General features: G+C 73.0%; 39 protein-coding genes and 1 pseudogene. 18 read left to right on the top strand and 22 right to left on the bottom strand.

The annotated features are described in order from the left end of the window. The 3 genes and pseudogenes from ACIRFL_RS22305 to ACIRFL_RS22295 all read left to right on the top strand — a co-directional run. A pseudogene (locus ACIRFL_RS22305) lies at positions 1-482 on the top strand (hypothetical protein); the annotation flags it as partial. Continuing rightward, positions 479-1096 (top strand): DUF2064 domain-containing protein, encoded by a 618-nt coding sequence (locus ACIRFL_RS22300; protein WP_404030952.1) that lies wholly within the window; start codon positions 479-481, stop codon positions 1094-1096. The pseudogene ACIRFL_RS22305 and the gene ACIRFL_RS22300, both read left to right, overlap by 4 nt. Next, positions 1093-1830 (top strand): class I SAM-dependent methyltransferase, encoded by a 738-nt coding sequence (locus ACIRFL_RS22295; RefSeq protein ID WP_404030949.1) that lies wholly within the window; start codon positions 1093-1095, stop codon positions 1828-1830. Before ACIRFL_RS22300 ends, ACIRFL_RS22295 begins: the two co-directional genes overlap by 4 nt. Here ACIRFL_RS22295 and ACIRFL_RS22290 read toward each other — a convergent pair. Beyond that, positions 1719-2231 carry a hypothetical protein gene (locus tag ACIRFL_RS22290; protein WP_404030946.1) on the bottom strand — a complete coding sequence of 171 codons (513 nt, stop codon included), beginning with the start codon at positions 2229-2231 and terminating at the stop codon, positions 1719-1721. The genes ACIRFL_RS22295 and ACIRFL_RS22290 overlap by 112 nt on opposite strands. Beyond that, positions 2228-3457 carry a molybdopterin-dependent oxidoreductase gene (locus ACIRFL_RS22285; RefSeq protein ID WP_404030943.1) on the bottom strand — a complete coding sequence of 410 codons (1230 nt, stop codon included), beginning with the start codon at positions 3455-3457 and terminating at the stop codon, positions 2228-2230. Before ACIRFL_RS22285 ends, ACIRFL_RS22290 begins: the two co-directional genes overlap by 4 nt. A gap of 113 nt (positions 3458-3570) precedes the next feature. Between ACIRFL_RS22285 and ACIRFL_RS22280 the strand changes: the two genes are divergently transcribed. The 3 genes from ACIRFL_RS22280 to ACIRFL_RS22270 all read left to right on the top strand — a co-directional run bounded on the left by ACIRFL_RS22280 (position 3571) and on the right by ACIRFL_RS22270 (position 7046). Continuing rightward, positions 3571-4971: a hypothetical protein gene (locus ACIRFL_RS22280; RefSeq protein ID WP_404030940.1), complete on the top strand. Its 1401-nt coding sequence runs from the start codon at positions 3571-3573 to the stop codon at positions 4969-4971. 141 nt (positions 4972-5112) lie between these two features. Next, positions 5113-5724 (top strand): ArsR/SmtB family transcription factor, encoded by a 612-nt coding sequence (locus ACIRFL_RS22275; protein WP_404030937.1) that lies wholly within the window; start codon positions 5113-5115, stop codon positions 5722-5724. Beyond that, positions 5721-7046 carry an MFS transporter gene (locus ACIRFL_RS22270; RefSeq protein ID WP_404030935.1) on the top strand — a complete coding sequence of 442 codons (1326 nt, stop codon included), beginning with the start codon at positions 5721-5723 and terminating at the stop codon, positions 7044-7046. The genes ACIRFL_RS22275 and ACIRFL_RS22270 overlap by 4 nt, the downstream gene beginning before the upstream one ends. A gap of 141 nt (positions 7047-7187) precedes the next feature. Here the strand turns inward: ACIRFL_RS22270 and ACIRFL_RS22265 are convergent, their stop codons facing one another. Beyond that, positions 7188-8819 (bottom strand): ATP-binding protein, encoded by a 1632-nt coding sequence (locus ACIRFL_RS22265; RefSeq protein WP_404030932.1) that lies wholly within the window; start codon positions 8817-8819, stop codon positions 7188-7190. Then, positions 8812-9498, bottom strand: a complete 687-nt coding sequence (locus ACIRFL_RS22260) for a response regulator transcription factor (protein WP_404030929.1) — start codon at positions 9496-9498, stop codon at positions 8812-8814. The genes ACIRFL_RS22265 and ACIRFL_RS22260 overlap by 8 nt, the downstream gene beginning before the upstream one ends. 149 nt (positions 9499-9647) lie before the next feature. Here ACIRFL_RS22260 and ACIRFL_RS22255 point away from each other — a divergent pair, with 149 nt between their 5' ends. Continuing rightward, positions 9648-10346, top strand: a complete 699-nt coding sequence (locus tag ACIRFL_RS22255; protein ID WP_404030926.1) for a PepSY domain-containing protein — start codon at positions 9648-9650, stop codon at positions 10344-10346. 65 nt (positions 10347-10411) lie between these two features. On the opposite strand, the gene ACIRFL_RS22250 is transcribed toward ACIRFL_RS22255, so the two are convergent. From ACIRFL_RS22250 to ACIRFL_RS22230, 5 genes are all read right to left on the bottom strand, one after another. Then, positions 10412-11437, bottom strand: coding sequence for an alcohol dehydrogenase (locus ACIRFL_RS22250; protein WP_404030923.1), 1026 nt, complete (start codon positions 11435-11437; stop codon positions 10412-10414). A 107-nt stretch (positions 11438-11544) separates the two neighbouring features. Next, entirely contained in the window at positions 11545-11958 is a 414-nt protein-coding gene (locus tag ACIRFL_RS22245; protein WP_404030921.1) for a VOC family protein, read from the bottom strand. A gap of 119 nt (positions 11959-12077) precedes the next feature. After that, entirely contained in the window at positions 12078-12887 is an 810-nt protein-coding gene (locus ACIRFL_RS22240) for an SAM-dependent methyltransferase (protein WP_404030919.1), read from the bottom strand. 43 nt (positions 12888-12930) lie between these two features. Continuing rightward, positions 12931-13182: a DUF397 domain-containing protein gene (locus ACIRFL_RS22235; protein WP_404030916.1), complete on the bottom strand. Its 252-nt coding sequence runs from the start codon at positions 13180-13182 to the stop codon at positions 12931-12933. Beyond that, positions 13179-14051, bottom strand: a complete 873-nt coding sequence (locus ACIRFL_RS22230; protein ID WP_404030914.1) for a helix-turn-helix domain-containing protein — start codon at positions 14049-14051, stop codon at positions 13179-13181. The genes ACIRFL_RS22235 and ACIRFL_RS22230 overlap by 4 nt, the downstream gene beginning before the upstream one ends. Before the next feature lie 311 nt (positions 14052-14362). On the opposite strand from ACIRFL_RS22230, the gene ACIRFL_RS22225 reads away from it, so the two are divergent. Then, positions 14363-14809: an ATP-binding protein gene (locus ACIRFL_RS22225; protein ID WP_404030911.1), complete on the top strand. Its 447-nt coding sequence runs from the start codon at positions 14363-14365 to the stop codon at positions 14807-14809. Positions 14810-15030: 221 nt separating this feature from the next. Here ACIRFL_RS22225 and ACIRFL_RS22220 read toward each other — a convergent pair whose 3' ends face one another. Next, the gene (locus ACIRFL_RS22220) at positions 15031-15237 is read right to left on the bottom strand and encodes a ferredoxin (protein ID WP_404030909.1); all 207 of its coding nucleotides are present in this window, start codon (positions 15235-15237) and stop codon (positions 15031-15033) included. Between the two features lie 31 nt (positions 15238-15268). Next, positions 15269-16486, bottom strand: coding sequence for a cytochrome P450 (locus tag ACIRFL_RS22215; RefSeq protein ID WP_404030907.1), 1218 nt, complete (start codon positions 16484-16486; stop codon positions 15269-15271). Between the two features lie 196 nt (positions 16487-16682). On the opposite strand from ACIRFL_RS22215, the gene ACIRFL_RS22210 reads away from it, so the two are divergent. From ACIRFL_RS22210 to egtD, 6 genes are all read left to right on the top strand, one after another. Then, a complete protein-coding gene (locus ACIRFL_RS22210; RefSeq protein ID WP_404030905.1) occupies positions 16683-17177 on the top strand; it encodes a MarR family winged helix-turn-helix transcriptional regulator in 495 nt (164 codons plus the stop codon). Positions 17178-17331: 154 nt separating this feature from the next. Further along, positions 17332-17778: a type II toxin-antitoxin system PemK/MazF family toxin gene (locus ACIRFL_RS22205; protein WP_404030902.1), complete on the top strand. Its 447-nt coding sequence runs from the start codon at positions 17332-17334 to the stop codon at positions 17776-17778. A gap of 648 nt (positions 17779-18426) precedes the next feature. Next, positions 18427-19770 carry an ergothioneine biosynthesis glutamate--cysteine ligase EgtA gene (egtA, locus tag ACIRFL_RS22200; RefSeq protein WP_404030900.1) on the top strand — a complete coding sequence of 448 codons (1344 nt, stop codon included), beginning with the start codon at positions 18427-18429 and terminating at the stop codon, positions 19768-19770. Further along, positions 19767-21083 (top strand): ergothioneine biosynthesis protein EgtB, encoded by a 1317-nt coding sequence (gene egtB, locus ACIRFL_RS22195; protein WP_404030897.1) that lies wholly within the window; start codon positions 19767-19769, stop codon positions 21081-21083. Before egtA ends, egtB begins: the two co-directional genes overlap by 4 nt. Next, complete coding sequence (egtC, locus tag ACIRFL_RS22190) at positions 21083-21859, top strand: ergothioneine biosynthesis protein EgtC (RefSeq protein ID WP_404030895.1); 777 nt, start codon at positions 21083-21085, stop codon at positions 21857-21859. The genes egtB and egtC overlap by 1 nt, the downstream gene beginning before the upstream one ends. Then, complete coding sequence (gene egtD / locus ACIRFL_RS22185; protein WP_404030892.1) at positions 21856-22818, top strand: L-histidine N(alpha)-methyltransferase; 963 nt, start codon at positions 21856-21858, stop codon at positions 22816-22818. The genes egtC and egtD overlap by 4 nt, the downstream gene beginning before the upstream one ends. A 30-nt stretch (positions 22819-22848) precedes the next feature. On the opposite strand, the gene ACIRFL_RS22180 is transcribed toward egtD, so the two are convergent. Next, positions 22849-24105, bottom strand: a complete 1257-nt coding sequence (locus ACIRFL_RS22180) for an extracellular solute-binding protein (RefSeq protein ID WP_404031032.1) — start codon at positions 24103-24105, stop codon at positions 22849-22851. Between the two features lie 257 nt (positions 24106-24362). Between ACIRFL_RS22180 and ACIRFL_RS22175 the strand changes: the two genes are divergently transcribed. Continuing rightward, positions 24363-24578 (top strand): dodecin, encoded by a 216-nt coding sequence (locus ACIRFL_RS22175; protein ID WP_404030889.1) that lies wholly within the window; start codon positions 24363-24365, stop codon positions 24576-24578. A 37-nt stretch (positions 24579-24615) separates the two neighbouring features. On the opposite strand, the gene ACIRFL_RS22170 is transcribed toward ACIRFL_RS22175, so the two are convergent. Next, positions 24616-25104 carry a hypothetical protein gene (locus tag ACIRFL_RS22170; protein ID WP_404030887.1) on the bottom strand — a complete coding sequence of 163 codons (489 nt, stop codon included), beginning with the start codon at positions 25102-25104 and terminating at the stop codon, positions 24616-24618. A 235-nt stretch (positions 25105-25339) separates the two neighbouring features. Between ACIRFL_RS22170 and ACIRFL_RS22165 the strand changes: the two genes are divergently transcribed. Next, positions 25340-26353 (top strand): LLM class flavin-dependent oxidoreductase, encoded by a 1014-nt coding sequence (locus ACIRFL_RS22165; RefSeq protein ID WP_404030884.1) that lies wholly within the window; start codon positions 25340-25342, stop codon positions 26351-26353. A 15-nt stretch (positions 26354-26368) separates the two neighbouring features. Here the strand turns inward: ACIRFL_RS22165 and ACIRFL_RS22160 are convergent, their stop codons facing one another. Beyond that, complete coding sequence (locus ACIRFL_RS22160; protein ID WP_404030881.1) at positions 26369-28843, bottom strand: ATP-dependent Clp protease ATP-binding subunit; 2475 nt, start codon at positions 28841-28843, stop codon at positions 26369-26371. A gap of 157 nt (positions 28844-29000) precedes the next feature. Here ACIRFL_RS22160 and ACIRFL_RS22155 point away from each other — a divergent pair, with 157 nt between their 5' ends. Beyond that, the gene (locus tag ACIRFL_RS22155; RefSeq protein ID WP_404030879.1) at positions 29001-29192 is read left to right on the top strand and encodes an antitoxin; all 192 of its coding nucleotides are present in this window, start codon (positions 29001-29003) and stop codon (positions 29190-29192) included. Positions 29193-29418: 226 nt separating this feature from the next. Here the strand turns inward: ACIRFL_RS22155 and ACIRFL_RS22150 are convergent, their stop codons facing one another. The 5 genes from ACIRFL_RS22150 to ACIRFL_RS22130 all read right to left on the bottom strand — a co-directional run bounded on the left by ACIRFL_RS22150 (position 29419) and on the right by ACIRFL_RS22130 (position 34828). Next, on the bottom strand, positions 29419-30267 hold the full coding sequence (locus ACIRFL_RS22150) for a lysophospholipid acyltransferase family protein (RefSeq protein WP_404030877.1): 849 nt from the start codon (positions 30265-30267) through the stop codon (positions 29419-29421). Beyond that, positions 30267-31037 (bottom strand): GNAT family N-acetyltransferase, encoded by a 771-nt coding sequence (locus ACIRFL_RS22145; RefSeq protein WP_404030875.1) that lies wholly within the window; start codon positions 31035-31037, stop codon positions 30267-30269. Before ACIRFL_RS22145 ends, ACIRFL_RS22150 begins: the two co-directional genes overlap by 1 nt. A 422-nt stretch (positions 31038-31459) precedes the next feature. Further along, a complete protein-coding gene (locus ACIRFL_RS22140) occupies positions 31460-32200 on the bottom strand; it encodes a succinate dehydrogenase/fumarate reductase iron-sulfur subunit (protein WP_351739529.1) in 741 nt (246 codons plus the stop codon). Beyond that, entirely contained in the window at positions 32197-34155 is a 1959-nt protein-coding gene (locus tag ACIRFL_RS22135; protein ID WP_404030873.1) for a fumarate reductase/succinate dehydrogenase flavoprotein subunit, read from the bottom strand. The genes ACIRFL_RS22140 and ACIRFL_RS22135 overlap by 4 nt, the downstream gene beginning before the upstream one ends. Position 34156: 1 nt before the next feature. Continuing rightward, positions 34157-34828 (bottom strand): succinate dehydrogenase, encoded by a 672-nt coding sequence (locus ACIRFL_RS22130; protein ID WP_404031029.1) that lies wholly within the window; start codon positions 34826-34828, stop codon positions 34157-34159. Between the two features lie 130 nt (positions 34829-34958). On the opposite strand from ACIRFL_RS22130, the gene ACIRFL_RS22125 reads away from it, so the two are divergent. Continuing rightward, the gene (locus tag ACIRFL_RS22125) at positions 34959-35846 is read left to right on the top strand and encodes a LysR family transcriptional regulator (RefSeq protein WP_404030871.1); all 888 of its coding nucleotides are present in this window, start codon (positions 34959-34961) and stop codon (positions 35844-35846) included. A 781-nt stretch (positions 35847-36627) separates the two neighbouring features. On the opposite strand, the gene ACIRFL_RS22120 is transcribed toward ACIRFL_RS22125, so the two are convergent. From ACIRFL_RS22120 to ACIRFL_RS22110, 3 genes are all read right to left on the bottom strand, one after another. Continuing rightward, positions 36628-38772, bottom strand: a complete 2145-nt coding sequence (locus ACIRFL_RS22120; RefSeq protein ID WP_404030868.1) for a putative bifunctional diguanylate cyclase/phosphodiesterase — start codon at positions 38770-38772, stop codon at positions 36628-36630. Beyond that, complete coding sequence (locus ACIRFL_RS22115) at positions 38769-39584, bottom strand: SAM-dependent methyltransferase (RefSeq protein WP_404030865.1); 816 nt, start codon at positions 39582-39584, stop codon at positions 38769-38771. The genes ACIRFL_RS22120 and ACIRFL_RS22115 overlap by 4 nt, the downstream gene beginning before the upstream one ends. Before the next feature lie 303 nt (positions 39585-39887). Next, positions 39888-40844: an SCO0930 family lipoprotein gene (locus ACIRFL_RS22110; protein ID WP_404030862.1), complete on the bottom strand. Its 957-nt coding sequence runs from the start codon at positions 40842-40844 to the stop codon at positions 39888-39890. Positions 40845-41583: the final 739 nt, after the last annotated feature.

Below are 41583 nucleotides of genomic sequence, written 5' to 3'. Positions count from 1 at the left end.
GAATTGCCGCGCCGTCCGACAGAGGTGACGCACCCGCCGGGGAAAGCGGCACGCCCACCGCGGAAGACGACGCACCCGCCAAGGAAAATGCCGCACCCGCCGCAGACGGCAGCGCACCCACCAAGGAAAGTGCCGCACCCGCCACGGAAGCCGGCACGCCGACCGCGGAAGAGGGCGCACCCACCGCGGAAGAGGGCCCACCCACCAACGGAATTGCCGCGCCGTCCGACAGAGGTGACGCACCCGCCGGGGAAAGCGGCACGCCCACCGCGGAAGACGACGCACCCGCCAAGGAAAATGCCGCACCCACCGCGGAAGTCGACGCGCACGCCAAGGAAAGTGCCGCACCCGCCGCGGAAGTCGACGCGCCTGCCAAGGGAAGGGGCGCGCCCGGTGCGGGAGATGGCTTGCCCGTCGAGGGAACGGGCCCGGCCGGGGCGGGAGATGGGGCGGCGGGGGGCCGAAGGGGTGGGGGGCGGTGATCACGTTGGTCGTCATTGCCAAGGAGCCCCGGGCGGGCCGGGTGAAGACCCGGCTCACTCCCCCGTTCACGCCCCGGCAGGCGGCGGAGCTGGCCGAGGCGGCGCTCGCCGACACCCTGGCGGCCGTGGCGGACGCGCCGGCCGCCCGGCGCGTCCTCGTCCTGGACGGCTCGCCCGGCCCCTGGCTGCCGCCCGGCTTCGACGTCGTACCGCAGGCCGCGGGCGGCCTGGACGAGCGGCTGGCGGACGCGTTCGCCGGCTGTACGGGACCGGCCCTGCTGATCGGCATGGACACGCCACAGGTGACCCCCGCGCTGCTCACCGTGGACTTCGCGGGATGCGACGCGTACTTCGGACCGGCCGAGGACGGCGGCTTCTGGGCGCTGGGCCTCGCGGTGCCCGCCCCCGAACTGCTCAGGGGCGTACCCATGTCGACGGCGAGGACGGGCGCGGTCCAGCGGGCCCGGCTCGTCACGGCCGGTCTGCGGGTGCGCGATCTGCCCCGGCTGCGTGACGTGGACACCGCCGCCGACGCCCGCGCGGTCGCCGCGGCGGCCCCGGGCGGGCGGTTCGCCGCGCGGCTCGCCCGGCTCGGCACGGGCACCGGCCGGTGAGCGGCGCGCCCGGCGCCGCCGCACGGGCCGTCTCCCCGCCGTGGGGTGCCGGCGACCCCTACGCGGACGCGCTGCGCACCGGCCGCGGCCCGCTCTTCCTGCGCCGCGGCGACGGCTGGCTGCTGCCGCTGGACGTGGAACGCTGGTGTGCCGCGGCCGACGCGGTCGACCTTCAGGTGCTGGAGCGCTGCGAGGGCGCCGTGCTCGACGTGGGGTGCGGGCCCGGCCGGCTGGTGGCCGCGCTCGCCGCGCGGGGCCGTCCCGCGCTGGGCATAGACGTCAGCGAGGCCGCCGTACGCCACACCGTGCGCAGGGGCGGCCAGGCGCTGTGCCGTTCGGTCTTCGAACGGGTCCCCGGCGAGGGCCGCTGGGGCACGCTGCTGCTCATGGACGGCAACATCGGCATCGGCGGCGACCCGGGCGCGCTGCTGCTGCGGCTGGCCCGCCTTGCGGCCCCGGCCGGGCTGCTGGTCGTCGAGACCGCGCCGCTGGACGTCGACGAACGCGTCCGGGTCCAGGTCGTCCGCACCGGCGGCCCGGCGGGCAGCCCCTTCCCCTGGGCGCGGCTCGGCACGCCGGCCCTGCTGCGGTGCGCGCGGCGTACGGGCTGGCGTGCCGTCGGTCAGTGGGCGGCGGGCGGGCGGTGCTTCGCCGCCCTGCGCAGCCGCACCGCGAGCACCACCGCGGAACCGGCGAACAGCAGGGCCGTGATCAGCAGCCAGCGGGCCGGGTAGCCGTCCGTGGACTGCCCGGCGGCCAGCCGGTAGGACTGGTCCACCGCCCCGGTGATCAGCGGGGACCAGATCAGGAACAGCAGCAGCGACAGGGCGGCGGGCACCCGAAGATAGCGGGCCCGCTCGCGGCGGCCGACCGCCGCACAGCCCCGTACCAGGGCGCGGTCGGCCGTCGAGTACAGCGGCAGCAGCACCAGGTCGTGCAGCAGCGCCGCCCCCACGAACCACAGGGCCACGCCGAACCAGTCACCGGCAAGCAGCCGTACGGCCGCATAGCCGGCCAGCGCGAACGAGCAGGCCAGCAGGAGGATGTGCAGCGGATTGCCGACGGGGACCCGGCGCCTGACGAGCCGCCACCGCATGGTCCGCGACCGGTCGCCGGCCGAGCTCCGTCGCTTCATCGCAGCTCTCCGAAGGTCATCCGGGCCACCCACTTGGTGTTGAGCACACCGGGTGCCGCGGGCACGATGACCCGCGCCGGGTAGCCGTGGTCGGGGTCCAGGTCCTCGCCGTTGACGTACAGGGCGAGCAGGGAGCGCTCGTCGCCGACCTGGTTGGCGCGCAGAGCGCCGCTGCGGAAGGCGCCGTGCCGCTGCAGCGACTCGACGTACACGTCCGTCGGACGGTCGTGGCCGACCAGCGCGGCCAGGTCGCGCAGCCGCACCCCGCGCCACCACTGGTCGGAGGTCGACCAGCCCTCCACGCAGGCGATCGGCAGCGCCGAGCTGTGCAGCGGCAGCCGTGCCAGGTCGGCCCGGCTCAGCCGGAGGGTTCCGCTCGGTCCCGCCACCACCAGCCGCCAGGTGTCCGCGGCGGTCTGCGCCGGGTCGATCCGGGCGTACGCGGCCGTCTTGTTGATCTGGAAGCCGTTGGGGCCGCTGCCCGGTTCGGATCCGCCGTGCGGGGCGAGCAGGGCGGTCTGCCGGGCCACCCCGTCGAAGCTGTGCCCCACGGTCGTGCCGAACAGCAGCAGCGAGCCGCCGCCGACCAGGCCCATGGCGCCGCGCCGTGACACGGTGGGCGGGTCGGGCCGCGGTGCGGTCAGTTCGCTCCGCTCCTGCCGCAGGCCCCGCACGCCGCGCAGCGCGGCCGGCAGCTTCAGGACGACGTGCGCGACGAACGCGGCGAAGAACACCCAGGCGCCGTAGAAGTGCAGCGGGTAGAAGGAGCCGGGGAAGACGTAGTCGAGCTGGATGTTGAGCACGCCGGTGACGAACTCGAACAGCGCGCCGCCGACCAGGAGCAGCAGTGAGATCCGCTCCAGGGCGTGGGCGAGCGAGCGGGCCGGCGGCAGGGTGAAGAGCTTCGGCGCGACCGACCACAGCTTGGCCAGCAGCACCGGGATCAGGGTGATGCCCAGCGTGACGTGGACGCCCTGGGTGAACCGGTACAGCCAGGCCGGACTGGTCGGCCAGGCGAAGAGGTAGAAACCGAGGAGTCCCTTGTCGGGTGTCTGGTCGTTGACCGGCGACAGGTCCGGGTTGTAGGAGGCGTACGAGAGCAGGCCGGTCACGAACAGCACGGTGATGCCGGCGAGCAGGACGAGGCCGAGCACCGCGGTGAACCAGGTACCGCGCACGGGGCTGCGCCAAAAGCCCGGCGAGGTGGGGAGCCGTTGATCGCGCATGCCCCGACCGTAGGCCGCGACCGCCCCGGGAACCGGTGCGCGACCCATGACGAAACGCTGACGTCCGTCGTGTGCGCCACCGGCCGGGCCGCCCGCGCGCCTAGCGTTCCGCTGTGACCCGCTCGCCCCGCCTCCCGCTCCGTGCCCTGTGCGCCCCCGTGGCCGCCGCCCTGCTCGTCCTGGTGGCCGTGCTGGTCGGCCGGCACATCCAGGACACCCGGCACACCCTGTTCGTCAACTGGCCGCCGCTGTTCGCGGTGTGGGAGCCGCACCTGGGTCCCGGCACCCCCGCGGCCGTCGGCCTGGCGGTGGCCACCGTGGGGTACGGGCCCGCGCTGGCGGCCCGGCTGCCGTGGCGGGCGCTGCTCGCCTCGGCCTGGGCCGCGGCCATGGCCTGGATCTGGTCGCTCGCGCTGGTCGACGGCTGGCGGCGGGGCGTCGCCGGCCGGCTCACCACCCGCGAGGAGTATCTGCGGGTCATCGGCCGCTTCACCGACATCCCGGCCGCCCTGCGGGACTTCACCCAGCACATCGTGGCCGGTTCCCCGGACCCGTGGCCCGCCCATGTCGCCGGGCATCCCCCGGGTGCCACGCTCACCTTCGTGCTGCTCGACCGGATCGGGCTGCGCGGCGGCGGCTGGGCGGGCGCGTGGTGCATCACGGTGGGTGCGACGGCGTGCGTGGCGGTGCTGGTCGCGGTGCGGGCGCTGGCCGACGAGCGGCTGGCGCGCCGGGCGGCGCCGTTCCTGGTGCTGGCGCCGGCCGCGGTGTGGCTCGGCGCCTCGGCGGACGCGTACTTCGCCGCCGTCGCCGCCTGGGCCGTGGCGCTGCTCGCCCTGGCCGTCACCGGCGGCTCGCCCTGGCCGGCGGCCGGCTCCGGTCTGCTGTTCGGGCTGACCTGCTACCTCTCGTACGGGCTCACCCTGTTCGCGGTGATCGCGGCGGCGGTGCTGGTGCTCGGCCGGCACCGGGTCCGCGAGCGGCCCGCCCTGCTCGCGGCGCTGGTAGCCGGACTTGCGGTGGTTCCGGCGGCGTTCACGCTCGCCGGGTTCGACTGGTGGCAGGGATACCGGCTGCTGGTCACCCGCTACTACCAGGGCGTGGGCGGGGTCCGTCCGTACGGCTACTGGGTGTGGGCCAATCTCGCCTGCACGGTGGTCTGTACGGGGCCGGCGACGGCGGCGGGCCTCGCGCGGTCCTGCGGGGCGCTCGCCCGGCGGCCCGGCGCGGCCCTGTCCCGGCCGGACGGCGGCGGTGGCCCGGGCGGCGGCCCCGGCCCGGGCGGCGGTGGCCCGGCCGCCGCCCGGCTCGCGCTGCTCGTCGCCGCGGCCCTGCTCGCGCTGCTGGTCGCCGACGTCTCCGGCATGAGCAAGGCCGAGACGGAACGCATCTGGCTGCCCTTCGCGATGTGGCTCCTGGCGTCCTGCGCGTTCCTCGGCCGTCCGCGCTGCTGGCTGGCCGCCCAGGCGGTGCTCGCCCTGCTCGTCAACCACCTTCTGCTGACGGGGTGGTGACGCCTGCGGCGGGGCCGGGAGGCACGGCCGCGGGTGGCACGGCCGCGAGTGGGCACCCGGACAACCGCAAACAGTTCTTCGCGAAGAAATGTTTGCGAAGAAGTCTTTGCGAAGAACTGTTTGCGGTCTAGGGTGCCGCGTATGACGAACACGGAGGAGAAACCGGACGCACCGTCCGGCGTGGCGGACTCGGTCGTCCTGGACGCCAAGGGGCTGCGCGCCCTGGCCCACCCGGTGCGCGTACGGCTGCTCGGACTGCTGCGGATGTACGGCCCGTCGACGGCCACCCGCCTCGCGGAACGCCTGGGCGTGAACTCCGGGACGGCCAGCTACCATCTGCGCCAGCTGGGCGCCGCCGGATTCGTCGAGGAGGACACGGAACGGGGCAACGCCCGCGAACGCTGGTGGCGTTCGGTGCACCGGGTGACCGAGCTGAACGACCCCGAACTCGCCGAGCGTGAGCCGGCGGCCACCCTGGCCTATCTGCAGTCGGTCGCCGCGACGTACGCGCTGCGCACCCAGCAGGCGCTGAACGAGCTGGAGACGATGCCCCGCCCCTGGCGTGACGCGTTCAGCCTGAGCGACGAGGCGCTGCGGCTGACGCCCGACGAGGCCGTCGCCCTGCGCGAGGAGCTGTGGGCGGTGATCGCCCGCTACCGCCGGGACACGCGGCAGGCGAGGGCGCAGGCGCCCGCGGGGGCGGAGCGGTTCTCCGTCATCGCCCATTTCCTGCCCGAGGTGGACACGCCGTGACGGACCGCGTCCCGGAGTCCGGCGGCACGTCGGCGAAGCGGTCGGCACGGGCACTGGGCGGGGTGCTGGCCGCCATGGCCGTGTCATTGACCGGGACGCGGGTGTCCGCCGTCGCCCTGCCCTGGTTCGTGCTCGTCACGACCGGCAGCGCCACCCGGACCGGGCTGGTCGCCTTCGTCGAGATGACCCCGTACGTGCTGGTCAAGGCGTTCACCGGGCCGCTGGTCGACCGGATCGGCCCGCGGGCCGTCTCCTGGACCACGGATCTGGCCAGCGCCCTCGCCTGCGCGGCGGTCCCCCTGCTCTACGGCCTCGACCTGCTGTCCTTTCCGGTGCTGCTGGCCCTGGTCGCGGTGATCGGCGCGGCCCGCGGGCCCGGTGACCTGGCGAAGGAGGTCATGGTCCCGGAGGCGGCCGAGCACGGCCGGATGCCGCTGGAGCGGGCCACGGGGCTCGCCGGGGTGACCGAGCGGCTGGCCGGCACCGTCGGCCCTGCGGCCGGTGGCGCCCTGGTGGCCCTGGTCGGCCCGTTGACCGGGCTCGCGGTCAACGCGGCCTGTTTCGCGCTGGGTTCGCTGCTCATCAGGCTGGTCCTGCCGCGCGGCATGGGGCGGGCGGCCGAGGAGGCGCTGCCGGGGGACGGGGAGACGGGAACGGGCTACTGGCGGCGGTTCGGCGAGGGGCTCGCCTTTCTGCGCGGCGAGCCGCTGCTGTTCACCATCATCCTGATGCTGGGTGTCACGAACCTGCTGGACGCCGCGCTCGGCACGGTGCTGCTGCCCGTCTGGGCCAAGGAGTCGGGCGGCGGGGCCGCCGCGATCGGTCTGCTGGGCAGCGCGATGGGGGCCACGGCGGTGGCGGGCAGCCTGATCGCGGCGATCGCCGCGCACCGGCTGCCGCGCCGGGCGGTGTTCGTCGTCGGGTTCCTGCTGGCCGGGGCGCCGAGGTTCCTGGTGCTCGCCTCGGGGGCGCCGCTCGGCGTGGTCGTGGCGGTGTTCGCCGTGGGCGGGTTCGGGGCGGGGTTCATCAACCCCATGCTCAGTGCGGTGCTCTTCGAGCGGGTACCGCGCCGCATGCTGGGCCGGGTCAACGCGCTCGGCGACTCGCTGGCCTGGGCGGGCATACCGCTCGGCGGGCTGCTGGCCGGGGCGGCGGTGGCCGCCGTGGGGCTCGTGCCGGTGCTGCTCGCCGGTGGGGCCGCGTACTTCCTCGCCTCGAACCTGACCGGGCTGCGGCCGGAGTGGCGGCAGATGGGCCGCACGGGCACGCGAACCACCCCCGAGGACACCGCCAAGACGCCCGACCCCCGACTCACGGCCTGACATCACCCCACCGACGGCCCGCCGGATCCGGCGTCGGGGCGAGGCAAGGCAGCCGGATTCCGAAGGCGCCGCGCCACCGGAGGCGGGCTCGACGACGGTGGCCGTACCGCCCGGCCGCTCCCGAGCCCACCACCCCCCCATTCATGGCTTGACCTCACCCCGCCGGCCGACCGCCGGATCCGGTGTCGGTTGCGGCTGTGTGGGGACTGCGGCGAGGCGAGGCAGCCGGATCTGGAACGCCGCGCCGCCGGTGGTGGACTCGCCTGCTGTGAGCGTTCCGCCGTGGCGGTGCACGACGTCACGGGCGATGGCGAGGCCGAGTCCCGCGCCGCCGTCGTCCCGGCTGCGGGACTCGTCGAGGCGGACGAAGCGCTCGAAGATCCGTTCCCGGTCGCCCGGCGCGATGCCCGCGCCGTCGTCCGCGACGGTGACCACGACGTCGTCGCCGTCGCGGCCCACGTCGACGGTGACGGCCGTCGCGGCATGCCGCTGGGCGTTGTCCAGGAGGTTGCCGAGGACCCGCGAGAGCTGTCCCCGGCTGCCCCGGATCCCCTGGGCGGTGCCGGTCGTGGTCACGGCGGTGGCGACGCGGTCGCCCGCGGCGCGCTCGGCCACGTCCGCGCGGACCAGCGCGGCCAGGTCGACGGGGGCGTCGGCGGGCCGCTCCCCGGCGTCCAGCCGAGCGAGCAGCAGCAGATCGGCGGCCAGGTGCTGGAGGCGCACCACGTCGTGCAGCAGATCGGTCGGGTCGAGCAACCCCGGGTGCTGGGCGGCGACTTCGAGGTGGGTGCGCAGCGCCGCGATGGGACTGCGCAACTCGTGGGAGGCGTCGGCGACGAAGCGGTGCTGGCGCTCCACGGACCGCTCCAGGGCGGTCAGCGTCTCGTTGGTGGTGCGGGCGAGCCGGGCGATCTCGTCGCGTGCGTCGGGCTCGGGCACCCGGCGGGCGAGGTCCCCGCTGCGGGTGATCTCGGCCATCTCCGCGCGGATGCCCTCGACGGGCTTGAGGGCGCGCCGGGTGACCAGCCAGGTCACGGCCGCGACGACGACGAGGAGGAAGGGAAGTCCGACCAGCATGGCCCTGGTGACCTGGTCGAGGGTGGCCTGTTCGTCCTCCAGGGAGGTGCCGGCGTAGACGGTGTAGGTACGGCCGTCGTACGTCGTTCCCTGGACCGCGGCGAAGGCGTAGGCGCGGGTCTCGTCCCCCACGGTGACGGTGAGGGTGCGCGGGTCGGCGTCCGTGCCGACCCTGCCGCGCGGCGGGACGACGTCGTCGTCATCGTCGTCGTCGCGTCCCCCGTGGTGGTCGGACGGGGTGCTGGACGGGGCGGCGGCAGCGGGCGCGTAGTCGGCGAGCGCGGGCCGTCCGCGCAGTTCCTCACCGGCGGCGAGCACCTTGTGGGCGAAGTCGACGACCTGAACCGGGTGTTCCGCGTCGTCGGGCAGGTCAAGGCCGCCGAAGTCGCCGCTCAGCGCGGCCTGGGCGCCCGCCACGGTCCGTGCGGTGATCTCCGACTCCAGGGCGGCCCGGCCGGTGAGGTTGTGCCGCAGTACGGCGACGACGGCGATCCCCGCGGCGACCAGGGCGACGCAGACGACGACGGTGGCGGCGAGCGCGGCGCGGGCCCGCACCGAGGCGAACGGTCTCAGCAGGCCCCGCGACGTCCGTTGCGGTGCGGCGGCGCCCTGAGGGGGCGTGGGCGCGCCGAGCCACGAGGGTGCCGCGGACGACCGACGGCGCATCCCGGCATGTCCGGCGGAGCGCTCAGGCATGCCGGCCGCCACCGGCTTCCAGCCGGTATCCGGCGCCGCGCACGGTCGTGATGGACCGCCGCCCGAACGGCACGTCGATCTTGCGGCGCAGGGCGCTGATGTAGACCTCGACGATGTTCGGGTCCCCGTCGTAGGCGAAGTCCCACACGCCGGCCAGGATGTCCGCCTTCGACACGACCTGTCCCGCGTGCCGGGCCAGGTGCTCCAGCACCGCGAACTCCTTGGCGGTCAGGGGCACTTCGGTGCCCGCCCGGTCGACGCGGCGGGCATCCGGGTCGACCGTCAGGTCCCCGACGCACAGGGTCGCGGCGCCCTGGCGGGTGCGGCGGCGCAGCAGCGCGCGGATGCGCGCCTGGAGCACGACGTACGAGAACGGCTTGGTGAGGTAGTCGTCCGCGCCGGTGTCCAGCCCCTCGGCCTCGTCGTACTCCCCGTCCTTCGCGGTGAGCATCAGGATCGGGGTGTGGTCGTCGGCGGCCCGCAACTGCGCGCAGACCCGGTAGCCGTTGAGGCCGGGCAGCATGATGTCGAGCACGATGAGGTCGTAGCGGCCCTCCCGCGCCAGGTGCAGACCGGTGATGCCGTCGTGGGCGACGTCCACGGCGAAGCCCTCGGCGGCCAGGCCCCGGGACAGGGCGGCGGCGAGGCGTCTTTCGTCCTCCACGATGAGCAGGCGCATGGGCACAGCGTCTCAGACGGCACCTGAAGCGATCTTCAGGGTGTTTCAGCCTGCGTTCAGGATCGTTCCCGCAGGGTGGGTCCCGTCAGGCCGAGACTTCGGCGCACCGCCGCGGCGGGCCGCGGCACTCAGGAAAGGACCGTCTCACGATGAAGGCCCTCAAGCGCCATCTGCCGACCGGTCGTCGGCGCACCGTCACCGCCGTGCTCGCCGCGGCCGTGCTGCTCGGCGGCGCCGGCGCCGCGACCGGCGTGGCCGTCGCCGACGGCGACGCCCGCGACGGCGGCACCCGCACCGGCGGGTCCGCCGTCGGTGCGAAGCAGGCGGCGGACGCCGCCGTGACATCCGTCGCGGGCACGGTCACCGCGGTCGAACGGGAGGAGGAGCACGGCAGGACGGTGTGGAAGGTCGACGTGGTCGACTCCCGGGGCACCGGGCACGAGGTCACCGTCGACGGAGGTGACCGCGGGGTGAGCGCGACCGGCACGCGTGCCGACCGGGGTGACCGGGACGACGCCGCCGAGGCCGCCGCGGTCAGGAGCGCCGCAACCGATCTGGGCCGGGCGCTGACGGCGGCCCTGGCCGCCGTGCACGGCACCGTGACATCCGCCGAGATCGACGACGCCGCGGACGGGACGGCCGTCTGGGAGATCGACGTGGTCGACGCCGGGGGCACGGAGCACGAGGTCGTGGTCGACGCCGCGACCGGCCGGGTCAGGGCCGCCCCCACCGACGGCCACGACCGGCGCGCCTCGCACAGGGACGACGACCGCGCCGGCGACGACCGTGCCCACGACCACGGGGACGACCACGGAGACGACCACGACAACAGCCGCGACGACGGCTGACCGACCGGCCCCGCGGGCCACGGCCGGGCCCCACCCGCGCGTCGGGGACGCGTCGCGGTGGGGCGTCAGGCCGGGGTGAGCACCATCCGGAACCGCGCGCGTCCGGAGAGCATCTTCCGGTACGCCTCGTCGGCCCGGTCCAGCGGCACGATCTCGGTCATCGGCCGGATCCCGTGCAGGACACTGAAGGCCATGGTGTCCGCCACGTCCTGCGCGGTGCCGGAGGGGTGGCCGCGGACCACCCTGCCGGTCATCAGCAGCTGGACCGGGCTGATCCCGAGTGGTTCGTCCGACGCCCCGATGACGACCAGTTCGCCGCGGGGCGTGAGCCCGTCCACGGTCTGGGTGATCGCGGCGGAGTCGCCGGCGGTGGCGAGCAGCACCTTGACCCCGCCGAGCGAGCGCAGCGCGTCCGCGACGGGCGTGCCCGACGTGCTGTCGACGTAGTGGTGGGCGCCGAGCTGCTTGGCGAGGTCGGCCCTCTCGGGCCCGCGGGCGATGGCCACGGTCTCGAAGCCCATGGCGACGGCGTACTTGACCGCGAGGTGGCCGAGGCCGCCGATGCCGAGCACGGCGACCCGGTCACCGGGCCGGGCCGAGCTGCGCCGCAGCCCGTTGAACGTGGTCACGCCCGCGCAGGCCATGGGTCCCGCGTCGGTCGCGGCCAGGCCCTCCGGGATCCGGGCCAGGGCGTCGACGGGGGCGACCATCGTCTGGGCGAAGCCGCCGTCGTAGGCCCAGCCGGGGACCTTCAGGTTCACGCACACGACGAAGTCGCCCCGCCGGCAGGGTGTGCAGTGGCCGCAGCTGCCGCCGAACCAGCCCACCGCGACCCGGTCGCCGACCCGCCAGCCCTTGTCCCGCGTGCCCTCGCCCAGTTCCTCGACGCGCCCGGCGATCTCGTGCCCGGGCACCACCGGGAACCGTACGCCGGGCAGGGCGGCGTTCACGAAGAAGGCATCGCTGTGGCAGACGCCGCAGGCTTCCACGGCGATCCGGACGTGACCGGGACCCGGGTGCGGCCGGTCCCGCTCGACGATCTCGAACGGTCCGCCCGCGGCGGGCACCTGCGCGACGGTGTAGCTGCTCATGTGACGCTCCGGGAACGAGTGCGACGGCCCCGTGAACCAGCACACCAGCTTCTCGCCGATCGCGCGCGCCGAGCGGACCCGCGCCGGGCGGACCCGCAGTGAGCGGGTCAGCTCCGCGGCTGTGCGATGTCGACCATCCAGGGCACGCCGAAGCGGTCCGTGCACATGCCGAAGACATCGCCCCACATCTGCTCCTCCAGCGGCAGGGACACCGTGCCGCCGGCGGACAGCTTCTCCCAGTACCCTCGCAGCTCGCTGTCGTCGTCGCCGCTCACGCTCACCGCGAAGGCGCTGCCGACGGTGTGGTCGAGGCCGGCCGGGGCGTCCGCTCCCATCAGGGTGAACCCGCTCGGGGTCTCCAGCATGGCGTGCATGATGCGGTCGGCGCCCGGGGCGTCCGGCTCCCCGAATTCGCCGTACGTGCTGACGGTCAGGGTGCCGCCGAAGACGTCCCGGTAGAACTCCATCGCCTGCCGGGCGTCGCCGCTGAAGCTGAGGTAGGGGTTGAGGCGCATGGCCATGGGAACCTCCGGCACATGAGTGGGCGGTCACTGGCTCGCACCGTAACGCGGACCACCGGCGACGGCCCGCCGAGGGCGTCCCCGGACCCGCCGGCGACGCCCCACAGCCGTCCCCGCGGCTACGCCTTGATGCCCACGCCCGCCCAGAGGCTGACCTCGGCGTCCGTGAGCGCCTGGGCCGCGTCGGCGGGCCGCCAGCGGTGGCCGACCGTGATGCCCGGGTCGATCAGGTCGAGCCCGTCGAAGAAGCGGGCGACCTCCTTCTGGGCGCGGAACTGCACCGGGGTCCCGGCGTTGGTGTAGATCGCGGTGACCTTCTCCCAGGTGGCGGGGTCGAAGTCGGGCGTGCAGTGACTCAGGGCCAGCGCGCTGCCGGCGGGGAGTGCGTCGAGGAAGCGGTTCACTATGCCGTACGGGTCCTGCGCGTCGGTGATGAAGTGCATCAGCGCGTTCAGGGACAGCGCGACCGGCTGCTCGAAGTCCAGCACCTCGGCCAGTTCCACGGCCGCGAGCAGGGACTCCGGGTCGTTGACGTCCGCCTCTATGTAAGTGGTGCGGCCCTGCGGGGTGCTGCGCATCAGGCGCTCGGCGTACTTGAGGACGAGCGGGTCGTTGTCGGCGTAGACCACCCGGGCCTCGGGGACCACGGACTGAGCGACCTGGTGCAGATTCGGCTCGGTGGGGATGCCGGTGCCGATGTCGAGCCACTGCCGGATGCCGTGCTCCCGGGCCAGCACGCGGGTCGCCCGGTGCATGAAGGCCCGGTTCTCCCGGGCGCACACGAAGATCCCGGGGTAGGCGTCGGCGACGGCCTCGGCGGCCCGCTTGTCGACCTCGAAGTGGTCCTTGCCGCCGAGGTAGTAGTCGTACATCCGGGCCGAGTGCGGCCTGCTGGTGTCCAGGTCCCGGCCGGCGTGGCTGTTGTTCATCCTGTCCCTTTCGGAGTGTGCGTCGGTGTACCGGCGGGCCGGTTCAGCCGACCGTGAGGTGGTCGGCCATGCCTTGTTTGACCCCGCGGACGAAGGCGCTGATCTCCTCGGGTGTGTAGATCAGCGCGGGTCCGGCCGGGTCGGTCGACTGGCGGACGGCGACCCGGCCGTCCGCGAGTTGCTTCGTCTCCACGCACTGACCGCCGTTGGGCCCGCTCCAGGGGCGCTCCCAACCCTGCTCGCCCAGCTCCAAGGCCGGCATCCCGTTGTAGACAGTGTTGTCGGTGGTGGTCATGAGTACTCCTTGCGCATGCGGTTCAAGAGCACCTTGCTGTCCTCGGACGAGGTCAGCAGTGACATGCGGGTGTGCGCCTCCAGGTGGGCGACCACGTCCTCGCGTTCGTCCAGGTACATCGAGGCGGACAGGATCTCGCTGTAGACGATGTCGGGCAGTTCCGGTTCCTCGAACCGGAAGTAGGTGAAGGGAGCGCACGCCCCGACGTGGGCGCCGGCGGAGAAGGGCACGATGTCGATGCTGACGTGGTCGAGTTCGGACGCCTCCAGGAGCCGGTCGATCTGCTCGCGCATCACCTGGGGACCGCCGACCGCCCGGTGCAGCACGGCCTCCTCCATGACCACCCACAGGGTGGGCGCGTCCGGCTTCTCCAGCAGGCCCTGGCGGCGCAGCCGCAGGTCGACGCGGCGCTCCAGTTCCTCGTCGCTGCCGTTGGGGATGCCGCCGCGCAGGACGCCGCGCGCGTAGGCGGGCGTCTGGAGCAGGCCGGTGACGTAGTGGGGTTCGTAGGTGCGCAGGGTCTTCGCGCCGGTCTCCAGACTCACGTACGCCGTGAACCAGTTGGGCAGCACATCACGGTAGGCGTGCCACCAGCCGGGCTCGTTGGCCCGCTCGGCCATGGCGACGAACTCGTCTATCTCCTGCCGCCCCGCACCGTACGTCTCCAGCAGCTTCTCGACGTAGAGCGGTTTGAGGGCGACCTCGGCCTTCTCCAGGCGCCGGATCGTCAGCGGCTTGACCCGCAGCGCCCTGGCCGCGTCCTCCAGCGAGGCGCCCGCCTGCTGCCGCATGTCCTGCAAGCGACGGCCGAGGATCATGCGCAGGACCGTGGGTGCGCTGGTTCCGGTGCCGGACCTGCCTTCGCTCACGTCCTACCTCCTGAAGAACCGTCACTCATACGAGTCTGACAGTGACTTGGAGAGAACGCCAGACCGATACCGTCTCGCTGAAATTATCAGAGAGTCGGTTGCAGCATGAAGTGAGTGCCGAGCATAGTTGACCGTGTGAGCGAACTCGCCGCAGCTGTGGTGTGCCGTCAATTTCTGTTGACCAGACGGAAGTTGACGCCTCGGGCATTCGGAAGACCACGGGTCACCCCCTGAACGCGCCCCTCGCCCATGGGGTTTCCCGTAGCTGACCAGGCCCCGCCCGCGCCCGTCCCCCTTGGAAGGCGATCTCCGTGACCCCCCACACGACATCCACCGTCCACCGCGGCACCGCCCATGCGCCGCACCGTGAGTACTGGTTCGGCCTCCCGGCGCTGCGCACCAGCGTGAAGGCCGCGCGCGACACCGTGCGCGAGCGGCTGTGCGCCTGGCGGGTGCCGGGCGACCTGTGCTGCGACGCCGTACTGCTGGTGTCCGAGCTGACCACCAACGCGGTCATCCACACGGACAGCACCCGTTTCCTGTGCGGCATAGCGCTGGCCGGCGACGAGTGTCTGCGCATCGAGGTGCACGACGACGACCTCACCGCCCGCCGTCCGGCCGGGCGCAGGCCCGGCCCCCGCGACGAGGGCGGCCGGGGCCTGCTGCTGGTCCACCAGCTCGCCGCGGCCTGGGGAGCCGACCGCTCACCCCGAACCGACGGCACGGTGGTCTGGGCAGACCTACGCACCAACGCCTGACCGCCCCCGAGGCGCCCGAAGGGGCGCGGGGAACTGCGCGACCAGCCACAATGGCGCCGCAGACAACCGACTGCACAGCACCGCAGCACATCCAGCGGAGCGCTCGGGCAGCGACGCCAAGGCCGAAGGCCGGGAAACTTGGGGGGTCTTCCCGGCCGGCCCGGCGTCGGCCGGTGACCAGTCGAACCACCGGCGGGCAAGTGCGTCGTACTCCGGTCGGCTCAGGTGTCCGGGGCGTCGGTCACCGTGATGGCGCCCGCCGGGCAGACGGCCGCCGCCTCGCGCACGGACGCGTGCCGGTCCGGCGCGGGCAGCGCGTCGAGCAGGACGACGACGCCGTCGTCGTCGCCCTGGTCGAACACCTCGGGCGCGGTCAGCACGCACTGCCCCGCACCGCAGCAACGGTCTCGATCCACGCTGACCTTCACGGGCGGTCCCCTTCCTTCGGGTGCGGTCCGCTCACCAGTCCACCGGCACCGCGCTCAGTCCGCCCACCAGAAGCCCCTGGACGCGCGGCAGTTCCTCGGCGGGCACCGCCAGCCGCAGGGTGGGCAGCCTGCGCAGCAGGACCTCCAGGGCGACCTGGAGTTCCGTACGGGCCAGGGCCTGCCCCAGGCAGGAGTGCGGCCCGGCGCCGAAGGTCAGATGCGGGTTCGGGGACCGGGTGAGGTCCATCCGGTCGGCGTCGGCGAAGGCCCGCTCGTCCCGGTTGGCCGCGGGCATGCTGCACACGACGGTGGTGCCGCTCGGCAGCAGCTCCCCGTCGATCTCGATGTCCTCGGTGAGGTGCCGCCGCATGCCGAAGCCGAGGTTGGCGTCGAACCGCAGCGACTCCTCCACCGCGGTGCGCACCAGGGAGGGGTCGGCCAGCAGCCGCTCCCACCGGCTGCGGTCGGCCAGCAGCATGGAGACCATCTTGCCGATCATGTTCGCGGTGGTCTCGTGGCCCGCGACCAGCAGGCCCATGCCGGTGGCGATGAGTTCCTGGTCGGTCAGCCCCTGACCGTCCGCCCCGCTCTCCTTGATCAGCATGCCGAGCAGGTCGTCGCCGGGCCGCGCCCGGGTCGCCTCGATGTGGGCGGACATGTACGCGATGAAGTCGTCGTGCGCCGCCCTGGTGTGCTCGCCGGAGAAGCGGGTGACGTTCAGGAAGGCGTCGGACCAGTGGGAGAAGCGGTCGCGGTCCTCGGCGGGCACGCCCAGGATGTCGCAGATGACGTAGACGGGCAGCGGGAAGCCGAGACCGGCCTTCAGGTCACCGGGCCGGCCGCGCCGGATCATGTCGTCGACGAGGTGTTCGGCGGTGCGCACCATCCCGGGGCGCAGTGCCGTCATGCGCTTGGCGGTGAAGTACTTGCCGACCTGGCGCCGCCACCGCTGATGGGGCTCGCCGCGGTCCGGCAGGGTCAGCGCGCCGTCGCCGTCGGCCGCGGGGCCGCCCACACCCTCGGGGGCGATACGGGCGGCGCCGTCCCCGGCCTTGGGCCGGGTGAAGCGGGCGTCGGTGAGGAGTGACTTGACGTGGTCGTAGCGGGTCAGATAGGCCGCCCGGTCCCCGCTGGGGAGTTCGACGGTGGCCACCGGGCACTGCCGGCGCAGCCGTTCCCATACGGCGGGGGGCTCCAGGGGGCTGTCGGTGGGCAGGGGCAGACGAAGGACCTGGTCGTCGGGGCGCATCCGGTTCTCCTCGTGGGGGTGGGAGATTCAGGGCGGGGGTGGAGTGGGGGTGTGGCGCGCAGACGCGCATGCGGTCACGCACGGGACGCTACTGTCATCGTGCATCATGCATCAAGTGTGCATGATGCACTTCTTCTCGCATGGCGTGTTTCCACCGTAGGGTGAGCCGACGGTCGCGGGGGACGGAGGAACCGGCGTGGACGCCCGAGAGGCAGGGGAACGCATCGAGCGGGAGCTGCTGATACTGACGCGCCACCGGGACATGCCCTCGCCCCGCGGTGTGCGCGGCGGCGACGAGCTGGACCGCAGCGCGTACGTGCTGCTCAGCAGGCTGGAGGCACAGGGCCCGATGTCCGTGCCTGACTTCGTCGAGGCCTTCGGGCTCGCCGCGTCGACGTTCACCCGGCAGACCTCCGCCCTGCTGCGGCAGGGGCTGGTGGAGCGGACGCCCGACCCGGCCGGCGGGATGGCCCGCAAGTACCGGATCACCGAGGAGGGTCTGCGGCGTCTGGCCGTACAGCGCGCGGTCATGACCGACGGTCTCGCCCGGGTCGTCGCCGAGTGGACACCCGAGCACCGGCGGCGCTTCATCGCGGACCTGCGCCGGTTCAACGCGGACATCGAACGCCTCACCCACCGCCCCTGGCCCAGAACCGACTCCCCCCGACCCGCCGCCGTCGAACTGCCCTGACAGGGGGTTCCGGGCCGCCGGCCCCGGCAGCTCGACGGGAACCGGGCCCGGCGGCTCACCGGGGAGCTGATCGGGACGGCCCCGGCGGCTCACCGGGAAGCGGGCCGGGTCCGGCCCCGCGCGGGTCCTCCGGGGGACCCTCTAGGGTTCCCCCGTGACTGCCTTTACCGATGAAGACGTCCCGGGCCGCTACGGCCCCTCCGCCACCACCGAGGCCGACCCCCGCAAGGTGGGCCGGGTGCGCACCGAGTACGCGCCCGCGCACGACGGCGACCCGGACCCCGGGGAGATCGTATGGACCTGGGTGCCGTTCGAGGAGAACGACGGTCGCGGCAAGGACCGGCCGGTGCTGGTCGTGGCCCGCGAGGCGGCCGGCACCCTGCTGGCGGTGCAGCTGTCGAGCAAGCGGCACGACGGCGACCGGGAGTGGGTGGCGATAGGCAGCGGGCCGTGGGACCGCTCGGGACGGGACTCCTGGGTGGACGTGGACCGGGTACTGCGGCTGCACGACGAGGGCATGCGCCGCGAGGCATGCGCCCTGGACCGGATGCGCTTCAACCTGGTGGTGCACCGGCTGCGGGAGCGCTACGGCTGGCACTGAGCCTGACCTCCCCGGCGTCCTGCGCCGCAGGCCTGTGTGCCGGTGTTCGCCACCCGGATGGAGGTATCCCCCGCTCGAACGAAGCCGGGAGCCTGGGGGACGGCCGGGGCGGCGTTCAGGACGGCGACCGGCGCGGCGGCCGGCCGGGCCGCGGTCCGGAGGCTGCTCTCGCCCGTGACCTCGACGAACGTGTCCGCGGGCGGGGCCTGGGGCACCTGACCCGGCCCCGGCCCGCGCATCCGCGTGCCGCGCCGCGCCGCGCGGCACGATCGCCGCGGCCGGCGCGGCCTCGTGTCCCGCGGGTGCGCGAGAGGCCCCGGCCGCCACGATCCGCTCCGGCCGCCGCGCCGTGGCACGCAGGCGCGCGCTCACGCCGCCCCCTGCGGGCGTCCTGAACGCGCGCCGTGCGCTCTCCCCCGCCGTGCTCATGCACGGATCGTGGGTGATGCTGGTGCTGCGGTGCAACGGGGTTTCCCCGGGCCCGGGAACGCGCTGGAATCGCCCACGGTAACGGAGGTGACCGATCCGGAACGTCCGGTTGCGCACCCTTGTGCGATTCACTCCCAGGGTCTTGGGTGGGACGAGTGCCCGCCCGGCCCCACCGGAATCCGGGCCGGTGGCATGGTGGAATCTCAGGAGGATCCCGACATGTCGGATGCATCTACCGCTTCGGCGAGCGACTGTACGGCCCCCCGTACCGCCCTCACCGAGGCCGAGGTCGAAGCGCTCGTCCGCGGCATCTGCTTCAAGACGGGCCCGCCGCGCGCCCTCGGCGTGGAAGTGGAATGGCTCGTCCACGAGCTGCGCACACCGCAGCTCCCCGTGACACCCGAACGACTCGAAGCGGCCTACGCCGCACTGCGGTCCGTGCCCCTGAGGTCGGCGCTCACCGTCGAGCCCGGCGGCCAGCTGGAGCTGAGTTCGCCGCCCGCCGCCTCGCTGATGGAGTGCATCGGCACCGTCTCCGCCGATCTCGACGCCGTCCGCGCGACCCTGCGCCGCGACGGCCTCCAGTTGGTCGGCCTCGGCCACGACCCCTGGCACCCGCCGCGCCGTTTCCTGCGCGAACCCCGCTACGACGCGATGGAGGCGTGCCTGGACCGGACGGGTCCGGCCGGCCGGCACATGATGTGCGCCTCGGCCTCCGTCCAGGTGTGCCTGGACGCCGGCCACGAGGAGCCCGGACCGCTCGGCCACGGGCGGCGCTGGTGGCTCGCGCACCAGTTGGGTCCGGTCCTGGTGGCCGCGTTCGCCAACTCGCCGCTGACCGGGCGGCGGCCCACCGGCTGGCTCTCCACGCGGCAGCTGCTGTGGATGGAGATCGGGCCGGGCCGGGCCGGCGCGCCCCCGCCGGGCGGCGAGCCGCGCGCCGCCTGGGCCCGGCACGTCCTGGACGCGCCGGTGATGTGCGTACGCCGCGACGGCGGCCCCTGGACGGTCCCCGACGGACTCAGCTTCCGCGACTGGACCCGCTCCCGCACGCCCCGGGCGCCCACCCGGGAGGACCTGGACTACCATCTGACGACCCTGTTCCCGCCGGTCAGACCGCGCGGCCATCTGGAGCTGCGCATGATCGACGCGCAGCCGGGCGAGGACGGCTGGATCGTGCCGCTCGCCGTGACGGCCGCGCTCTTCGACGACCCGCAGGCCGCCGAGACCGCTTATCGGGCCGTGAAGCCCCTGGCCGAACGCTCGCTCGCGCTGCCCGCGCCGCACAACCCGGTGTGGCTGGACGCGGCACGCTACGGCCTCGGCGACCCCGAACTGCACGAGGCGGCGGTCGGCTGTTTCACGGCGGCCCTCGAGGCCCTGCCCCGGCTCGGCGCCACCACCGAGGTCATGGACGCCGTCGCGGCGTACCACGACCGCTATGTCCGCCGGGGCCGCTGCCCCGCCGACGACCTGCTCGACGCACTGCGCGCCCCGGACGGGCGGACCCGGCTCCGCCCGATGCACACGCACCCCGCTCACGGGAAGGACTTCCCCGCATGACCGCCCCCGAGATGGACGGCGAGGCCGTCCGCGACCGCGCGCTGGCCTCGCTCACCCGGGCCCGCACCCGCACCACCCTGCTGACCGGCTGTGTCGAGGAGCCCGACCTCGTCGCACAGCACTCGCCGCTGATGTCCCCGCTGGTGTGGGACCTCGCCCACATCGGCAACCAGGAGGAGCTGTGGCTGCTGCGGGCGGTCGGCGGGCGGGAGGCGATGCGCCCGGAGATAGACAGCCTGTACGACGCTTTCGAGCATCCGCGCGCCGAGCGTCCCACGCTGCCGCTGCTGCCGCCCGACGAGGCCCGCCGGTACGCGGCCGAGGTGCGCGGCCACGCCCTCGACCTGCTGGAGAGCACCGCGTTCCACGGGAGCCGGCTGACCGAGGCGGGCTTCGCCTTCGGGATGATCGCCCAGCATGAACAGCAGCACGACGAGACCATGCTGATCACCCATCAGCTGCGCACGGGCCCGCCCGCCCTGACCGCGCCCGACCCCGCCCCGGCGCCGCCGTTCGACGGGCCGGCCGAAGTCCTGGTCCCCGGGGGCCCGTTCACCATGGGCACCTCCACCGAACCATGGGCGCTGGACAACGAACGGCCCGCGCACCGGCGCGAGGTGGCGCCCTTCCACATCGACACCGCCGCGGTGACGAACGCCGCGTACCAGGCGTTCATCGAGGACGGCGGCTACACCGACGAACGCTGGTGGGCGCCGGCGGGCTGGGCGCACATCCGCCGGCACGGCATCGTCGCCCCGCTGTTCTGGCACCGCGACGGCGGGCAGTGGCTGCGCCGGCACTTCGGTGTCACCGAGGTCGTACCGCCCGACGAACCGGTGCTGCACGTGTGCTGGTACGAGGCGGACGCGTACGCGCGCTGGGCCGGGCGGCGGCTGCCCACCGAGGCGGAGTGGGAGAAGGCCGCCCGGCACGACCCCGTCCAGGGCCGCTCGACACGCTACCCGTGGGGCGACGCCGACCCGACGCCCGAGCACGCCAACCTGGGCCAGCGCCATCTGCGGCCGGCCCCGGCCGGCAGCTGTCCGGCCGGTGCGTCGCCGCTGGGCGTGCACCAGTTGATCGGCGACGTCTGGGAGTGGACGGCGAGCGACTTCCTGCCCTACCCGGGGTTCACCGCGTTCCCGTACAAGGAGTACTCGGAGGTGTTCTTCGGGTCCGACCACAAGGTGCTGCGCGGCGGTTCCTTCGCGGTGGACCCGGTGGCCTGCCGGGGCACGTTCCGCAACTGGGACTACCCGATCCGGCGGCAGATCTTCGCCGGGTTCCGCACGGCCCGCTCGGGAGACGTCTGATGTGCCGGCACCTGGCCTATGTGGGTCCCGAGGAATCGCTCGGCCGGCTCCTGGTGGACCCGCCGCACGGCCTGTACCGGCAGTCGTGGGCACCGCGACGGCAGCGCTCCGGGACGGTCAACGCCGACGGTTTCGGGGTGGGCTGGTACGCGCCGGGCGACCCGGTGCCCGCCCGCTACCGGCAGCCCGGGCCGATCTGGGCCGATCCGTCCTTCGCCGACCTGGCCCGGGTCGTGCGCACCGGCGCGCTGCTCGCCGCGGTGCGCGACGCCACTCTGCCGGGCGCGGACGGCGCGGCCGCGGCGGCGCCGTTCGCCGGGGACCGCTGGCTGTTCAGCCACAACGGCGCCGTGGCCGGGTGGCCCGCGGCGGCGGCGCCGCTGGTCCCCGGCCTGCCACCGGTGGAGATGCTGTCGCTCGAGGCGCGCACCGACTCGGCGTTCGTCTGGGCGCTGCTGCTGCACCGGCTGCGCGCGGGCGAGGACCCCGGCCTGGCGCTGACCGGCACGGTCCGTGAGCTGGCCGAGGCGGCCCCGGCCTCGCGGCTCAATCTGCTGCTGACCGACGGCGCCGCCGTGCTGGCCACCGCCTGGGGCGACACCCTCTGGTACCGCACCGGGCCGGGCGGCGGCACCGTCGTCGCCTCCGAGCCGTACGACGACGATCCGCGCTGGTGTGAGGTGCCCGACCGCACCCTGCTCCGGGCGGACCGCGCCGAGGTCCGGCTCAGCTCGCTCAAGGACCCGGCACCCGCACCTAAGGAGCCTTGCACGTGACTCCCCTGCACGTCACCCGCACCCTCCCGGAGGACGCCACGGACGCGGCGCTGCGCGCCGACGTCCGCCGCGGCCTGACCGCCGACCCCAAATCGCTGCCGCCGAAGTGGATCTACGACGCGCGGGGCAGTGAGCTGTTCGAGCGGATCACCGAACTGCCCGAGTACTACCCGACGCGCGCCGAGCGGGAGATCCTGCTCACCCGGGCGGACGAGATCGCCGCCGCGACCCGGGCCCGCACCCTGGTCGAACTGGGCTCGGGTTCCTCGGACAAGACCCGGCATCTGATCGACGCCCTCACCGACCTGCGCGTCTACGTCCCGGTGGACGTCAGCGAGAGCGCGCTCGTCGGGGCCGGCCGTGCCCTCGTCGAGGAACGGCCGGGGCTCGCCGTGCACGCCCTGATCGCGGACTTCACGGCCGGGCTGACCCTGCCGGGGACGCCCGGCCCGAGGCTGCTGGCCTTCCTCGGCGGCACGATCGGCAATCTGCTGCCGGCCGAACGGGCCGCCTTCCTGGCCTCGGTGCGGCGGCTGCTGTCGCCGGGCGACTCCCTGCTCCTCGGCACGGACCTGGTCAAGGACGAGCGGACCCTGGTCCGGGCGTACGACGACGCGGCCGGGGTGACGGCCGCGTTCGACAAGAACGTACTGGCCGTCGTCAACCGTGAGCTGGGCGCCGACTTCGATCCGGACGCGTTCGACCATGTGGCGCTGTGGGACGCGGAGAACGAGTGGATCGAGATGCGGCTGCGGGCCCGCACGGCCCAGACCGTGAAGATCCCCGCGCTGGACCTCGCCGTGGACTTCGCGGCGGGCGAGGAGTTGCGCACCGAGGTGTCGGCGAAGTTCCGCGAGGCCGGGGTGGCCGCGGAACTGGCCGCCGCGGGACTGGAGTCGACCCACTGGTGGACCGACACGGAGGGCCGCTTCGCATTGTCGCTGAGCACAGCGCGCTGAGACCGGGAGCGACGGGACGGCGAGGGGCCCTCACCCGAGGCCCGGGGTGAGCGCCTCGGTGATCCGTTCGGAGGCGCGGCGGGCCTCGGTCTGCGGGTCCGCGCCGCCGAGCACCCGGGTCATGTACTCCTTGATCGGGTTGTCGGCCTCGACCGCGGTCCACTGCGGTGTGTTGGGGGTCGCCCGGCCGTGTGCGGCACCGGCCGCCATGGCGGCGACCCCCTCCGCGCCGTCGACGGCGCTCGCCAGCGTCGTCTTGTTGGGCACGTAGTTCATGGTGCGGGCCAGTTCGGTGTTCCACTTGGCGCCGGTGAGCGCGGCGACGACGGCCACGGCACCGTCCGGGTCGTCGGTGTTCTGCGGCACGATCAGGTCGGAGCCTCCGGTGAACACGGACCCGGGCCGGTCGGCGCTCCGGCCGGGCACCGGGAAGTAGCCGAGCTTTCCCTTGAGTTCGGGGTTCTGCTGGAGGATGGTCTGGGTGAGCCCGGGCACGGCCACGATCTGCGCCACCTTGCCGTCCGCGAACACGCCGGCCTGCGGCGGGTGTTCCTCGTCGGCGTCGACGGGGCCGGCCCCGAGCGCCTGGAGCCTGCGGTAGAAGTCCATGCCGCGCAGCGCGACCGAGGTGTCCAGGGTGCCCCGCCACAGGCCGTCCGTCTCCTCGGCGAGTTCACCGCCCTCGTCCCAGATGAACCCGGAGAGCGTGTACCAGTCCTGGCCGGCGAGGTAGATGCCCTGGTTGCCGCCCGTGTTGAGCTTCTCGGTGTCCGTAAGCCACTCGTCGCGGGTCCTGGGCGGCCGGCTGATGCCGGCCTGCTCGAACAGGTCCTTGCGGTAGATGACGACCCGGTTGGCGGCGTACCAGGGGATGCCGAACTGGCGGGAGCCGTCCTGGCCGGGTTCGGCGAGGCCGGGCAGCCAGTGGCGCTTGTCCCAGTCGCGCATCGACTCCAGCGTCAGGTCGGTCAGCCGGCCGCCCTCGACGTACTGCGAGACCTGGGTGTTGCCGACCTCGATGACGTCGGGACCGGTCCCGGAGTCCGCCCTGAGCGCCTTGTGCACCTTGTCGACGATTCCGGTCCATTCCTGGACGCGGAACTCGAGGCGGATGTCCTCGTGGCCGCGCTCGAAGTCCTCCTTGAAGCGGTCAAGGAAGTCCTGCGAGGCGCTGCCCTTCATCAGCCACACGGTGACCGTGTGGCGCTCGCCGCCGCCCGGCAGCAGGCCGCAGCCGACGGCGAGGAAGGCGGACGCACAGCAGAGGGCGAGCAGACGGCGTCGCACCGGAACCTGTCTCACGAGGGGTCCTGTTCTGTCTGACGGACAGGGGGAAGGGGCCCGACGTGGGGGGACGAGCGGTGGCTCGTACGGGTGTGCTGATTTTGGTATGGACCAATGCGGGGGTCAAGTACTACCCGGAGGTACGGACGCGACGCCTCGCGCCCCGCCGCCGCATACGGCACGGTGGAGTGACGCGTGCCACACCGACCGCACGGCACGCGTCGCTCATCCAGCGCCGGCCGACAACGTACGGAGCACCCATGTCCCACCACACCTACCGGGTCACCGAGATCGTCGGCACCTCGCACGAAGGCGTCGACCAGGCCATCCGCAACGGCATCGCCCGCGCCGCACAGACGCTGCGCAACCTGGACTGGTTCGAGGTGACGCAGGTCAGGGGCCAGATCGAGGAGGGGCGCGTCGAGCACTACCAGGTCGGCCTGAAGGTGGGGTTCCGCATCGAGGACGACGACTGAGACCCCGCCCGCGCCGTCGGCCCGCCGACGGCGCCGCTCAGGTGCGGCCCTCCCGCTCCTGGGCGTCCGCCAGCGCCGCTGACCGGTCCGCCCAGCGGGCGCGCACCACGGTGAATCCGGCCCGCTCGGCGTCGTCGCACACCAACTCGTCGTCGTCCACGAGGACGCGGACCTCACGGTCGCCGGCCAGCCGGCGCAGCATCTCCAGCTTGGTGAACCGGGCGGGCCTGCGGTCGGTACGGGAGCGCATGAGAAGCCGGCCCTCCGGCAGCCCCTGAGCGGCGAGCCAATCGAGCGTGTCACGCCGGCAGCGCTCGGGCCGCCCGGTCAGATAGACGATGTCGCACTCCCCCGCGCTCTCCTTGACCAGCGCCACGCCCTCGGCGATCGGCGGGTCCTGCGGCGCGGCGGCGAAGAACCCGTCCCAGTCACGCGGCCTGCCCTCCAGAAACCGCTGCCGGTGCGCGGTGTCAGCAAGGGTGTTGTCAAGATCGAACACGGCCACCGGCCGCCCACCACTGTCCATCACCCACCTCACCTTAAGGGGCGCGGGGAACTGCGCGAGCAACCACACTCACCCCGCACACCCCGACGACGCTGAAGCGATCCGGCATCGCGGGCCCAGGGGCGCGGGGAACTGCGCGAACAACCACAACGCACCCGCACACTCCGACGGCGCTCAAGCCACCCGCCGCTGACGGCCAAGGCCGGCGCCGGCCAGCCGACGGGAATCCCGGAGCCCCCACCGCGTTGACACCCATGTGAGCCCCCTGATCCACACAACCCGCTTCTCCGTCCTCGACCGCTCCCGCACCCGCGAGGGCCACCCGCACGCCGAGGCGCTGCGTGACACCGTCGCGCTGGCCCGGGAGCTGGAAGCGCTCGGCTACCACCGCCTCTGGGTCTCCGAGCACCACGGCGTCCCCGGCGTCGCCGGCTCCGCGCCGACGGTGCTGGCCGCGGCCGTGGCCGCCGCGACCCGCACGATCCGGGTCGGCACCGGCGGTGTGATGCTGCCCAACCACCAACCCCTGGTCGTGGCGGAGCAGTTCGGCGTTCTGGAGTCGCTGTTTCCGGGGCGGATCGACATGGGCCTGGGCCGCTCCGTGGGCTTCACGGACGGGGTCCGCAAGGCCCTCGGGCGCGACAAGGACGCCGCCGAGGACTTCGCGGCGCAACTCGGTGAACTGCTCGGCTGGTTCAGCGGCGGCTCACCGACCGGGGTGCACGCCCGCCCGGCGGAGGGGCTGCGCGTGCCGCCGTTCGTGCTCGCCATGGGCGAGGGCGCGGGCATCGCGGCCCGCGCCGGGCTGCCCCTGGTCATCGGGGATCTGCGCGACCGCGAGCGGATGCTGCGTGGCATCGACGCGTACCGGACGGGTTTCCGGCCCTCGCCATGGGCGTCGCGGCCCTATGTGGTGATCTCGGGCACGATCGCGGTGGCCGGCTCCGAGGCGGCGGCGCGGCGGCTGCTCGTCCCCGAGGCGTGGTCCATGGCGTACTCGCGCACGCACGGCACCTTCCCGCCGCTGCTCCCGGCCGAGGCGGTGGAGGCCCGCGCCATGACCGCGAGGGAACGCGGCTGCTACGAGTCCGCCCTGAACGGTCATGTCGCCGGCACCGAGGACCAGGTCGGCAGCGAGCTGGAGACGCTGCTCAAGGAGACCGGGGCCGATGAGGTCCTGGTCACGACCAGCTCGTATGACCGTGCGGCCCTGCTCGACTCCTACCGGCGCCTGGCCCGGATCGTGCGCCCCGCGACCGCCCCCGCGTGATCCGCGGGGCGGCCGTCAGCCCACGGCCGCCGGCTTGTCGGCGCGGACCGTCACCGAGCCGCCGGCCACATCCACCACGGCCCGGTCGCCCGGGGAGAGCCCGCCGGACAGCAGCAGGTCGGCGAGCCGGTCGTCGACCTCGCGCTGGATGGTGCGGCGCAGCGGGCGGGCTCCGAAGTCCGGCTGATGACCGATGTCCGCGAGCAGCGCGGCGGCCTCGTCCGTGACCTCCAGGCCGACCTCCTGCGCGTGCAGCCGGCGCCGGGTGTGCTCGAGGAGCAGGTCGACGATCTGCCGCAGCTGGGCGCGGTCCAGTCCGCGGAAGACGATGATCTCGTCGATGCGGTTCAGGAACTCCGGCCGGAAGTGCTGGTGCAGGACCGGCATCACCGACTCGCGGACCTTCGGGTAGTCCTCGACGCCGGCGGCCAGGATCCGGTCGGCGCCGATGTTCGACGTCATGATGACCACCGTGTTCTTGAAATCGACCGTGCGTCCCTGGGAGTCGGTCAGCCGGCCGTCGTCGAGCAACTGGAGCAGTGTGTTGAAGACGTCCGGGTGCGCCTTCTCCACCTCGTCCAGCAGCAGCACCGCGTACGGCTGTCTGCGCACCGCCTCGGTGAGCTGCCCGGCCTCCTCGTGGCCGACGTATCCGGGCGGGGCGCCGACCAGCCGGGAGACGGTGTGCCGCTCCTGGAACTCGCTCATGTCGAGGCGGATCATGCGGGTGTCGTCGCCGAAGAGGGCGGCGGCCAGGGCGCGGGCCAGTTCGGTCTTGCCGACGCCGGTCGGGCCCAGGAACAGGAAGCTGCCCACGGGCCGGTTCGGGTCGCTCATGCCCGCGCGGGCCCGCCGGACGGCGCGTGCGACGGCGGTGATCGCCTCGTCCTGGCCGACGACCCGCTCGTGCAGGTGCTCCTCCAGCCGCATCAGCCGCTGCCGCTCCTCCTCGGTGAGCTGGGCCACGGGGATGCCGGTGGTGCGGGAGACGACCGCGGCGATGTCCTCGGCGGTGACCTCGGGGGTCCGTTCCTGCGCCTTGGCCGCCTCGGCCAGCCGGGTCTCGGCCTCCTTGATCCGGTCGCGCAGTTCCTTGGCGCGCTCGTACTCCTCGTCGGCGACCGCCTGGTCCTTCTCCCGGTTGAGCGCGGCGATCCGGTCCTCGACGTCCCGGGTGTCGGCGAGCGGAGTCTTCGCGCGCAGCCGCACCCGGGCGGCGGCCTGGTCCATCAGGTCGATCGCCTTGTCGGGCAGGAACCGTGAGGTGATGTACCGGTCGGACAGCTCGGCCGCCGCCACGACCGCCTCGTCGGTGATGCGCACCTGGTGGTGGGCCTCGTAGCGGTCCCGCAGGCCGTGCAGGATCTCCACGGTGTCGTCCACGGTGGGCTCGCCGACCAGGATCGGCGCGAAGCGGCGCTCCAGGGCGGCGTCCTTCTCGATGTGCCTGCGGTACTCGTCCACCGTGGTCGCGCCGATCAGGTGCAGCTCACCGCGGGCCAGGGCGGGCTTGAGCATGTTGCCCGCGTCCAGGGCGCCCTCGCCGCCCGAACCGGCCCCGACGACGGTGTGCAACTCGTCGAGGAAGAGCACGAGTTCGTCGCCGTGCTCGCCAACCTCGGCGAGCAGCTTCTTCAGCCGTTCCTCGAACTCGCCGCGGTATTTGGTCCCGGCCACCAGTCCGGCCAGGTCCAGGGAGACCAGCCGTTTGTCCTTGAGGGTCCGGGGCACGTCCCCGGCGGCGATGCGCTGGGCGATCCCCTCGACGATGGCGGTCTTGCCGACGCCGGGGTCGCCGATGAGGACCGGGTTGTTCTTGCTGCGCCGCGACAGCACCTCGATGGTCTGCTCGACCTCGTCGTCGCGGCCGATCACCGGGTCCAGGCGGCCCGCCCGTGCGTCCTCGGTGAGGTCACGGCCGTACTCGTCCAGGGTCGGCGTGTTGCTGGGCCCGCGCCGCTCGGCGGCGCTCTCCGCGGGCATCCGGGTCGGCTCCCAGCCGCCCTCCGCCAGCACCCGGCCGGCCGCCGACTCCGGGTTCGCGGCGAGCGCCCGCAGCAGGTGTTCGGGGCCGATGTACGAGGCGCCCTCGGCGCGTGAGAGCCGGTAGGCGTCGAGCAGGGCGCGTTTGGCGGCCGGGGTCAGGGTGGCGGGCTCGCTCTTCTCGCCGCTGCCCGCGGCGGTGCCGAGCCGTTCCCGGATGCCGTCGGGGTCCGCGCCGGCCTCGCTGATCAGGCGCCGGGTCGAATCATGCTCGGTGGCGGCGGCCAGCAGATGCCGGGCGTCCAGGTCCTCGCTGCTCTCCGCCGCCGCGATGTCCCGCGCCTGAGCGACCAGCTCGCGGGCCCGCTCCGACAGAAGGCTGCCGATGTCGACCCGCTGCACCCGCCGGGCGGGCGCGGCCCGGCCGGTCCCGCCGAAGAAGCGGGACATCAGCTCGTCGAACTCCTCGAAGGGGCTGCGTCCGAATCCGAATCCGGGAGTGGTCATCCTCGCGGGCCTTTCTGCGGCGGCAGGCATACCTCCGTCCAAACTGGCACATAAGGGACACTCCTGCATCCGTACGACCGCGCTCCGCCGAGATGCGAACCGCGTCCGGGCCGGTGAGTCTGGGAGAGAAGCCTCTATATCAGCTAGGAGGGTTGCCATGTCCCTCATGGACAAGCTCAAGGGCATGCTCAAGGGTCACGAGGACCAGGCGAGCAAGGGCATCGACAAGGCCGGCGACTACGCCGATGAGAGGACCGGCAACAAGTACCAGTCCCAGGTCGACACGGCGCAGCAGAAGATGAAGGACGAGCTGGGCGGCCAGGACAGGGACGTTCCTCCGCACCCGTAGATCAACTGTCACCGGTGCAGCCGACCGGCGAGGCGCCGGTGACCAGGGCAGCATGCGTCCAGCCGGGCACGTGCGCGGCCGGTTAGGCGGCACGGGCCAGGGAACGGCGGTCGCGATGAACCTGGCCGCCGGGGCCGGTCCTGTGCCGCTGGCCCGTGCGCCTTGCGCGGTCCGCCCGCCGCCACCAGGGTCAGGGCGAACCGGTCGGACCGCGGCGGCTCCGGTCTCAGGCCGCGCGGGCGCCGAGCGCCGGTTCCACCCGTGAGGCGCCGGTGACCAGGGCCGCATGGGTCCAGCCGGGCTCGTGCGCGACCGGCTCGGCGGCACGGGCGAGAGAACGGCGGTCGGGATGGCTGCCCGCCGGGATCACCGGCCGGACCTCCACCTCGGCCACCAGGCCGCGCGATGTCGCCACCCGCCACAGGGAGGCGAGCAGCGTGTCCTCGCCGACGAAGGCCGGGGCGGTGCTCGCCGGGCCGCCCGCGACCCGGTAGTGCAGCCGCACCGGCTGGACCGGTACGTCCGCGTCGAGGGCGGCCTGGAAGACGGCTCGGTGGAAGCGGCCCTGGGCCCGCCCGCACCAGGTGCTGCCCTCGGGGAAGGCCACGACCGCGGCACCGCCGCGCAGCGACTGCGCGATGCGGGCGACGGTGCCTGGCAGGGCGCGCAGCCGGTCGCGTTCGATGAACAGGGCACCGGCCCGGGCCGCCAGGGCCCCGGCCACGGGCCACCGGCGGATCTCCGTCTTGGCGAGCATGCGCGCCGGGCGCACGGCGGCCAGCAACGGGATGTCCAGCCAGGAGATGTGGTTGGCCACCAGGAGCAGACCGCCGGTGGGCGCGGCGGTGCCGGTGATACGGACCTGGACCCCTGCGGCCCGCACGATCGCCCGGCACCACCGCCCGACCAGCCCGGCGGGGACCCTCCCGCCGAGCGGGGACAGCGCGATCCCGGTCAGCACCAGGACCACGACCCCGGTGATCCGCAGCACGGCGCGCGGTACGGCCGTGGCGGACCCCGTCGGCTCCACGCACGCCCCCGGGGTGCAGGGCGCGCTGGGCAGCCAGACGCTCATCAGGCCGGGACGAGCGAGAGGAAGTGCCGCAGATAGCGCGGGTTGACCCGGCGCATCGACAGCAGCACGTACAGGTCGGCGACCCCGAAGTCCGGGTCGTGCGCGGGCTCGGCGCACACCCAGGCGCCGAGCCGGAGATAGCCGCGCAGCAGCGCCGGCAGTTCGGTCCGCTCGGCCGGGGCCTCGGCGTTCGGCACCCACGGCAGCAGGGGCCGTACCCGGAACTCCTCGGGGGCCAGGTGCTTGGCGCTGACCCGGTGCCAGGTGGCGGAGGCGAGGGCGCCACCGTCGGCGAGCGGTATGGAGCAGCAGCCGGCCAGCCACTCGTGCCCGCGGTCCACCATGTAGCGGGCTATCCCGGCCCAGATCAGCCCGATGACGGTGCCGTCACGGTGGTCGGGGTGCACGCAGGAGCGGCCGACCTCGACCAGGCCCGGCCGGATGCCGTCGAGCGCGGTCAGATCGAACTCGCCCTCGGAGTAGAGTCGTCCGGCGACCGCGGCCCGGTCCGGCGGCAGCAGCCGGTAGGTGCCGACGACCTGCCCGGTGACGGTGTCGCGCACGAGCAGGTGGTCGCAGTACGCGTCGAAGGGGTCGATGTCGTGGCCCGGCTGCGGGGTGGACAGCAGGGCGCCCATCTCCCCGGCGAAGACCTCGTGCCGCAGCCGCTGGGCGGCACGCACGTCGGCCTCGTCGGCGGCGAGCGTGACGGTGTAGCGGGTGGGCGCCGCGGGCTGTGGGGGGCGGTCGAGGGTGGAAACGCCGGTCATGGCTCTCTCCTGGTCACGGGCCGGGTCGGCGGAGCGGACGGCGGACCGGTGGCGTTCGGTCTGCCGCCCCTGTTCTTCCGATGCCGACTGACCTCCGCGTGACCGGCGCAGAGAAACCGGGTGTGAGGTTGTTGAACGGCTCGCTCAGCGCCCCCGCACAAAGCGAGACGGGGCCGGTGAGCACCACTCCCGACCCCGCCCGTCCGCCCCAAGGCGAACGCTCCCAAAATCCCCTGCCCGACCGCCCCACCAGGGGCGCGAGGAACTACGCGACCAGCCACGACGCACCCGCACCCGAAAGGAATCGAAAGCCACCCCGATAGGGGCGCGGGGAACTGCGCGACCAGCCACAACACACCCGCACCCGAAACGAAACGAAAGCCCACCCCGATAGGGGCGCGGGGAACTGCGCAACCCCCGCGTTACCCCTTCCGCACGGCCCGCAACCACTCCTTGTTCATGCTGGTGATCGACATCAACGGAATGCCCTTGGGGCAGGCAGTGGCACACTCCCCGGCGAGCGTGCACCCACCGAACCCCTCCGCGTCCATCTGCGCCACCATGTCCAGCACGCGCGTCTCCCGCTCGGGCGCCCCCTGCGGCAGCACGTTGAGGTGGTTGACCTTGGCGGAGGTGAACAGCATCGCCGCCCCGTTGGGGCATGCGGCGACGCACGCCCCGCACCCGATGCACTCCGCGTGCTCGAACGCGAAGTCGGCGTCCGGCTTGGGCACGGGCGTCGCATGGGCCTCGGGCGCGGCCCCGGTCGGCGCCGTGATGTAGCCGCCGGCCTGGATGATCCGGTCGAACGCCGACCGGTCCACCACCAGATCCTTGATCACCGGGAACGCCGAGGCCCGCCACGGCTCGATGTCGATCGTGTCGCCGTCCTTGAAGGACCGCATGTGCAGCTGGCAGGTGGTGGTGCGCTCGGGTCCGTGCGCATCGCCGTTGATCACCAGGCTGCAGGCGCCGCAGATGCCCTCGCGGCAGTCGTGGTCGAAGGCGACCGGGTCCTCGCCCTTGAGGATGAGTTCCTCGTTGAGCGTGTCGAGCATTTCCAGGAAGGACATGTCGGAGGAGATCCCGTCCACCTCGTAGGTGGACATGGCGCCTTCGGCGTCGGCGTTGCGCTGCCGCCAGACGCGCAGGGTGAGCTTCATGCGTAGCTCCGCTGAGTGGGGTGGACGTACTCGAAGACCAGGTCTTCCTTGTGCAGGACGGGCGCCTCGCCGGTGCCGGTGAACTCCCAGGCGGCGGCGTAGGAGAACGCTTCGTCCTTGCGGGCCGCCTCGCCGTCGGGCGTCTGCGACTCCTCACGGAAGTGGCCGCCGCAGGACTCGTCGCGGTGCAGCGCGTCGAGGCACATCAGCTCGGCCAGTTCCAGGTAGTCGACGACGCGGTTGGCCTTCTCCAGCGACTGGTTGAACTCCTCGCCGGTGCCGGGGACCTTGATGCGCCGCCAGAACTCCTCACGGATCTGCGGGATGCGCTCCAGCGCCTTGCGCAGTCCGGCGTCGCTGCGTGCCATGCCGCAGAACTCCCACATGAGTTCGCCGAGTTCGCGGTGGAAGGAGTCCGGGGTGCGGTCGCCGTCGACGGAGAGCAGCAGGTTGAGGCGGTCCTCGGTCTCGGCCAGGGCCTCCTGGACGACGGGGTGTTCGGCGGTGACCGTCTCCTGGTGCGGATGGCGGGCCAGGTAGTCGTTGATGGTGGCCGGCAGCACGAAGTAGCCGTCCGCCAGCCCCTGCATCAGCGCCGACGCGCCGAGGCGGTTGGCGCCGTGGTCGGAGAAGTTGGCCTCGCCGATGGCGAACAGGCCGGGGACCGTGGTCTGCAGGTCGTAGTCGACCCACAGGCCGCCCATCGTGTAGTGCACGGCCGGGTAGATGCGCATCGGCACCTCGTACGGATCCTCGTCGGTGATCCGCTGGTACATGTCGAAGAGGTTGCCGTACTTGGCCTCGACGGCCTTGCGGCCCATCCGCTTGATCGCCTCGGCGAAGTCCAGGTACACGCCCTGCCCGCCGGGGCCCACTCCCCTGCCCTCGTCGCAGACGTTCTTGGCGGCGCGGGAGGCGATGTCGCGCGGCACCAGGTTGCCGAACGACGGGTAGATGCGTTCCAGGTAGTAGTCGCGCTCGTCCTCGGGGATCCGGTTCGGCGGGCGGGTGTCGCCCTTGGCCTTCGGCACCCAGATCCGGCCGTCGTTGCGCAGCGACTCGCTCATCAGGGTGAGCTTGGACTGGTGGTCCCCGGTGCGCGGGATGCACGTCGGGTGGATCTGGGTGAAGCACGGGTTGGCGAAGTAGGCGCCGCGGCGATGGGCCCGCCAGATCGCGGTGGCGTTGGAGTTCATGGCGTTGGTCGACAGGTAGAAGACGTTGCCGTAGCCGCCGCTGGCGAGGACGACGGCGTCGGCGACGTATGTGTCGATCTTTCCGGTGATCAGGTCACGGGCCACGATGCCGCGGGCCCGCCCGTCGATGACGATCAGGTCCAGCATCTCGGTGCGCGGATGCATCTCCACGTTCCCGGCGGCGATCTGCCGGGACAGCGCCTGGTAGGCGCCGAGCAGCAGTTGCTGGCCCGTCTGCCCGCGGGCGTAGAAGGTGCGGGAGACCTGGACGCCGCCGAAGGAGCGGGTGTCGAGCAGGCCGCCGTACTCGCGTGCGAACGGCACGCCCTGGGCCACACACTGGTCGATGATCTCCACGGAGATCTGGGCGAGGCGGTGCACGTTGGACTCGCGGGCGCGGAAGTCGCCGCCCTTGACGGTGTCGTAGAACAGCCGGTGGATCGAGTCGCCGTCGTTGCGGTAGTTCTTCGCGGCGTTGATGCCGCCCTGCGCGGCGATGGAGTGGGCGCGGCGCGGGGAGTCCTGGTAGCAGAACTGGACGACGTGGTAGCCCTGTTCGGCGAGTGTGGCGCCCGCGGAGCCGCCGGCGAGGCCGGTGCCGACGACGATGACCGTGTGCTTGCGGCGGTTGGCGGGGTTGACCAGCTTCGCCCCGAAGCGGCGCTTGTCCCAGCGCTCCTCGATCGGTCCGGTCGGGGCCTTGGTGTCGGCGACCGGCTCACCGGTCGCGTAGTCCGTGTAGGCGGTGGGGATGGTCATGTCAGCTCACCACTCCGGTCATGACGCCCACGGGTACGGCGATGAAGCCGGCCGTGAGCAGCAGCGCGAGGACGTTGGCGACGGTCTTCAGGGCGCGGTCGCGGGTGCGGCTGCCGACGCCGAGGGTCTGGGCGGCGCTCCAGAAGCCGTGCCGCACATGCAGGCCGAGCGCGAGCATCGCGACGATGTAGATGACGTTGCCGTACCAGGTGGAGAAGGTGTCGACGACGTTCTGGTACGGGTGGCCCTCCTGGAAGCCGCCGGAGTGCACGGTGCCGGTGGTCAGGTCCAGGACGTGCCAGACGATGAACAGGGCGAGGATGATCCCGCCCCAGCGCATGGTGCGCGTCGCGTAGCTCGCCCGCGGTTTCTTGTGTACATACCTGCTCGGGCGGGCCCTGAGGTCGCGGCGGCTGAGCTGGTACGCGGAGACGGCGTGCGCCACGACGGCGACGACGAGGACGACGCGGATGACCCACAGCGTCCACTCGTAGTGCATGAACGGCTCGCCGATGGTGCGCAGCCAGTGGCCGTAGCGGTTGAAGTCGCCCGGGCCGAAGAAGATCTTCAGATTGCCGAACATGTGGACGGCCAGGTACAGCAGCATGATCAGGCCGCTGACCGCCATCACGGTCTTCTTGCCGACGGAGCTGTCCCACATCGCGCGCGCCATGGACGGCCGTCGGTCCGTCCGCGTTGCCAGTGCCATGCACCGCACGCTAGGGCCGTTCGGCCCCATCGGTCCAAGACATGGTCCAGCTCGATTCCATAGGCACAGGCTATGACGGGGCTATGCTGACCGGGTGCAGTTCCAGCAGCTCCAGTACTTCGTTGCGGTCGCCGAGACCCGGCACTTCACCCGGGCCGCGGAACAGGTCCATGTCGCCCAGCCCTCACTGTCCCAGCAGATCAGGGCGCTGGAACGGGAGCTGGGGGCGGATCTGTTCCTGCGGGCCCGCGGCAACATCACGCTCACCGACGCCGGCGAGGCGCTGCTGCCGCTGGCCCGGCGGATCCTGGCCGACGCGGACACCGCCCGGCACGAGGTGCAGGAACTCGTGCAGCTGCGCGGCGGACGCGTGCGGCTGGGCGCCACCCCGAGCCTGTGCACCGGCCTGCTCCCGGACGTGCTGCGCGCCTTCCACGACCGCTACCCCGGCATCCGGCTGCTGATCGAGGAGGGCGGCTCGCACGACCTCGTGCGGGAGCTGGCGCGCGGCGCGCTCGATCTGGCGCTGGTCGTCCTGCCGCTGCCCACGCCGTCGCCGGCGCTGACCACGGTGGAGCTGCTGCGCGAGGACCTGGTGGTGGTCTCCTCGCCGGAGGCCCCGGCACCGGGCCGCGGCGGGCGCCGCCCCGTGCGGATCGCCGACCTCGAGGGTGCGCGCCTGGTGATGTTCCGGCACGGGTACGACCTGCGGGAGCTGACCGTCGCCGCGTGTCGCTCCGCTGGGTTCGAGCCGGATTTCGCGGTGGAGGGCGGTGAGATGGACGCGGTGCTGGGTTTTGTGCGGGCCGGGCTGGGGGTGGCCGTCGTGCCGCGGATGGTCGCTACCCGGTCGGGGCGGGGCCTGCGGGTCACTCCGTTGGCTCGGCCGGGGTTGCATCGGACGATTGCGCTGGCGCACCGCAGTGACGTGGCGCCGCCGCGGGCTGCTCGGGAGTTGCAGCGGATGTTGCTTGAGCGGTAACTGTGGCTGCGCCGCCTTGGCATGAGGGTTGCGGGTGGGGCGGTGTTGTTCGAGGGTGCGGGTGGGTGGGGTGCGGGTTTTTGCGCAGTTCCCCGCGCCCCTGAAGCCGTCGCGCCGGATCGCTTCAGCGCCATCGGGGGGTGCGGGGCGGTGGGGGTGCGCGTTTTTTGCGCAGTTCCCCGCGCGCCCCTTCGCCGCAGCGCCGAATCACTCGCGCGGCAACGGCGAGTGCGGGGCCGTGGGGGTGCGCGCTTTTCGCGCAGTTCCCCGCGCCCCTGAAGCCGACGCGCCGGATCGCTTCAGCGCCATCGGGGGGTGCGGGGCGGTGGGGGTGCGCGTTTTTTGCGCAGTTCCCCGCGACCCTTCGCCGCAGCGCCGAATCGCTCGCGCGGCAACGGCGAGTGCGGGGCCGTGGGGGTGCGCGCTTTTCGCGCAGTTCCCCGCGCCCCTGAAGCCGACGCGCCGGATCGCTTCTGCGCCATCGGGGGGTGCGGGGCGGTGGGGGTGCGCGTTTTTTGCGCAGTTCCCCGCGCCCCTTCGCCGCAGCGCCGAATCACTCGCGCGGCATCGGCGAGTGCCGGTGCGTCGGGGTAGCTCGCGCCGTTCCCCGCGCCCCTGAAGCCGTCGCGCCGGATCGCTTCAGCGCCATCGGGGGGTGCGGGGCGGTGGGGGTGCGCGTTTTTTTGCGCAGTTCCCCGCGACCCTTCGCCGCAGTGCCGGATCGCTTGCGCGGCATCGGGCACTGCGGGGGCGGGAAGGTATGCGGAAAGTGCCTCGCTTGCTAGTTCGTTGCGTCTGCCAGGGCCAGGTGGTGTAGGCGGTCCGGGGGGCCGGGGCGGGCGTAGTACCAGCCCTGGGCCGTGTCGCAGCCCAGTATGCGTAGTTGTTCGGCCTGTGCGCCGGTCTCCACGCCCTCCACGGTGACCGCCAGGTCAAGGCTGTGGGCGAGCGAAACGATCCCCTCGACGATCTTGAGGTCGACGGGGTCGGCCGGGAACCGCTGCATGCTCTGGGTGAAGGAACGGTCCAGCTTGAGGACGCTCACCGGCAGACGGCGCAGGTTGGCGAGGTTGGAGTAGCCGGTGCCGAAGTCGTCCAGGGCGATGTCCACGCCCATCTCGGCCAGCCGACGCAGCGGCTTGAGCAGGTCGTCGTCGGCGCCGATCAGCGCGGACTCGGTGACCTCCAGGCACAGCGCGTCCGGCGCGACACCGGTGCGCTCCAGGATCTCCACCGTGTCCTGGACCAGACCGGGATGGCTCAGCTGGCAGGGCGAGAGATTGACGTTGATGCGCAGCGGGCCGCTCGGCGTCTGCTCGCCGTACCGTTCCCGCCACTCGCGTGCCTGGCGCACCGACTGTTCCAGGACCCAGCGGCCCAGCGGAACGATCAGCCCCGTGTGCTCGGCGAGGGGGATGAACCGGTCGGGTCCGATGACCCCGTGCTGCGGATGCAGCCAGCGGACCAGCGCCTCGGCCCCGCGGACGCTGCCGTCGCCGAGGTGCACCAGCGGCTGGTACTCGATGAAGAACTCGCCGCGTTCCAGGGCCGCGGGCAGCGCCGTGGTCAGCCCGTGCCGGGTGATGGCGCGGGCGTCGGCCTCCGCGTCGGCCAGCTCGAAGCGGTTGCCGCCCGCCGACTTGGCCCGGTACATGGTGATGTCGGCGCTGCGCAGCACCTCCGCGGCGGTACGCTCGCCCGCCGCGCCCTCCACGATGCCGATGCTGCCCCGCACCAGCAGCTCACGGCCGTCGACGCTGACCGGGGTGACGAGGGCGTTCATGATGCGCTCGGCCAGCTCGTCGACCTCCCGCTCGGTGTCGGGCCCGGTGGTCAGCGCCACGAACTCGTCGCCGCCGAGCCGGGCGACCATCTCGCCGGGCGCGGTGGCGCACGCCTGCAGCCGGTCGGCGACCTCGACCAGCAGCCGGTCGCCTGCCGCGTGACCCAGGCTGTCGTTGATGGTCTTGAAGCCGTCCAGGTCCAGGTAGCACAGGCCGAAGCGCTGGCCCTCGCCCGCGCCGAGCACCTTCTCCAGGCGTTCGAAGAACAGGGTGCGGTTGGGCAGTCCGGTGAGCGCGTCGTGCGTGGCCTCGTAGCGCAGCCGCAGGTTGAGCAGCCGCCGCTCGGTGGTGTCCTCCATGAGCGCGAGCTGGTACTGCGGGTTGCCGTCCGCGTCGCGCAGCAGGGAGACCGTGAGATTGGTCCACAGCACCGTGCCGTCGGTGCGGTTGAACGCCTTCTCCACGTGGTAGTGCTCGCGCTCGCCCCGCACGAGTTCGTCGTAGAGCCGCCAGATCTGCGGCGCGTCCTCGGGGTGCGTCCACTCCGGTACCCGGCGGCCGCGCAGCGCCTGTTCGGAGAGCCCGAACATGCGCAGCAGCGCCTCGTTGACCTGGAGCAGCCGGCCTTCGAGGTCGGCGATGCCGATCCCTATGGCCGCGCCCTCGAACACCGCCCGGAACCGGGCCTCGCTGGCGTGCAGGGCCTTCGCCACCACGCCCTGGGCCTGCAACGCGGCCCGGGCGATGGCCTCCTGCTCGGCCAGGGTCCGCTCGCGCAGCGCCTGCGCGAACCCGGCCGCCATGGCGTGCTGCAACCGGGAGCAGCGCATGCGCAGTTCGTCCTGCGGCCCGTCCTCGCCGCAGTACAGCACCAGGTAGGCGTCGACGCAGTCCAGGGTGCGGGTCAGCGCCTCCGGGTCGGTGCAGTGCGCGTCGATCAGCGCGGCGCCGACCGCCTTCGCCTCCTCTGCGTCGAAGCCGTGCCGGCGCAGCGCACGGCTCAGCCGGCGCGCGAGCGGCAGGAGTTGTTCCTCGAACTCCGGCCGGGTCAGCGACGTCGAGGTCACCGGGAACACGGCCCGGCTCCAGATGGTCGCGAACCGCCGCAGTCTGTCCTCCGGCCCGTCCGGCTCCGCGCTCACGCCGTACGCCCCACGCCCGCGAAGCCGGAGAAGGCGAACGGATCCTCGTCGTCCGGGTCCTCCGGCTCAGGGCGCCAGCGCGGCATCGCCACCAGTCCGGGTTCCACCATGTCGTACCCCTCGAAGAACCGCGCGATCTCCTCGCGCGAGCGCATGATCAGCGGGTTGCGAATGTCCTTGTACACGTCGACCGCTCCCGCGGCCCGTTCGGGCGGCAGCGGGATTCCCTCGTACGAGGCATGGGTGAGGATCAGCAGGCTGCCCGGCGCGAATGCCTCGCGCAGCTCGGCCACCGCACCGTAGGGGTCGTCCGCGTCTTCCACGAAGTGCAGTATGGCAACGAGCAGCAGCGCCACTGGCCGATTCAAGTCGATCAGTGACCGGACCTCGGGGCTCGACAGGATGTCCTGGGGCTTGCGGAGGTCCGCGGCGACGACGCCCGCGTTCTCGTTGCCCGCCAGCACCGCCTGACTGTGCGCCACCGCCACCGGGTCGTGGTCGACGTACACCACGCGGGCGCCCGGCAGGGCCGCCCCGGCCACCTCGTGGACGTTGCCGAACGCGGGGATGCCGGAGCCGATGTCGAGGAACTGGGTGATGCCCTCCCGCACCGCGAAGCGCACGGCGCGGCGCATGAACGCCCGGTTCGCCTGCATGATCTTGGGGAGTTCCGGCAGGAACTCCATTGCCTTGCGGGCCGCCTCCCGGTCGACCTCGAAGTTGTAGGAACCGCCCAGGTAGTAGTCGTGGATACGCGCGACGCTCGGCACCGTGATGTCGATGCTCCGTGGAGCCCAGGCGGGACGCTCCATGTATCTCTCCAAGGCGTAGGCGATCCGGTGTTCGAGCTGAGGCTACTGATCGCCCGCCAATGGAGCGACCCGAAACGGAAATTGACCATCCGTTCCCGGTCACTGCCTGCGGCACGTGCCGGAACGACGACGCTGCGTGACGGCGCCGTCGCGCAGCGGTCCGCCCCCTCCGTGCGGTGCGAAGGGGGCGGACCCGTGGTCGTGCGCCTGTCGTGCGTCCGGCACTCGCTTGCCGTCGTCCCTCCCTTCCGCGGTGGTCCGATGCTGACTGGGGTGGGGAGATCAACCCTGGGGCGGTGATCCCTACTTGGGCGCGCCGACCGGCTTGCCGTCGGGCGCGACGGCGTACCAGGTGCCGCCCACGCCCTGACCGTTGGTGTCCCCCGGGGCCTCGTCACCGGCGAAGGTGTAGATCGGCCAGCAGTCGACGGTCATCTGCCTGGCGCCGTCGGACCGGGTGAAGCCCATCAGGCCCTTCTTCTCGACGCCCTTGGTGTCGTCGGCGTCGACCGGAGCGACCGCCGGCCACTTCGCCAGGCAGTCCCCGGTGCAGTTCGAGACGGGCTTGGGCCACGCCTTGTCCTTCATGAAGCGGTAGACCGTCATACCGTTCTTGTCGACGACGATCTCGCCCAGCTTGGGGTCCTTGCGGGTGGACAGGCCGGGCAGGTCCGACTGGGCCGCCTTCTTGCCGTCGGGGGCGAGCGCGAACCACTTGCCGCCCACGCCCTGGCCGTTGACGTCGCCGACGTTGACGTCCTTCGCGTACCGGTAGGCGGGCCAGCCTCCCACGGTCAGCTGCTTGCTGCCGTCGGCGCGGGTCACCTCGCCGAGCAGGGCCTTGTCGATGCCGGTACCGGCGCTCGCGTCGTCCGCGGGCACCGGCGGCCAGGTCGTGGCGCAGTCGCCGTCGCAGTTCGACCTGGGCGGCTTGGCGGTGTCCTGGTCGAAGCGGTAGAGGGTGAGGCCCGAGCCGTCGGTCAGGACCTTGCCCAGCTCGGGGTTGGCGGCGACCGTGAGGGCTCCCGCGGGCGCGGCCGGGGTCGGGGAGCTGGAACTCTGGCTGCCGTCGGCGCCGTAGCCGTTGCCCGCGCCGGTCCCCGTGCCGGCGCCGCCGTATCCGCCCGCCGGGGCCGTGGCCCCGACGTTCTGGGCCGCCGACGAGGGGGTGGTGACATTGTCCTGACCGCACGCCGTCGTCAGTGCCAGCACCGAAGCGGCCGTCGCCACCAGTGAGGCGGCCCGCCACGAGGTCTTCATCGTCAACTCCCCATTATCGCCTGGATATTGCAGCGCCCGCTGCGCCGCCGCACGACACTGGGTACGGACGCGACGGGTCCCCGTGTTCAACCGCCCAGAAGATTTCTTGACCCGGCCCGCACCAGACCACCCCGGATGCCGACGTCTCCGGTCCCGGGCCGACCCTGCCGGATGTGCCGCACAGTGTCGTCGGTTGTCTGCGGCACCGTCGTGGCTGATCGCGCCCGCGCGCCGGAGCCGCAATTCGATACCGCCCCGCGCCCCTTCGGCGCGTTGCCGAACCGCAAGGGACTTCGCCGGGGCCGTCCTCCTGGCTCCTCCCCGCCACACCACCATGGACGCCGAGGCACGGGCGTCTCCGGGCGCGGGCCGTTCTCCGGTGCGGGACGCCGACGGCAGGTGACGGTGGCCTGCACCTGCGGCAGCATCGTGGCTGATCGCGCCCGCGCGGCGGAGCCGCAAATCGACACAGCCCCGCGCCCCTTCGAGGCGCCGCCGAATCGCAAGGCGGTGGGGCGCACAGGCGTGCGGGCTGAGTGGGGTGTGGGGGGCCGGTGTTTCAAACCGCCCGAAAGTCGCTTACCCCCTTCGAGGCAATCCGCGGGCTCTGCGGCGTGGCCGGACTCCGCACACCCCATGCTCTCGGTCGTGCATGGACCCGAAGCGACCCGATTCCCGCCCGCGGCAAGGACATTGGCCCTGGTGACGCTGGTGTGGGCCTTCGTGGGCTGTCCGGCCG

It is taken from the genome of Streptomyces sp. NPDC102462, assembly GCF_044765425.1.
Lineage (GTDB): Bacteria > Actinomycetota > Actinomycetes > Streptomycetales > Streptomycetaceae > Streptomyces.
The sequence above is the reverse complement of the archived record's forward strand: the minus strand, read 5'-3'. Positions and strand labels throughout refer to the sequence as shown.

Coding starts and splice junctions, on each gene's coding strand:
- ACIRFL_RS22290 (WP_404030946.1), bottom strand. CDS start 2,231: ATGAAGCGACGGAGCTCGGCCGGCGACCGGTCGCGGACCATGCGGTGG.
- ACIRFL_RS22285 (WP_404030943.1), bottom strand. CDS start 3,457: ATGCGCGATCAACGGCTCCCCACCTCGCCGGGCTTTTGGCGCAGCCCC.
- ACIRFL_RS22275 (WP_404030937.1), top strand. CDS start 5,113: ATGACGAACACGGAGGAGAAACCGGACGCACCGTCCGGCGTGGCGGAC.
- ACIRFL_RS22265 (WP_404030932.1), bottom strand. CDS start 8,819: ATGCCTGAGCGCTCCGCCGGACATGCCGGGATGCGCCGTCGGTCGTCC.
- ACIRFL_RS22260 (WP_404030929.1), bottom strand. CDS start 9,498: ATGCGCCTGCTCATCGTGGAGGACGAAAGACGCCTCGCCGCCGCCCTG.
- ACIRFL_RS22255 (WP_404030926.1), top strand. CDS start 9,648: ATGAAGGCCCTCAAGCGCCATCTGCCGACCGGTCGTCGGCGCACCGTC.
- ACIRFL_RS22250 (WP_404030923.1), bottom strand. CDS start 11,437: ATGAGCAGCTACACCGTCGCGCAGGTGCCCGCCGCGGGCGGACCGTTC.
- ACIRFL_RS22245 (WP_404030921.1), bottom strand. CDS start 11,958: ATGGCCATGCGCCTCAACCCCTACCTCAGCTTCAGCGGCGACGCCCGG.
- ACIRFL_RS22240 (WP_404030919.1), bottom strand. CDS start 12,887: ATGAACAACAGCCACGCCGGCCGGGACCTGGACACCAGCAGGCCGCAC.
- ACIRFL_RS22235 (WP_404030916.1), bottom strand. CDS start 13,182: ATGACCACCACCGACAACACTGTCTACAACGGGATGCCGGCCTTGGAG.
- ACIRFL_RS22215 (WP_404030907.1), bottom strand. CDS start 16,486: ATGCGCCCCGACGACCAGGTCCTTCGTCTGCCCCTGCCCACCGACAGC.
- egtA (WP_404030900.1), top strand. CDS start 18,427: ATGTCGGATGCATCTACCGCTTCGGCGAGCGACTGTACGGCCCCCCGT.
- egtB (WP_404030897.1), top strand. CDS start 19,767: ATGACCGCCCCCGAGATGGACGGCGAGGCCGTCCGCGACCGCGCGCTG.
- egtC (WP_404030895.1), top strand. CDS start 21,083: ATGTGCCGGCACCTGGCCTATGTGGGTCCCGAGGAATCGCTCGGCCGG.
- ACIRFL_RS22175 (WP_404030889.1), top strand. CDS start 24,363: ATGTCCCACCACACCTACCGGGTCACCGAGATCGTCGGCACCTCGCAC.
- ACIRFL_RS22170 (WP_404030887.1), bottom strand. CDS start 25,104: ATGGACAGTGGTGGGCGGCCGGTGGCCGTGTTCGATCTTGACAACACC.
- ACIRFL_RS22160 (WP_404030881.1), bottom strand. CDS start 28,843: ATGACCACTCCCGGATTCGGATTCGGACGCAGCCCCTTCGAGGAGTTC.
- ACIRFL_RS22155 (WP_404030879.1), top strand. CDS start 29,001: ATGTCCCTCATGGACAAGCTCAAGGGCATGCTCAAGGGTCACGAGGAC.
- ACIRFL_RS22150 (WP_404030877.1), bottom strand. CDS start 30,267: ATGAGCGTCTGGCTGCCCAGCGCGCCCTGCACCCCGGGGGCGTGCGTG.
- ACIRFL_RS22145 (WP_404030875.1), bottom strand. CDS start 31,037: ATGACCGGCGTTTCCACCCTCGACCGCCCCCCACAGCCCGCGGCGCCC.
- ACIRFL_RS22140 (WP_351739529.1), bottom strand. CDS start 32,200: ATGAAGCTCACCCTGCGCGTCTGGCGGCAGCGCAACGCCGACGCCGAA.
- ACIRFL_RS22135 (WP_404030873.1), bottom strand. CDS start 34,155: ATGACCATCCCCACCGCCTACACGGACTACGCGACCGGTGAGCCGGTC.
- ACIRFL_RS22130 (WP_404031029.1), bottom strand. CDS start 34,828: ATGGCGCGCGCGATGTGGGACAGCTCCGTCGGCAAGAAGACCGTGATG.
- ACIRFL_RS22115 (WP_404030865.1), bottom strand. CDS start 39,584: ATGGAGCGTCCCGCCTGGGCTCCACGGAGCATCGACATCACGGTGCCG.
- ACIRFL_RS22110 (WP_404030862.1), bottom strand. CDS start 40,844: ATGAAGACCTCGTGGCGGGCCGCCTCACTGGTGGCGACGGCCGCTTCG.